The following is a 46,235-nucleotide window of genomic DNA, read 5'->3' on the forward strand; positions in this document are numbered from 1 at the left end:
AAAACTGCGGGAGACAACAACAGATTGACACCCGCGGCGATCGCCAACTGGGAATCCTGGGTCCGCAGACCCTGGCAACACACCCGACACTGGCTCACCACCAAGCGTCCGAACAGCGTCGCTGGATCGGCACCGCAGCGGGGAACACTGCTCGGCCAGCGCACCGACGTGGTGTCGAATCCGCCCTCGCACCTGTGGCAGGCGCGGCTGGGCCCAGACTCCAGGCCATACCCGGGCCGGCATCGGTTCCACGGCACAGAGGTGGTCCCGGCATCTGTCGTGTTGCACACGATGCTCTGTGCCGCAGCGGAATTAGGCTTCTCGGGGCTTTCCGACGTCCGGTTCGAGCAACCCGTTTTCCTCACCCAACCGCGGGTGGTGCAGGTCTTTGCCGACGGACAATCAATCAGCCTGGCCTCGAGCCCGGCTACCGATACGCCGCCGGACTCGTGGACGCGACACGCTGTCGCCCAGCTCGCATCGACCTCGACGGTGGCCGCGGGCTCGACCGACTCCGACATCGCATCCACTGGGCTCCCGAACGGTCACAGCGAACCGATCCCCGATGTGGCAGACCTGCTCGCATTGCGTGGCGTCGACGGCGTGGCCTTCCAGTGGTCCCTGGCTTCGTGGCGAACAACACCGAGCCTCACCACTCTGGCGGCCACGGTCGCGCTTCCCGATGCATTGCCCGACGGATCCGTCGGGCCACTGCTCGACGCCGCGGTCCTCGTCGGCGCTCTCGCTGACGTCAGTGATACGCGCTTGTACGTGCCGGCGAGCATCGCGCATGTGGCAGTGACCGACCTGGAGAGCGTCGGAGCGGCATCGCGAGGCTCACTGACGGTGCAGCGCAACACTTCCGACGCCGACGGCGTGACCGTCGACGTCACCGTCGCGCCTCGTGGTGGAGCACCGTTGGCGTCGATCCGGTCCCTGCGGTATCGCGCGTTGGACTTGGCTGACACCCAGCTGGCCCAAACATCAACCGATGCAAGGAAGTTCGTACACACCATCGATTGGCAGCCGCGGACAGATCCGGCCGGTGCGCAGGTCGACCCGGCGTCCGTTGTCGTGGTCGAGTCTGGCTTTGCACTGAACGAGGTGTCCGAGGCGCGCTATGTCGTGTACCGGGCTCCGGCACAGGCCGATTCACCACCCGAGACGGACGTGGAGTACGCGGTCCGGGTCGCCGCCGAAGTTACCGCCTTGGTGCGCGCGCTGGCGCAGCGGGATCCGCAGCAACCCGCGTCACTGTGGATCCTCACGCGCGAGGTCCACGAGTCGGTGTCGCCCGACGGCCTGCGGCAGAGCTTCCTGTGGGGATTGGCCGGCGTCATCGCCGCCGAGCACCCCGAATTGTGGGGCGGCTTGATTGATCTCGCGGCCGATGACGAATTGGACGAGGCGCTGCTGGGCGCGCCCAGCAAGTCGATCCTGGTGGTGCGGGACGGGGAGGTCCTCGCCCCCTCGCTGGCGCCGATCAGCGGCCCGCCTGCGCGGGCGCCGCTGCACTGCAGGCCCGACGCGGCCTATCTGATCACTGGCGGCCTGGGCGCCCTCGGTGTGTTGATGGCGGGCTGGCTGGTGGACCGCGGCGCCCGTCGGCTGGTGTTGAGGTTGGTGTGGAAGGTGATGGTGTCGTCGGTATCGCGTTGCAGCGTCCCGATGCTCGTGTACTTGGTCCCGTGCTGGGCGGTGTGCAGCGTGTCGATGATGGCCTGGGTCAGCAGCGGGTGGGCGCTGATCTCGATGAAGGTGTGGTGGGCGGTTTCGGCGCCGCCGGCCCGGGCGATCGCCTGCTGGAAATGGACCGGGTTGCGCATGTTGGTGGCCCAGTGCTCGGCGTCGAAGGTCGGGGTGCGGTCGAAGTCGTCATACGTGGTGGAGATGATCGGAATCGTCGGGTTGCACGGCGACAGATCCGCGAGTTCCGAACGCATCGCCGGCTGCAGCGCATCCATGGCCGGATTGTGCGGTGCCACTTCGATGTTGACGCGGCTGGCGAAGCGGTCCCGGGCGCGGACCCGGGCGATCAACTCGTCGATCTGCTCGGTGGGCCCGGAAATCACCGTCTGCCGGGGCGAGTTGTAGATCCCCAGCGTCACCTGCGGGTAGTCGGCGATCAGCGCCTCGGTGGCGGCCGCATCAAGCTCGAGCAGGGCCATGCCGCCCTTGCCGGACAGCGGCGCCATCAGCCGGGACCTGGTCGCGGTCACCCGCAACCCCTCCGCCGGGGTCAATGCCCCGGCCACCACGGCGGCAGCCACCTCGCCCATCGAGTGACCGATGACCAGATCGGGGTGTACCCCGTACGAACGCCACAACCCGGTCAGTGCGAGCTGCATGCCGATCAGGCCGAGCTGGATCTGCTCGATGCCGACCAGCTCCTTGCCGCCGGCCAGCACGTCGTAGAGCGAGAAGCCGGCCTCGGCGACGAAGATCGGATCCAGTTCATCGACCATGCCGGCGAAAGCAGGCTCGTCGGCAAGCAATTGACGGCCCATGCCGGGCCATTGCGATCCGCGGCCGGAGTAGACGAACACCGTGCCCGGCCCCGGTTCGCCGTCTCGCGGGCCCACCACGCCGGGCGCGTGTTGGCCGGCGGCCAGCGCTCGTAGTCCGGCGACGGCCTGCGCGCGGTCTCGCGCCACGACGGTGCCGAACAATGCCTGCCGCGACCGGTGGTGATTGACAGTGTGGGCGACGTCGGCAAGCTCCACGTCGGCGCCCGCCCCCTCCATCCAGTCGGCCAGTACGCCGGCCGTCGCGGCCACTCGTTGCCGTGTCTTGCCGGCAATCACCAGGGTGGACAGCGTGGCTGGCGCAGCCGGTTCCCGGTCTGGCTGGGTTGCCCCGAACGCCTCCTGACCCTGTTCGATCACCACGTGGGCGTTGGTACCGCCGAATCCGAACGACGACACACCGGCGCGCCTGGGGTGGCCGGTTTCTGGCCAATCCATCTGCGCGTCAACGACTTTCAAGCGCAAGTCATTGAACGGTATGTGCGGGTTGGGGCTCTGGAAGCGTTGGTTCGGCGGAATCTGGCCGCGCTGCACGGCCAGCACCGTCTTGATGAAGCCCGCAATTCCGGCCGCCGCTTCGGTGTGGCCGAGGTTGGTCTTGACGGCTCCGATGAGCAGGGGAGCGTCTTGTGGACGTCCCCGGCCCAGTACGGTGCCGAGGGCCCGGGCTTCGATCGGGTCGCCCAACAGGGTTCCGGTTCCGTGGGCTTCGACGTAGTCGACCTCGTTGGGTTGCATCCCCGCGTTGGTGTAGGCGGCGCGCAGTACGGCCATTTGGGCCGCGGGATTCGGCGCCATCAGCCCGTTGGATCGTCCGTCCTGGTTTACGGCCGACCCGCAGATGACCGCCAACACTCGATCGCCGTCGCGCTGGGCGTCGGTGAGGCGCTTGAGCACCACCACCCCGGCGCCCTCGCCGCGAACAAAACCGTCGGCCGCCGCGTCGAACGCGCGGCAAGCACCCGTCGGCGACAACGCGCCGACTTGGTCGAAGCCGCGAAAAACTGCGGGAGACAACAACAGATTGACACCCGCGGCGATCGCCAACTGGGAATCCTGGGTCCGCAGACTCTGGCAGGCCAGGTGGATGGCCACCAACGACGACGAGCACGCGGTGTCGACTGCCACCGAGGGACCGCGCAGGTCAAGGAAATACGACAGACGGTTGGCGATGATGCTCATCGCGCCACCGGTATTGCTCCAGCTGTCGACTTGCGACAGTTCGGTGGCCGCGATCGCGCCGTATTCGCTCAGGCAGGATCCGGCGAAGACCCCGGTCTGTGAGCGTCGCAGCGAGCTGGGCGGAATCCCCGCGTGCTCCAATGCTTCCCAGGCCACTTCCAACAGCAGGCGCTGCTGCGGGTCCATCTTGTCGGCTTCGCTGGCGGAGATCTCGAAGAACTCCGCGTCGAACGCGTCGATGTCGGACAGGAACGACCCCCACCGGGTGGTGCGAGCGAGTACCGCCGCTTCCTCCGGGGACCCGCCCTCGAACGGCTGCCAGCGCTCGGCCGGGACCTGCCCGATCGAGGAACGGCGTTCACACAGGAAATCCCACAACGCATCTGGACCGTTGATCCCGCCCGGGAAGCGGCACCCCATCCCAATGACGGCGATCGGCTCTTCGAGTGAGCTACGCGTCGGACGTTTCTGTGCGGCTTCGGATGCCGGATCCGGTTCGGGCGCCGTGAGGTAGGCGGCCAGGGCGTTGATCGTGGGGTGTTCCCAGAAGTCGATCGGAGACACGGGTTTGCCCAACAGCTCTGACAGCTCGCCGGACAGCACCACCGCGTCGCGGGAGCTGACACCGAGGTCGGCCAGTGACAGGCTGGGGTCGACCTCATCCGGCGTACAGCCGATGTTGGTCACCAAGTAGTCGATCAGCCAATGGCGAAGGTCAGCTTCGTCATTGATGCTGGCCGTCATACGCTCACGTCCAGGCGTTTGAACCCATCGCTTTGATAACGCTCGACGCAGGCTGAACGCCGGATCTTGCCGCTCGTGGTAATCGGGATGGAGCCGGGCGACACCAGCACCAAGTCGGCCACCCGCAGACTGTGTGACTTCGAAATCGCGTGCGTGACTTCCCGCTTCACCGTGCGGAGGGTGTGCTCGGTCTCTTCGGCCGAAGCGCCGCGCCGCTTCAGCTCGATGATGGCCACCAGTTGCTCGGTGATGTGATCGGGCACCGAGATCGCGGCCACCCGTCCGCCGGTGATCTCCTGGATCGTGGCCTCGATGTCGTCGGGGTAGTGGTTGCGCCCGTCCACGATGAGCAAGTCCTTGATGCGACCCATGATGAACAGCTCGCCGTTGGACATGACGCCGAGGTCACCGGTCCGCAGCCACGGGCCCTCGGGAGTGCCCGGCACCCGGTCGACCAGCTTCGCGTTGAAGACGCGTGCGGTCTGCTCGGGCTTGCGCCAGTAACCCATGGCCACATGGTCGCCGTGCACCCATATCTCACCGACGGTTCCCGGCGAGTTCTCCACCATGGTTTCCGGGTCGACGATGCGTACCGCCGACGGGTCGGGAGAGCCGTAGCTGATCAGCTCGGTACCGACCGTGCCTTCGGTGCACGGTCTGGCCTGACCGGCCGCCAGGTGCTCGTAGTCGAAACGGACCGTCCGGGGCGGAGTGCCAGGCTCGGGCGCCGCGACGTACAGGGTGGCTTCGGCCAAACCGTAAGAGGGGCGTACCACCGACGGGTTGAGGTTGAATTTGGCGAAGCGCTCCGTGAAACGCCGCACCGTCGCGGCATGAATCCGCTCGCTGCCGCTGACGATTCCCACCACGTCGCCGAGGTCGAGCCCCTCCATGTCCTCGTCGGACGTCCGGCGCACCGCCAATTCGAAAGCGAAATTCGGTGCTGCGGAAAAGCTCGATCCGGTGGTGGCCAATAGTTGCATCCAGCACGCCGGACGGCGCAGGAACGACATCGGGCTCAGCAACACCGCGCGTCGTCCGGCCACCATGGGCGCACAGATGCCGAGGATCAAACCCATGTCGTGGAACAGCGGCAGCCACGAGACCACGGACCCGTCCGGGATCTTTGCGAGATCGCCGAAGTACCCGTACAGGCTCTGCGTCACATTGGCGAGCACGTTCTTGTGCGAAACAATCACACCGGCCGGTGTACGCGTCGAACCCGACGTGTACTGCAGATAAGCCGCCCCGGATGACAGTTTCGGCAACTCGGCCGACTGAGGTGGTGCGTCCAAGTCGAGCAGGTCGACTTCAATGACGGTCGGGGCCGGCTGTCCGTTCTGCGCGCACGCATACTTTGTTACGTCGCCGACCACAGATGACGTCGTGAGAATGGCAACCGGTGTGGAATCACGCAGTACCGCCGAAACGCGATCGTCGTGAATACCGTATTGCGGAGTGGAGAGCGGGACCGCAATGAACCCGGCTTGCAGCGCCCCGAGAAATGAAACGATGTATTCCAGGCCCTGCGGCGCCAAAATCGCCACCCGGTCGCCGGGAACGCCGCAGAGTTTGAGTTCTTCGGCGATGATGCAGGCGCGACCGTAGACCTGCGCCCAGGTCAGGCTCTCAGCAAAGCCATCAGGGTCGATACCGTAGTCGAGGAAGGTGAACGCGGTGGTGTCGGCCTGCTGCTCAGCCCGTCGCTTCAGCAAAGCGGGAATGGATGAGTCGGTCACCGGCATCGCGCTGTACTCCCCTTCGGTTGGTGCAGGGTTGTGCTGAGGTGTACACCTGGTGGACCGCCCGTCTCATCGCCGGCAGGGCTTCCAATCACTGCGAAGCTGCCGGTCTGAGCTGACCAGACTGTTCTGCCGGTTCCGGAGGTGCTTCAGGCGAAACACCTCGTCGTGCCGCCAGATGACCGCCCCTAGACTAACCCCGTTTCCCCTTATAAGTAGTCCGTGTAATAAAGGAAATCATTTACTGCGCCGGAAGGGTGCAGTATTGACAGAATCCACATCCTTCCCACAGCCGCCGACAATGCGATGCCGCGATGTGTCGGTGGGTGGGAGCCGGGTCTTGGCGCTTTTACCAGGCATTTCGTCGCATTCTTCCGTAATTGGTGTGTTCCGTGGTGCCGCAGTGACAGGTGATTCCCAGGGTGCCCGTGAGGCACATTTCTGGGACGCTGGTGCCAGCTGTTTGGCACTGGCGTCCCGTTGTGATCAGGCTAACACTGGCCACCGACAAGCAGGTCGGGCCTGCCCGGGAAGGGGCCTAGCGAACATTTTGCTGCCCACGTCGCGCCGCCTCGCGGGTGATTCCCCGCCCCTCTGGGTGCAGCCGACCGAGACAGGTTGGGCGGCCAGGACCCCGCTTGCCGCCAGGCGGCCTCAGGTCGGCGCCTCGCCACCTGGCTAACTCGTGTCATGGGTGCGGGAGGATGCGGTCCTCGATTTCTCCTACCAGTTCCGGCAAATGGTTGTTGAGATAAAAGTGGTCGCCGGGGAACTCGCGGAGCGAGAACTCGGCCGTCGTCCGGTCGCGCCACGGCTCCATGTCGTCGCGGCCGGCAATCCAGTCCTTGTCGCCGATGAAGGCATAGATCGGACAGGTCAGCTTGGTTTCCGGCGGGCAGGTGTAGCCGGCGATCGCGCGCACGGCCCGTAGCGTCGGCAGGATTCCCACCCGGAACTCTTCGTCGGCGAAGAAGTCTGGGCTGGTCCCGGTCATGCGGGCGACCAAGTCCAGCATTTCGTCATCGGTGAAGCCTTTTAATTGCTTGTACTTTACGTACCCCGGCGCCGAACAGGCCGACACAAAAAGTCCCAAATTGCGGTGTCCCGCGGCCTGAAATCTCAGCGCCACTTCGAAAGCGACCGTTCCGCCCATGCTGTGTCCGAAAAACGCGACGGGAACGTCCCGCCGCGCGGTGGGCTTCATCATCGCAAAGATATCGTCGGCAAGGCCGGGGATGCTTTCCAGCGGCGGCAATCCGGAGCGTTCGCTTTGGCCGGGATATTGCACCGCGACACGCTTTACATCGCCAGAGAACTCGCGAGAAAACTGCACATAATCTTTCGCCGTTCCGCCGGCGTGGGGAAAGATATACAGCGTCGGCGCAGTCACGTTTCCATCGCTAGTCATCGGTATTCAATCGGTATTCAATCGCTATCGCGGTTGTTCGAGCTCCGGTGCACCGAGCCACCATACCTGGGGTACGCGGCAGCCAACGCCGGCAACGGCCCGGCCAGGGGGCGATACGCTGTAGGCAAAGTGATCTGCGGGTGCTTGTGCCTGCTGAAATACAAAAACAAGAGCCGACACACCGGCGTCGCCACCGCCGTCACAGTCGTAACACCAGGCACACTGGTAACAACAAACGATGCCAGGAGGGTATGGCCGTGTACCGAGTCTTTGAAGCGCTGGACGAGCTGAGTGCGATCGTCGAAGAAGCCCGCGGCGTGCCCATGACGGCGGGCTGTGTGGTGCCCCGGGGTGATGTGCTGGAGTTGATCGACGACATCAAAGACGCGATCCCGGGCGAGTTGGACGACGCCCAGGACGTTCTTGACGCTCGCGACTCGATGCTGCATGACGCCAAGACCCACGCCGACCAAATGGTGTCGTCGGCGACCACCGAGGCGGATTCGATCCTCAACCACGCCCGCGCGGAGGCTGACCGGCTGCTTTCGGACGCGAAGGCTCAGGCGGACCGCATGGTCAGTGAGGCGCGCCAGCACAGCGAGCGCATGGTCGCCGATGCCCGCGAGGAGGCGCTTCGCCTCGCCGCCTCGGCCAAGCGGGAGTACGAGGCCAGCGTCAGCCGGGCGCAGTCCGAATGCGACCGGCTGATCGAGAACGGCAACATCTCCTACGAGAAGGCAGTTCAAGAGGGCATCAAGGAACAACAGCGCCTGGTGTCGCAAAACGAGGTGGTGCAGGCGGCAAACGCAGAAGCCACGCGGCTCATCGACACTGCGCACGCCGAGGCCGACCGGCTGCGTGGCGAGTGCGACATCTACGTCGACAACAAGCTCGCCGAGTTCGAAGAATTCCTCAACGGCACGCTTCGTTCCGTCGGCCGCGGCCGCCACCAGTTGCGCACCGCCGCCGGCACCCACGACTACGTGACGCGATAGTCCGATCCCTGGCCGCCGCGCCGTAGGATTTCCCTATGGCGAGGCAACACAGCCAGACAACACATCGACACCCAACCCGGCACCTGGCGATCGACGTCGCACGATTGGGGCGCCGCCCAGGAGCGATGTTCACGGTGCACGACACCGTGGACAGCCCCGCACGCATCGGCGTCGAACTGATCGCGATCCAACGGGGTGCCCCGCTGGAGCGAGACCTGCGGGTGGAGTCGGTCTCCGAGGGCGTCCTGGTGACCGGGACGGTCGCAGCACCCACTGCCGGTGAGTGCAGCCGCTGCCTGAATCCCATCGAGGGACACGTGCGGGTGACGTTGACCGAGCTGTTCGCCTACCCGGACAGCCTGACCGAGCGGACCACCGAAGACGACGAGGTCGGGCACGTCGTGGACCAAACCGTGGACCTGGAACAACCCATCATCGACGCCGTCGGCCTCGAACTGCCGTTTTCGCCGGTGTGCCGACCGGATTGCCAGGGGCTGTGCCCACAGTGCGGCATCGCGCTCGACACCGAACCAGGCCATCAGCATGACCAGATCGACCCCAGGTGGGCCAAGCTGGCCCAAATGATCGAACCCGAGGGCCCCGAGCGGGGTGGCCGGTGACCCGGCCACGCCAGCCCCTGCTGGATGCCCTCGGTGTCGATCTGCCCGACGAGTTGCTCTCGCTGGCGTTGACGCACCGCAGCTACGCGTACGAAAACGGCGGGTTGCCCACCAACGAACGGTTGGAGTTCCTCGGCGACGCCGTGCTGGGTCTGACGATCACCGACACGCTCTATCACCGCCATCCCGACCGCAGCGAAGGTGACCTGGCCAAACTGCGGGCCAGCATCGTCAACACCCAGGCGTTGGCCGATGTGGCGCGCCACCTCTCCGATGAGGGGCTCGGCGCGCACATGCTGCTGGGGCGCGGCGAGGCGAACACCGGCGGCGCGGACAAGTCCAGCATCCTGGCGGACGGGATGGAATCGCTGCTCGGGGCCATCTACCTGCAACACGGCATCGATGTCGCCCGCGAGGTCATCCTGCGGTTGTTCGGGCCGCTGCTCGACACCGCGCCAACGCTCGGCGCGGGTCTGGACTGGAAGACCAGCCTGCAGGAGCTGACCGCGGCGCGTGGCCTGGGCTCCCCGTCCTACGTGGTCACCTCCACCGGGCCGGACCACGACAAGGAGTTCACGGCGGTCGTCGTCGTGATGGAAACCGAATACGGCTCGGGGATGGGCCGCTCCAAGAAGGAAGCGGAGCAGAAGGCCGCGTCCGCGGCGTACAAGGCGCTGGAAGCGCTGGAAACCGTGGACGTGCTGGACAGCGCGGGGTAATGCCCGAACTGCCCGAAGTCGAGGTGGTGCGGCGCGGCTTACAAGCTCATGTGGTGGGCAAGACGATCACCGCGGTGCGGGTGCACCACCCCCGCGCGGTTCGTCGCCATGAGGCCGGTCCCGCCGATCTGACGGCGCGCCTGCTGGACGCGCGGATCACCGGGACGGATCGCCGTGGCAAGTACCTGTGGTTGACGTTGGACACCGGCGACGACGGGCATTCGGCCGACGATCCAGACACCGCCCTGGTCGTCCACCTGGGTATGAGCGGGCAGATGTTGCTCGGGGTGGTCCCGCGGGCCGACCACGTACGGATCTCGGCTTTGCTCGACGACGGGACCGTGCTGAGCTTCGCCGACCAACGGACCTTTGGGGGATGGCTGCTCGCCGATTTGGTGACGGTTGACGGCAGCGTGGTGCCCGAACCCGTCGCCCACTTGGCGCGGGATCCGCTCGATCCGCGATTCGACGCCGATGCGGTGGTAAACGTGTTGCGGCGCAAGCACTCTGAGATCAAACGCCAACTTCTCGACCAACAGGTGGTGTCGGGAATCGGCAACATCTACGCCGACGAAGCGCTGTGGCGCGCCAAGGTGAACGGCGCGCGGGTTGCCGCCACGCTCACCAGACGGCAACTGAGCACCGTGCTGGACGCCGCCGCGCAGGTCATGCGCGAAGCCTTGGCGCAGGGCGGTACGTCGTTCGATTCGTTGTACGTCAACGTCAACGGCGAGTCGGGTTACTTCGACCGGTCACTGGACGCCTACGGCCGCGAGGGTGAGAACTGCCGTCGGTGTGGAGCGGTGATGCGTCGCGAGAAGTTCATGAACCGCTCGTCGTTCTACTGTCCCAAGTGCCAGCCGAGGCCACGCCCGCGGCGGTGAATTTCTTGGCGGCCGCGGCTCTCGCCGCCGAGGGCGCGCATTGGGTACGGGTTTTCACCCCAAAACCCGGCACTTTGGGCACGCTCGCGCGCTTGGGCGGGCCTTCTCGCCGGCGAATGGGCGCAAGGTAAAAAGAAGCCATGACGGAACTGTGGGTCGAACGTACCGGCACCCGCCGCTACACCGGGCACAGCTCGCGGGGCGCGCAGGTGCTCGTGGGCTCTGAGGACGTCGAGGGCGTGTTTACCCCCGGCGAGCTGCTCAAGATCGCGCTCGCCGCGTGTAGCGGGATGGCCAGTGACCAGCCGTTGGCCCGCCGGCTCGGCGACGACTACCAGGCCGTCGTCAAAGTCTCCGGTGCCGCCGACCGCGAACAGGAGATCTATCCGCTGCTGCAGGAAACCCTTGAGCTCGACCTGTCCGGCTTGTCCGAGGCCGAGAAGGCGCGGTTGGTCACGGTCGCCGAGCGGGCCATCGACCTGGTGTGCACCGTCGGAAGAACGCTGAAATCCGGTACCAAGGTCACATTCGAGGTCGCCGATGTCTCAACAGCGTGAGCCGGACGTGCGGCTGACCGCGTGGGTGCACGGTCACGTCCAGGGAGTGGGTTTCCGCTGGTGGACGCGTTGTCGGGCACTGGAGCTGGGTTTGACGGGGTATGCCGCGAACCGAGACGACGGCCGCGTGCTCGTGGTGGCTCATGGGTCACGCGAGGCCGGCGAGAAGCTCCTCCAGCTGCTCGAGGGCGGTGGGACGCCGGGCCGGGTGGACAAGGTGGTCGCCGACTGGTCGGAGCCGACCGAGCAGTTCACCGGATTCGTCGAGCGCTAGCGGGCGGTCCAGTGCAAGACCGGTAGTCTGGCGGGTCGTGTACCTCAAGAGTCTGACGCTGAAGGGCTTCAAGTCCTTCGCCGCACCGACGACTCTGCGGTTCGAGCCGGGCATCACGGCCGTGGTCGGGCCCAACGGTTCCGGCAAGTCCAACGTCGTCGACGCGCTCGCGTGGGTGATGGGGGAGCAGGGGGCGAAGACGCTGCGCGGCGGCAAGATGGAGGACGTCATCTTCGCCGGCACCTCGTCACGCGCCCCGCTGGGCAGGGCCGAGGTCACCGTCACCATCGACAACTCCGACAACGCGCTGCCCATCGAATACTCCGAGGTGTCGATCACCCGCCGGATGTTCCGCGACGGCGCCAGCGAATACGAAATCAACGGCAGCAGTTGTCGTTTGATGGACGTCCAGGAGCTGTTGAGCGACTCGGGCATCGGCCGCGAGATGCACGTGATCGTCGGGCAGGGCAAGTTGGACGAGATCCTGCAGTCTCGCCCGGAGGATCGCCGCGCCTTCATCGAAGAGGCCGCCGGCGTCCTGAAACACCGCAAGCGCAAAGAGAAGGCGCTGCGCAAGCTCGACGCGATGCAGGCGAACTTGGCCCGGCTGACCGACCTGACCACCGAGCTGCGTCGGCAACTCAAGCCGCTGGGCCGGCAAGCCGAGGTGGCCCGTCGCGCCCAGACCATCCAGGCGGACCTGCGTGACGCGCGACTGCGGTTGGCCGCCGACGACCTGGTGAGCCGGACGGCGGAACGCGAGGCGATCTACGAGGCCGAGGCCATGATGCGCCGCGAGCATGAGGAGGCGACGGCCCGCCTGGCGGTGGCGTCCGAGGAGCTGGCCGCGCACGAAGCCGCGCTGGCCGACCTCTCCCAACGGGCAGAAGCGGTGCAGCACACCTGGTTCGGCCTGTCGGCCCTGGCCGAGCGGGTGGCCGCCACGGTGCGCATCGCCAACGAGCGGGCCCAACATCTCGACGTGGCGCCGGTGACGACCAGCGACACTGACCCCGACGCGCTGGAAGCCGAAGCAGACCAAGTGGCCGCCGCCGAACAAAAGCTGGTGGCCGAACTGGCCGAAGCCCGCGGCCGACTCGACGCCGCGCGTGCGGAGTTGGCCGAGCGGGAGCGGGAGGCCGTCGAGGCCGACCGCGCTCACCTCGCGGCGGTTCGCGCCGAGGCCGACCGACGTGAGGGCCTAGCGCGGTTGACGGGTCAGGTCGAGACCATGCGGGCGCGCGTCGAATCGATCGATGACACGGTGGCGCGGCTGTCCGAACGGATCGAACAAGCCGCCGCGCGCGCAGAGCAGGCCCGCGCCGAGTTCGAGAAAGTGCAGGGCAAGGTCGGGGAACTCGATCAGGGTGAGGTCGGCCTCGACGAGCAGCACGAGCGGACGATGGCCGCGGTGCGACAGGCCGACGAACGCGTTGCCGAACTGCAGGCAGCCGAACGCGGCGCCGAACGCGAGGTCGCCTCCCTGCGGGCCCGCATCGACGCGCTCTCGGTCAGCTTGGAGCGCAAGGACGGTGCCGCGTGGCTCACCCGAAACCATGGCGGCGCAGGGTTTTTCGGATCGGTCGCCCAGCTGGTCAAAGTCCGCTCGGGCTACGAGACGGCACTGGCCGCGGTGCTGGGGTCGGCCGCCGACGCTTTGGCCGCTGAAAACCCCGACGCCGCACACCAGGCCGTGACCGCGCTCAAACAAGCCGACGGAGGTCGCGCGGCCTTGGTCCTGGGAGACTGGCCCGCCCCCGGCGAACGCCCGCGATTCTCCCTTCCCGGTGGGGCGCTATGGGCGTTGGACCTGGTGGAGGTGCCGCCTCGGTTGCGGGGAGCGATCACTGCGATGCTGTCCGACGTCGCGGTGGTCCGGGAATTGGCCCAAGCGCTGGACCTGGTGAGTTCGCATCCCAATTTGCGCGCCGTCACCGTGGACGGTGACCTGGTGGGGCCCGGCTGGGTCAGCGGCGGGTCCGACCGCAAGCTGTCCACGCTAGAGATCACCTCCGAGATCGACCGCGCCCGCGCCGAATTGACCCAAGCCGAGCAGCGGGTCGAAGAATTGAGCGCGGCCTTGGCCGGTGCACTGGCCGAGCAATCCGCGCGGCATGACTCCGCCGAACAGGCGTTGGCGGCACTGAACGAGTCCGACACCGCGATCTCGGCGATGTACGAGCAGCTCGGACGTCTCGGCCAGGAAGCGCGGTCGGCAGAGAACGAGCTGGCCCAGCTGATCCGGCAACGTGAGGAGCTGGAGTCCGGACGCGCGCGGACCGTCGAAGAGGTCTCCGAACTCGAGGCCCGGTTGCGCAACGCGCAGGAGACCCAACACGTGGAGACCGCCGAGCCGGTCGACCGACAGGCGATCGCGGCCGCCGCCGAGAGTGCTCGCAGCGTCGAAGTGGAGGCGCGTCTGGCGGTTCGGACGGCCGAGGAACGCGTCAACGCCGTGCGCGGACGGGCCGATTCGCTGCGCCGCGCGGCCGCCGCCGAGCGGGAGGCGCGGGTGCGCGCCGAACAGGCGCGAGCAGCCCGCCTCCGCGCGGCCGCGGTGGCCGCGGCGGTCGCGGATTCCGGGCGTCTGCTGGCGGGCCGGCTGAGCGGCGTGGTCGACGCGGCCTCACGCCTGCGGGACCAGCTGGCCGCCGAACGCCACGAGCGGTCCGCCGCGATGTCCGCGGTCCGCGAAGAGACGAACACGCTGAGCGCTCGGGTGGCCGCCCTCAACGATTCGCTGCACCGCGACGAGGTAGCCAACGCCCAGGCGGCCATGCGCATCGAGCAGCTCGAGCAGATGGTGCTGGAACAGTTCGGCATGGCACCGGCCGACCTCATCGCCGAATACGGTCCCGACGTGCCGCTGCCGCCGACCGAGCAAGAGATGGCCGAGTTCGAGCAGGCCCGTGAGCGTGGCGAGCAGGTGGTCGCACCCGCCCCGATGCCCTTCGATCGCCCCACCCAGGAGCGCCGGGCCAAACGGGCCGAACGCGAGCTCAGCGAGCTGGGCCGGGTCAATCCGCTGGCCCTGGAGGAGTTTGCTGCACTGGAGGAGCGCTACAACTTTCTGGCGACCCAACTCGAGGACGTGAAGGCCGCCCGTAAGGATCTGCTGGATGTCGTCGCCGAGGTCGACGCCCGCATCCTGCAGGTGTTCAGCGACGCCTTCACCGATGTCGAACGCGAATTCCGGGAAGTTTTCACGGTGTTGTTCCCGGGTGGCGAAGGACGGCTGCGGTTGACCCAGCCCGACGACATGCTCACCACGGGCATCGAAGTCGAGGCCCGGCCGCCGGGCAAGAAGGTCACCCGGCTGTCTTTGCTGTCGGGTGGGGAAAAGGCGCTGACGGCGGTCGCGATGCTGGTGGCCATCTTCCGCGCCCGGCCATCGCCGTTCTACATCATGGACGAAGTCGAAGCCGCGTTGGACGACGTCAACCTCCGTCGGCTCATCGGGCTGTTCGAATTGCTGCGCGACCAGTCGCAGCTGATCATCATCACCCACCAGAAGCCGACGATGGAGGTCGCCGACGCGCTGTACGGCGTCACCATGCAGGGTGACGGCATCACGACGGTGATTTCCCAGCGGATCCGCGGACAGCAGGTCGATCGGCTGGTCTCGAGCTCCTCCTAACCGGGAAGGATTGTCAGTGTCCGAAGGTCTGTGGATCGCCATCGCGGTGGTCGCCGCCCTGGTCATCATCACCGCGCTGGTCTTTGGGCTGGTGCGTTACCGTCGGCGCCAAATCAGGCTGTCCGGCCCTCCCGAGACGGGCGCCATCGACCGCTCCGGCGGGTACAAGGCGTCGTCCGGCATCACGTTCAGCCGGACTACGACCCTGGAACCGGAAGACCGCATCGACACCAGCGGTCTGCCCGCCGTCGGCGATGACGCCACCATCCCGAGAGATGCACCCAGACGGACCATCTCCGACGTGCACCTGCCCGACCTCGTGCCCGAGGCGCCACCGGAGGCACCAGAGGCGCCGGAGGCCCCCGCAGAGCCCGAGGTGGCAGCGGCGCCGCCAGCAGCGCCCGCGCCTCCCGAAGCGCCGGCGCCACCCGAGGCACCCGCGCCGCCCGCAATAGAGGCGATCGAACCGCCCGAGGGCAGGCTGGAACGGCTGCGCGGCCGGTTGGCCAGATCGCAGAACGCGCTCGGCCGCAGCATGCTCGGCCTCATCGGCGGCGGCGACCTGGACGAGGACTCCTGGCAGGACGTCGAGGACACGCTGTTGGTCGCCGACCTGGGTCCGGTGGTCACCGAAGCCGTGGTGACGCAACTGCGCAGCCGGTTGGCCGCCGCCAACGTCCGCACCGAAGCCGATGCCCGAGCGGTGCTGCGCGACGTGCTGATCAAGGAACTGCAACCCGGCATGGACCGCTCGATCCGCGCCTTGCCGCACGACGACCACCCGTCAGTGCTGCTGGTGGTGGGTGTCAACGGCACCGGGAAGACCACCACCGTTGGCAAACTGGCCCGAGTCCTGGTGGCCGACGGCCGGCGTGTGGTGCTCGGGGCGGCTGACACCTTCCGCGCTGCGGCGGCCGACCAACTGGAGACCTGGGCGTCACGGGTAGGCGCTGAGGTGGTGCGCGGGCCCGAGGGGGCCGATCCGGCGTCGGTCGCTTTTGACGCCGTCGACAAGGGCATCAAGACGGGAGCCGACGTCGTGCTCATCGACACCGCCGGGCGGTTACACACGAAGGTCGGGCTGATGGACGAGCTCGGCAAGGTCAAACGCGTGGTGACCCGACGTGCCGCGGTCGATGAGGTGCTGCTCGTACTCGACGCCACGATCGGCCAAAACGGCTTGGCCCAGGCCAAGGTGTTCGCCGAGGTCGTCGACATCACCGGCGCGGTGCTGACCAAGTTGGACGGAACTGCCAAGGGGGGCATCGTCTTCCGCGTCCAACAGGAACTCGGGGTTCCGGTGAAGCTGGTGGGATTGGGCGAAGGCCCCGATGATCTGGCCCCGTTCGAGCCGGCGGCTTTCGTCGACGCCCTGCTCGGAGCCTAGGTACACACCCGGTTTCACGCCGGGGTATTCCCAGGTCTTACACAGCAGCTTTTACGTTAATTTCCACGAAACATCGCTGCCCCATTCGCGCAACAACTTATGCGCAAGGTTCTGGATCAGGTCACCAGTCATCCATCCTGGGGCCCTCCCGACGCTGACTGGAGGTGAAAGCGAGTGAGTTTCCCGATCCTGGGCCAGCCCGATACGGGCGATACTGCCTGGTTGCTGGCGAGTTCTGCCCTTGTGTTGTTGATGACGCCGGGCCTGGCGTTTTTCTACGGCGGCATGGTGCGGACGCGAAGTGTGCTCAACATGATCATGATGAGCATCAGCGCCATGGGCGTGGTGACAGTGCTGTGGGTGCTTTACGGCTACTCAATAGCATTCGGCGACGACAAGGCCAATCTCTTTGGCGACCCGACCCAGTTCTTCGGGCTCAAGGGCCTCATCGGCGGTGACTCCGCGAAGGCGGAAGGCGCCACCGCGGCGACGGACATCCCGTTGGTCGGCACCCTGCCCGCCACCGTGTTCGTCGCCTTCCAGCTGATGTTCGCGATCATCACCGTCGCGCTGATCTCGGGCTCGGTGGCCGACAGGCTCAAGTTCAGCGCCTGGTTGGCGTTCTCGGCACTGTGGGCGACGTTCGTCTACTTCCCGATCGCGCACTGGGTCTTTGCCGCTGACGGCTCGGTCGCCGAACACGGCGGCTGGATCAACAACAAGATCCACGCGATCGACTTCGCCGGCGGAACGGCGGTCCACATCAACGCCGGTACGGCGGGCCTGGTGCTGGCGATCGTGCTGGGTAAGCGCAGTGGCTGGCCCACCACGCTGTTCCGTCCGCACAATCTGCCGTTCGTGATGCTCGGTGCCGGCCTGCTGTGGTTCGGCTGGTACGGCTTCAACGCCGGTTCGGCGGCGACCTCCAACGGCGTCGCGGGATCGACGTTCGTGACCACCACGGTTGCCACCGCCGCAGCGATGCTCGCCTGGCTGGTCACCGAGCGCATCCGCGACGGACACGCCACCACGCTGGGTGCGGCGTCGGGCATCGTGGCAGGTCTGGTCGCCATCACCCCGTCGTGTTCCTCGGTGAACGTGCTGGGCGCGTTGGGGATCGGCGCGGTGGCCGGCGTTTTGTGCGCGCTCGCGGTGGGGCTGAAGTTCAAGCTCGGCTTCGACGACTCGCTGGACGTGGTCGGGGTGCACCTGGTCGGTGGTCTGGTTGGCACGCTGCTGGTAGGCATCCTCGCCGCGCCGGAGGCGCCGGCCGGTGCCAAGGGCCTGTTCTACGGCGGCGGCTGGAGTCAGCTCGGCAAGCAGGCGATCGGGGCGTTCAGTGTCATGGCCTACTGCGCCGTGGCCACGTTTATCCTGGCCCTTATCCTGAAGTACACAATCGGGCTGCGTCTCGGGGCTGAGCAAGAGGCCGCGGGGATCGACGAGTCGGAGCACGCTGAAAGCGGTTACGACTTCGCGGTCGCCAGTGGCTCGGTACTTCCACGAGCGTCTTTGCCGCCGAGTAGCGTCAACGGCTTGGAAGAGCGGGAGCGAGTGGGCGAGAAAGTAGAGGCGGAATAGAAATGAAGCTGATCACCGCGATCGTGAAGCCGTTCACCCTTGATGACGTCAAGACCAGCCTCGAAGACGCCGGAGTCTTGGGGATGACTGTCAGCGAAATCCAGGGCTACGGTCGGCAGAAGGGTCACACGGAGGTCTACCGGGGTGCTGAATACTCGGTCGACTTCGTGCCGAAGGTTCGCATCGAGGTCGTTGTCGACGACTCCATCGTCGACAAGGTCGTGGACAGCATCGTCCGGGCCGCGCGTACGGGCAAGATCGGTGACGGCAAGGTGTGGGTCAGCCCGGTCGACACCATCGTCCGGGTGCGCACCGGTGAACGCGGACCTGACGCGCTGTGACAGTAGCGTCCGGTTGCTGAACCTCGCTGGACAGGCCGGCCGGGTGTGACGGAACCCCGGCCGGACCAAACCAAAAGCGCCCGCGCGGCAGTCGATTTGGCTGCCGCGCGGCGTGCGCTGTTGACCGATGACCACCGCGACATGCCGCCCGCCGAGCTACGGCAGGCGGTGCTCGATCTGCACGAATCTTGGTTGAACGCCAAGGCATCCGAGATCGGCATCCTCCCGGACAGCGGCTTCGCAATCGTAGGGGTCGGCGGACTGGGTCGCCGCGAGTTGCTGCCCTATTCGGATCTCGACCTGGTGCTGCTGCACGACAACAAGCCCGCCGACGTGCTCGGTCCGGTTGCCGACAAACTGTGGTATCCGTTGTGGGACGCCAACATTCGGCTCGACCACAGCGTGCGCACGGTCAGCGAGGCGCTGTCTACCGCCAACTCCGACCTGACCGCCGCCCTGGGCATGCTCGAAGCACGCCATATCGCGGGCGAAGAGCGACTCTCGAACGAACTGATCGACGGCGTTCGGCGGCAGTGGCGCAGCGGAATTCGTTCGCGAATGGACGAGCTGGTCGAAATGACCCATGCCCGCTGGTTGCGGCTGGGCCGGATCGCGCACCGCGCCGAGCCCGACCTCAAGTCGGGGCGCGGTGGCCTGCGGGACGTGCAACTGCTCAACGCCTTGGCGCTGGCCCAGCTCATCGACCGGCACGGCATGGCCGCGGCCGACGTGCCGGCGGGGTCGCTGGACGACGCCTATCTCACACTGCTGGATGTGCGCACCGAACTGCACTTGGTGTCTGGCCGTGGCCGTGATCAGTTGCAGGCTCAGTTCGCCGACGAGATCAGCGCCGCTCTGGGAGTGGGTGACCGATTCGACTTGGCGCGCTTGCTGTCTGGGGCCGGTCGAACCATCAGCTACCACGCGGTGACCGGGCTGCGGACGGCGGCCAATGCGCTGCCGCGGCGCGGCATCTCGGCCTTGGTGCGCCGGCCGAAGCGGCGCCCCTTGGACGAAGGGGTCGTCGAGTATGCCGGCGAAATCGTGCTGGCCCGTGAGGCCAACCCCGAACGTGATCCCGGTCTGGTGCTGCGCGTGGCCGCCGCGGCGGCCGACACCGGCGTGCCGATCGGCGCCGCCACGCTGAGCCGACTTGCCGAGAAGGCCCCCGGGTTGCCCGTTCCGTGGCCGCGGGAGGCGCTGGACCACCTGCTGGTGGTGCTGTTGGCCGGCCCGACCGCGGTGCCGACCATCGAGGCCCTGGACCGGACCGGACTCTGGGGCCAGCTGTTGCCGGAGTGGAGCGCCATCCGCGATCTCCCGCCTCGCGACGTCTCCCACAAATGGACCGTGGACCGTCACGTCATCGAATGCGCGGTTCATGCGGCACCGTTGACCACCCGGGTGGCACGGCCCGATCTGCTCGCCCTGGGTGCGCTGCTGCACGACATCGGCAAGGGCAGGGGGGCCGATCACAGCGTGCTCGGTGCCGAAATGGTGGTGCAGATCGGCGAGCGATTGGGGTTGTCCGAAGCGGACATCCAGACGCTTTCCAAGATGGTTCGCCACCATCTGCTGCTGCCCATCACGGCCACCCGCAGCGACCTGAACGACCCGAAGGTCATCGAGTCCGTCTCGGAGGCATTGGGCGGCGATCCGCAATTGCTTGAACTGATGCACGCCCTGAGTGAGGCGGACTCGAAGGCCACCGGTCCGGGCGTGTGGAGCGACTGGAAGGCGTCTTTGGTCGCGGACTTGGTACGTCGTTGCCGGCTGATGATGGCCGGTGAGCCACTTCCGCAAGCGGAACCTTCTGCGCCGCACTACCTTTCATTGGCGGCCGACCACGGGGTGCATGTGGAGCTGACGCCGGGGGACAGCGAGCGCTGCCACGCGGTGATGGTGGCACCGGACGAGCGGGGGTTGGTGTCGAAGGCCGCGGCCGTGCTTGCGCTGAACTCGCTGCGGGTGCATTCGGCGACGGTCAACACCCACGACGGTGTCGCGATCGCCGAATTCGTGGTGTCGCCGCTGTTCGGCTCCCCACCAGCGTCCGACCTGCTGCGCCAGGCGTTCGTGGGTGCGCTGCGCGGCAGCGACGTCGTCGCGACGCTGGAGAAGCGGGACCTCGACGCCGCCGGTTCGGTATCGGCACGGGCCGGTGAGGTACAGGTAGGGGTGCCAGTTACGCGTTCGACCGCACCGCCGCGCATCCTGTGGCTCGACACCGACACGCCCGGCCAACTGATCCTGGAAATCCGTGCCATGGACCGCATCGGCCTACTCGCGCTGCTGGCGCGGGCACTGGAACGAGCCGGATCCGACATCCTGTGGGCCAAGGTCAACACCTTCGGCTCGACGGCCGCCGACGTGTTCTGCGTGACCGTGCCGCCTGAGTCCGACGCGCGGGGCGCGGTGGAAAAGCACCTCATGGCCGTCTTGGGTGGCGGTGTTGACGTGTTCGAGGACGAGCCCGTCGGCGACTAAGAGTGTTCGGCGTTGAGCTGGCGCAGGGCCTCGATGCGCGCCTGTACCTGCTCGCGGCTGGCCGCGGCGATCGGCGGGCCCCCACAGCGGCGACGCAGTTCGTTGTGAATCCAGCCGTGCGGTTTGCCGGTGCGGTGGTGGGCGATCGATACGAGCGCGTTGAGTTCGCGACGAAGCTCGCGGAGCTGCCCGTGGGTCGTCAGGGGCGCCGCTTCCGCCTGGCCCTGTTGGGACAGCTGGGCCTTGCGTTTCCGCAGCTGCTCATCCTGACGGCGGTGCAGCAGGGCGCGCATCTGTTCGGCGTCGAGCAACCCGGGAATGCCGAGGTAGTCGGCCTCTTCCTCGCTTCCGGCGGGCGTCGCGGTGCCGAACGAGGACCCATCGAAGATGACTTGATCGAGCTCGGCTTCGGCGCCCAGGGATGTGAAGCCCTTGTCGGGATCGCCGGGCTCGGTCTGCGTGCGGGTGGCCGGATCTTGGTCCAGGGGATCGTCCAGCGTTTCGCGATGGGGTTTGCCGAGCACGTGGTCGCGTTGGGCCTCCAACTCACTGGCCAACTGCAGCAGGTTCGGCACCGACGGCAGGAAGATGCTGGCGGTTTCACCGGGCCGCCGTGACCGCACGAACCGGCCTATCGCCTGGGCGAAGAACAGCGGGGTGGAGGCGCTGGTGGCGTAGATCCCGACCGACAAGCGGGGCACGTCGACGCCTTCGGACACCATGCGGACCGCGACCAGCCATCGGCTCGTGCCAGCGGCGAATTCACTGATGCGAGCCGACGAGCCGGGGTCGTCGGAGAGCACCACCGTCGGCGTCTCCGAGGTCAGCTTCTGCAGCAGGGCGGCATAGGCGTGCGCCGCCGTCCGGTCGGAGGCGATGATCATGCCGCCGGCGTCGGGAATGTGGGTGCGCAATTGGCGAAGTCGCCGATCGGCGGCGGTGATCACCGCCGGCATCCACTCGCCAGCGGGGTCCAGCGCGGTGCGCCACGCGCGCGCGGTCTGTTCCGCCGACAGTGGCTCGCCCAGTCGTGCCTCGTGTTCCTCGCCGGCGCTGTCCCGCCAGCGCGCCTGCCCGGAGTAGGCGAGGAAGACCACCGGCCGGACCACGCCGTCGGCGAGGGCTTCGGCATATCCGTAGGTGTGGTCGGCGCGGGAACGCAGCACCCCATCCGCTTCGGGCTCGTAGGTGACGAACGGGATCGGGCTGTCGTCGCTGCGAAACGGCGTGCCCGTCAGGGCGAGTCGGCGGGTGGCGTCGCTGAACGCTTCCCGGATGGCGTCTCCCCACGTCTTGGCGTCGCCTCCGTGGTGGATCTCGTCGAACACGACCAACGTCTTGCGCTGCTCGGTGCGCACCCGGTGCAGGGTGGGATGCGCGGCGACCTGGGCGTAGGTGACGACGACTCCGTGGTAGTCCGGCGAGGTCTGCGGGTTGGAGTTGGAGAACTTCGGATCCAGCGCCAGGCCGTACCGGCTCGCGGAGTGTGCCCACTGGATCTTCAAGTGCTCGGTGGGTACGACGATGGTGACCTGCTCGACGACGCGGTCGCCGAGGAGTTCGGCGACGATCCGCAGGGCAAATGCCGTCTTGCCGGCCCCTGGCGTCGCCACCGCGAGGAAATCGCGCGGCTGGGTGCCCAGGTACTTGACCAGCGCGCGGCGCTGCCAACCGCGTAATGGCTGGCCGCCACCGGTTGCCGCATCAACCGAGCTTGCTGGCTGCAGCGACAACAACTACCCCCGTGAGCTCGATCGTGTGCGGCTGTGAAATGTAGCATGCCAACGCTTTTCGGTGCAGTTGCGACATGACGGGGCTGTTCCGACGGAAGCGGTTTCTTGATACGTCGCCCCGACGGACGCCCGCAAGGTATGGCGCCCGACCGCCGGGAAGCGCAAGCTACATCTGCATACCTTCGAAATTCATCCTGGGTTCGGGAGGCGCTCGATGACCACAGGTGACGATCGGCACGCGCCAGTTGAAAGCGTCGCACCGAGCGCCCAGCGCCCGGCCCGAGTGTCCCGACGGCTCGCCGCCCGTGTGGTCGACGGCGTGATCATTGGCATCGCTCTGACACCGTTGGTTTATCTCCTGCGCCAACTGACAGACATCGAATCGGCCGGCTCGCTCGTCCAACAAGTGGTCGCCGGTCTGCTCCTCGGCGTCGGATCCTTTGCTTATTACGTGGTGTTCGAGGTCAAGTTCGGCTGGACTCCGGGCAAGAAATTGCTCGGGCTAGCTGTGCGCGGGCCAGGCGGAGCGCCGAAACCGGACGTGACAGAGTCCGCTGTCCGCAATTCATTCAATTTGCTGTGGATCGTGCCTAGCGCAGTGGGAGCCGTGCTCGTGATCCTCTCCTGGATCGTGATCGCGGACACCATCAACCGCAGCCCGTCCAAGCAGGGAATTCATGACAGGTGGGCGGGCGGCACGCAGGTGGTCAGGAGCTGAAGGCCTGATCGTGGTGACCCGCTGCGCCCGACTGCGTCGGGCTGGCGATCACCACGGGGCCTGATCGTGGTGACCCGCTGCGCCCGACTGCGTCGGGCTGGCGATCACCACTAGGCTGGGCTGCGTGTTTGAATCGCTTTCCGACCGATTAACCGGTGTCCTCCAGGGGCTGCGCGGCAAGGGCCGGCTGACCGATGCCGATATCGATGCCACCACCCGCGAAATCCGGCTGGCGCTGCTGGAAGCCGACGTATCGCTGCCGGTGGTCCGGGCGTTCGTCCATCGGATCAAGGAACGCGCCCGCGGCGCCGAGGTGTCCGGCGCGCTCAACCCCGCGCAGCAGGTCGTCAAGATCGTCAATGAGGAACTGATCAAGATCCTCGGTGGCGAGACCCGCGAGCTGGCTTTCGCCAAGACGCCGCCGACGGTCATCATGCTTGCCGGTCTGCAGGGCTCGGGTAAGACGACACTCGCCGGGAAATTGGCCGCACGCCTGCGTAGCCAGGGCCACACCCCCTTGCTGGTGGCGTGTGACTTGCAGCGCCCCGCCGCGGTCAACCAGCTGCAGGTCGTCGGCCAACGGGCCGGGGTCACGGTGTTCGCGCCGCATCCCGGCGCCTCGCCGGAATCGGGGCCCGGCGACCCGGGCGGGGGCGCCGCCGCCGGTATCGCCGAGGCCAAGGCCAAGCACTTCGACGTCGTCATCGTCGACACGGCCGGGCGACTCGGCATCGACGAGGAGTTGATGGCGCAGGCCGCGGCCATCCGGGACGCCATCGATCCCGACGAAGTGATCTTCGTCCTCGACGCCATGATCGGTCAGGACGCGGTCGCCACGGCGCAAGCGTTCGGCGAGGGCGTCGGATTCACCGGCGTGGTGCTGACCAAGCTCGACGGTGACGCCCGCGGCGGCGCCGCGCTGTCGGTGCGCGAAGTGACCGGCGTCCCAATTCTTTTCGCCTCCACCGGCGAAAAACTCGAGGACTTCGACGTCTTCCATCCCGACCGCATGGCCAGCCGCATCCTGGGCATGGGTGATGTGCTCAGCCTGATCGAACAGGCCGAGCAGGTGTTCGACGCCCGACAGGCCGAGGATGCCGCCGCGAAGATCGGCGCGGGGGAGCTCACCCTCGAAGACTTCCTCGAGCAGATGCTTGCCGTGCGCAAGATGGGCCCGATCGGCAACCTGCTCGGCATGCTGCCCGGTGCCGGTCAGATGAAGGACGCGCTGGCCGAAATCGACGACAAGCAACTCGACCGGGTGCAGGCCATCATCCGGGGCATGACCCCCGAAGAGCGGGCCGACCCCAAGATCATCAACGCATCTCGCCGGCTGCGCATCGCCAACGGCTCGGGTGTGACCGTGTCCGAGGTCAACCAGCTGGTCGACCGCTTCTTCGAAGCCCGCAAGATGATGTCGTCGATGCTCGGTGGCATGGGCATCCCCGGCATCGGCCGCAAGTCTGCGACGCGCAAGTCAAAGAACGCGAAGGGCAAGAAGGGCAAGAAGGGCGGACGCGGTCCGACGCCGCCGAAGGTGCGGAGTCCGTTCGGGCCAGGTGCCATGCCGGGCATGCCGGCCGGGTTCCCCGATCTTTCGCAGATGCCCGAGGGACTCAACGAGTTGCCTCCCGGGTTGGCCGACTTCGATCTGTCCAAGCTGAAGTTTCCGGGCAAGGGCTAACCGCCCGTGGGCCTGCACGTGCGCGGGTCGGGGCTGCCCGACGAAGCGCCGATCGAGTTGTGGGTCGTCGACGGACACATCAGTACCGAGCCGGTTGACGACGCCGACACCGTCTTTGACGGTGGTTGGATTCTGCCCGGTCTGGTGGACCTGCACTGCCATATCGGTTTGGGGGAGCACGGCGGCGTCGAACTGGACGAAGCGATAGTCCAGGCCGAAACCGAACGCGACGTCGGGGTGCTGCTGGTGCGCGATTGCGGGGTACCGATCGACACCCGCAGCCTCGACGATCGCGACGACTTGCCCCGCATCATTCGGGCCGGCCGGCATCTGGCCCTGCCCAAGCGCTACGTGCCCGGCTTTGCCGTCGAGCTTGAAGACGAGTCACAGTTGCCGGCCGCGGTGGCCGAGCAGGCGCAGCGCGGCGACGGATGGGTCAAGTTGATCGGGGACTGGATCGACCGCCAGGTGGGCGACCTCGCTCCGTTGTGGTCCGACGGCGTGCTCAAGGAGGCGATCGACATCGCCCACGCCCACGGCGCTCGGGTCACCGCCCACGTCTTCAGTGAGGACGCGCTGCCCGGCCTGCTGAACGCCGGCATCGACTGCATCGAGCACGGCACCGGCCTGACCGACGACACCATCCAACTGATGCTCGACCACGGCACGGCGTTGGTGCCCACGCTGATCAACATCGAGAACTTCCCGGGCATCGCCGATTCGGCCTCCCGCTATCCGGTCTACGCCGCTCACATGCGCGACCTCTACACCCGCAGCAATGGGCGACTGAGTGCGGCACGCGAGGCAGGGGTGCCGATATTCGCCGGAAGCGACGCCGGCGGGATGATCCGGCACGGGCGGGTCGCTGAGGAGGTCGAGGCGCTCAAGGGGATCGGTATGAGCCGCACCGACGCGCTGGGTGCGGCCTGCTGGGACGCTCGGCGCTGGTTGGGACGGCCGGGCCTGGACCACGGCGCATCCGCTGATCTCCTGTGTTATTCGCAGGATCCCCGCGAGAGCGTCGGCGTGCTCAGTCGGCCGGATCTTGTTGTATTGCGTGGCAAGCTGTTTCGGCCCAACCGTTAACCTACTGTTCGCCGGCCTCCGGCGGCACTCACCGTGCCGAACGTGGTTACTATCGCAAGATGGGGTTGGCCAGCGGTGCAGCCTTCGCTGGTTACACCGTCGTACGAACGCTCGCTGCCACGGCAACGGGCGAGATCTATTTGGTTCAGCGGTCGGGATTGTCCGGGTGGCAGACGCTCAAGGTGCTGCCGCCGGCCATGTCCGCCGACCCTGAATTTCGTCAGCGATTCCTGGCCGAGACGAACTACGTCACCAACCTGCATCACCCGAACATCTTGGACGTCTACGACCGTGGTGAATTCGACGGACAGCTGTGGGTCTCGATGGACTATGTCGACGCCGTGGACGCCGTGCAACTCATGGCCGACCGGTTCCCGGCGGTCCTTCCGGTCGACGAGGTGCTCTCCATTGTCACCGCAGTGGCGGACGCGCTTGATTACGCCCATCGCCGGGGCCTGCTGCACCGCGACGTCAACCCCGCCAACGTCCTGCTGACCGATCCCGGTCCCGTGCAGCGGCGAATCCTATTGTGTGACTTCGGGATAACGCGCTCTGCCGATCAACTAGCCGAATACGCCGCACCTGAACTGATTGCGGGTGGCGAAATCGATGCCCGTGCCGATCAATACGCGCTGGCCGCCACCGCGATGCACCTACTCACCGGGGCTCCGCCCGTCGATCGCTCCCGCCCCGTCCCATCTCAACTCGACGAGCTGCGTCCGGACCTGGCCGGACTCAACGGCGTCCTCGCCCGAGCATTCGCGGCGCAACCGAATGATCGCTACGCGAGCTGTGGTGAATTCGCCGCCGCGCTCAATGAACTGGCCGGTGCCCCGACCAGCAGCCACACCACCGCCGCCCCCGATCCTTCCCCTGAAGAGCCAACGGCTACCGGTGTTGTCGACTATCCCGTCTATGACTGGCCCGAAACCGCTGACTTACCACAGCAATTCGCCCCGCCGCCGCCATCTCTGCCGCGCCCGCCGGAACCGCAACCGGTTGAGCCGACGGCCAGAACCATCCGACCCCGCAGGATCATGGCCGGTTCGGCGGCGGCTGTGATACTGCTGGGCGGCCTGCTGTTCGTCGGGATCATGATCGGGCGCAAGACGGTCTCCACCGCTGAGCAAGCGGGTGGCGCACCCCCTAGCGCCTCAGCTAGCCCTCAAGCCCCGTCGACCACGGCAACGGCCGGTGTGCCGGCACCGTTGGACGGCACCTACCGCATCGAGATCCAACGCTCCAGGCAAACCTTCGATTACATCCTGAGCCCGCAACCTCCGGACGTGACTACCTGGTGGGCGATCCGGACCTCGTGCAGCCCGACGGGATGTCGGGCGGCCGCAACCATGCTCGACGAGGACAACCATGAACAGGCGGTCCCCAACATCAGACCGATCGTCTTCGACTTCAGTGACGGCCAGTGGCGGTCCCGGCCGGACAAAGTGCAGTTCCCCTGCGTTCATGCCAACGGCACGGCCAGCACCGAGTCCACGACGCAGGTGTTGTCGCTGCGGCCGCAGCCGCTGGGTGAGCTGACCGGGGAAATGGTTGTCACCGTGCACACCGACGAGTGCGGTCAAGGCGGAAAGGTCATTCGCATTCCGGCGGTGGTGACCCGCAGTGGCGATGTGCCGCCGGCGGTGATCCTGCCTGATCCGCGGCTCATCCCCAACGCCCCCAAGGACAGCCCCACGCCTACGACCACGCCACCGGCGCCAGCCCCGACACCCTCGGGGCCTGGCCGCTGACACCGGCCACACGCCAACGAAAGATTGCGAGCACTCACTATCTATGTTAGCTTCGCTTCAAGCGACGACCAGGAGGAACAGTGAGCTACGACGTGATCATTCGGGACGGCCTGTGGTTCGACGGCACCGGCGCGGCGCCGCAAATCCGGAACTTGGGTATCCGCGACGGCGTAGTGGCCACCGTGTCTATCAAGCCGCTTGACGAAACCGGTTGCCCGGAGGTAATCGACGCGGCGGGGAAGTGGGTCGTGCCCGGCTTCATCGATGTGCACACCCACTACGACGCCGAGATCCTGCTCGACCCCGGCCTGCGGGAGTCAGTGCGCCACGGTGTCACCACCGTCTTGCTGGGTAACTGCTCGTTGTCGACGGTGTATGCCGACACCGAAGACGCCGCCGACCTGTTCAGCCGGGTGGAAGCGGTTCCGCGCAAGTTCGTCTTCGGGGCCCTCGAGAACGCCAAGAACTGGTCGACGGCCGCCGAATACATCGAGGCCATCGACGCCCTGCCGCTGGGGCCCAATGTGAGTTCCCTGCTTGGTCATTCGGACCTGCGCACCGCGGTATTAGGGCTGGAGCGCGCCACCGACGACACCGTGCAGCCCAGCGAAGCCGAACTGGCGAAGATGGAGAAGCTGCTCGAGGAGGCCCTCGACGCCGGCATGCTCGGCTTGTCCGGGATGGATGCGGCAATCGACAAGCTCGACGGCGACCGCTTCCGGTCGCGCGCCCTGCCGTCGACCTTCGCCACGTGGCGGGAGCGGCGCCGGCTGATCAACGTGTTGCGCAAGCGCCGTCGCATTCTGCAGAGCGCACCCGACGTCGACAGCCCAGTGTCGGCACTGATGTTCTTCTTGACCAGCAGTCGAATCCTGAACCGTCGCAAAGGGGTTCGGATGAGCATGCTGGTGTCGGCCGACGCCAAATCGATGCCGCTGGCGGTCCACGTCTTCGGACGCGGCACCCGACTGCTCAACAAGCTGCTGGGTTCCAGTGTGCGGTTCCAGCATCTTCCGGTTCCGTTCGAGCTGTACTCAGACGGCATCGACCTACCGGTCTTCGAAGAGTTCGGGGCTGGAACGGCGGCGTTGCATCTGCGCGACGAGATCGAGCGCAATGAGTTGCTGGCCGACGAGTCGTACCGTCGTAGGTTCCGCCGGGAATTCGACCGCAAGAAGTTGGGGCCGTCGCTGTGGCATCGTGACTTCCACGACGCGGTGATCGTCGAGTGCCCCGATAAGTCGTTGATCGGCAAGAGCTTTGGGGCCATCGCCGACGAGCGCGGGCTGCATCCGCTGGACGCATTCCTCGACGTCCTGGTGGAAAACGGCGAGCGCAACGTGCGGTGGACGACCGTCGTCGGCAACCACCGACCCAAGCAACTCAACAAGCTCGCCGCCGACCCGAGCATCCACATGGGCTTCTCCGACGCCGGAGCGCACCTGCGCAACATGGCCTTCTACAACTACGCCTTGCGACTGTTGCGCCGCACGCGTGACGCCGACCGTGCCGGTAAGCCGTTCCTGACCCTCGAGCGTGCGGTGCATCGCCTGACCGGTGAAGTGGCCGAGTGGTTCGGCGTCAACGCGGGCACTTTGCGCCGGGGTGACCGTGCGGACTTCGTCGTGGTCGACCCGGCCCACCTGGACGACTCGGTGGACAGCTACCACGAGGAGGAAGTGCCGTTCTACGGCGGCTTGCGGCGCATGGTCAATCGCAACGACGCGACCGTGGTGGCGACGGGCGTCAATGGCGTCGTGGTGTTCCGTGGTGGCCCGTCCGGAGGCGAATTCCGCGAGGGCTATGGGCAGACCGTGAAGTCCGGGCGTTACCTGCGCGCGGGGGAGCGCGAACAGCGTGCCCTGAGCCTGTCGGCCTGACATGGCCAGGACCCAACAGCAACGCCGCGAGGAAACCGTCGGCAGGCTGCTTCAGGCGTCCATCGACACGATCATCGAGGTCGGCTATGCGCGGGCATCAGCGGCCGTGATCACCAAGCGCGCGGGTGTCTCGGTAGGGGCGTTGTTCCGCCACTTCGAGACGATGGGTGACTTCATGGCCGCCACGGCGTCTGAAGTGTTGCGTCGCCAGATAGAGACGTTCACCAAGCAGATCGCCGAAATCCCGGCCGATCAGCCTGCACTGGAAGCGGCACTGACCATCCTGCGCGACATCACGGCCGGCCCCGTCAACGCGGTCCTCTACGAGCTGATGATGGCCGCGCGCACCGATGAAAAGCTGAAAGCAACTCTGCAACAAGAGCTTTGGCAGTATCGGGCGAAGATGTACGACGCCGCGAAGGCGATGCCGGGGACGGAAGACATCCCCGAGGACAGGCTTCCGGTGCTGGTGGCGTTGCTGACCAACGTGTTCGACGGCGCCGCCGTCGTGGAGGGTGTGCTGCCGCAGCCGGATATCGCCGAGCGCAGGATCCCGGTGTTGACCACGCTGCTCACCGCCGCGTGGCCGAGGACCGGCGACTAACGCGAATAGGGCCGCCGACTAGAGGACGCCGATGCTGGCCTGTGGGCTCTGGGCGAATCCCCAGTCGAACAGGGTCGCGGCCTGGTCCCAGTAGGTTGGCCCGCCTTCTTTCACCAGCCCGTACATCATGGCGATCACCAGGCGGCGGCCACCGCGGGAGGCGGCGCCGACGAACGTCTTGCGCGCGGCCTGGGTGTAGCCCGTCTTGCCGCCGATCGCGCCGGGATACCGGTGCAGCAGCTCGTCCTGGTTGACGATCACGTGGTCGCCCCCATCGCCGGGGAATACCGCCGACGGCTCGGCGGTGATCTGTGCGAACAGCGGGTTACCCATTGCGGCGCGGAAGATGACAGCGAGGTCGTGCGCGGTCGAGGCCCCTGGGCCGGTGGGGCCGTCCAGACCTGAGGGACTGGCCGCGTAGGTGCTCGTCGCTCCCAGGGACGCCGCCTTGGCATTCATCTTGGCCACGGCGGCATCCTGACCGCCCAGCATGTGCGCCAACGTGTTGGCGGCATCGTTACCGGAAACCAGCAGCAAGCCGTCCAGCAATTCGCGGGTGGTGTAAGTGTGGCCCGCTTTGACTCCGACGCAGTTGCATTCGACCTGGGTGTCGGCGACGTCAGCGACGACGGTGTCGTTCATGTTCAATTCGTCGAGCACCACCAGGGACAGCAGCACCTTGATCGTGCTCGCCGGCGGGTGGACGGCATCCTGGTCGCGCCCGGCGAGCACCTGGCCGCTGTCGAGGTCGGCCACGATCCAGGTCTGCGCCGGTCCGTCCGGTATCGGGGCGGTGCCCACCGGCTGCACATCGACGTCGGCGCTGGCAACAGGGCTGGCGACGCCAGGCAGTGCGATGGTGCACAACGCCGCGGCTGCGGCCATCAGTTTCCGCATGGGCGCTGAGTGTAACGACCCAAGCTGAGGTGTTGAATCGTTGCATGCTCAGCCTGGCCGAAATATCCGACCGTCTCGAGATCCAGCAACTACTCGTGGACTACTCCACCGCAATCGACCAACGTCGCTTCGACGACCTGGACAAGGTGTTCACCCCGGATGCCTACATCGACTACACCGCGTTGGGCGGAATCGAGGGGCACTACCCCGAGGTCAAGAAATGGCTCTCGGAGGTGTTGCCCAACTTCCCGGTGTACTCGCACATGTTGGGCAACTTCGACGTGCGCATCGACGGCGACACCGCGTCGTCCCGGGTGATCTGCTTCAACCCGATGGTGTTGCCGGGGGAGAAGGACCAGATCCTGTTTTGCGGCCTCTGGTACAACGACGAATTCGTCCGCACCCCCGAAGGATGGCGGATGACGCGGCGGGTCGAGAGCAAGACCTTCCAGAAGCTGCTCTAGATGCGGCGGCGACCTGGCCGACCCTCGTTGATACTGCAGATCTGGCGGCGTCTACTCGTACTTTCCCGCCCTAGGCGCAGAGTCAACGCGGCGACCTGGCCGACCCTCGTTGATACTGCAGATTTGGCGGGGTTTACTCGTACTTTCCCGCCCAGGGTGCAGAGTCAAATGCGCCGGCCGCCCGGCCTATCGCTCCGGGGTTGGATGGTCGCGACCCGCTGCGCCCGGCTTCGCCGCGCTTGCGATCGCTCCGATTTCAGGCTGACGAGCACGTTCTGGCACAATGGGCGGCTGTCCGCCCCGCGATCACGATCGTTAGGTGGTCACACACGCGAGGCAAAACCGGAGCCGGGCATCCCGCCCGTATCGCTGAATTGCAGCGTGACACACACAGGAGAATTCGCTTAACCATGGCTGTGAAGATCAAGCTCACTCGGCTTGGCAAGATCCGCAATCCCCAGTACCGAATCGCCGTCGCCGACGCGCGCACCCGCCGCGACGGTCGTTCCATCGAGGTCATCGGCCGGTACCACCCGAAGGAAGAGCCGAGCCTCATCGAGATCAACTCCGAGCGCGCTCAGTACTGGCTTTCCGTGGGTGCCCAGCCCACCGAACCCGTCTTGAAGCTGCTGAAGATCACCGGCGACTGGCAGAAGTTCAAGGGCCTGCCTGGCGCCGAGGGCACCTTGAAGGTCAAGCCCCCCAAGCCCAGCAAGCTGGAGCTGTTCAACGCCGCGCTGGCTGCCGCCGAGGGTGGCCCCGCCACCGAAGCCGCGAAGCCGAAGAAGAAGTCCGGCGGCAAGAAGGCCAAGGCCGACGAATCCGCTCCCGAGGCTGCCGCCGAGACGACGGAGGCCCCGGCAGAGGCCGGGCGGCCTGAGTCGACCGAAGCGGCTGAGTCCAAGGAAAGCTGACGCGAGCCATGAGCACGGTCGTTGTAGACGCCGTTGAGCATCTGGTCCGCGGAATCGTGGACAACCCTGACGATGTGCGGGTGGATCTGGTGACGAGCCGTCGGGGACGTACGGTCGAAGTTCACGTGCACCCGGACGACTTGGGCAAGGTGATCGGGCGCGGGGGACGTACCGCGACCGCGTTGCGCACGTTGGTCGCCGGCATCGGCGGCCGCGGTATCCGCGTCGACGTGGTGGACACCGACCAATAACGGCACGCTTGCTCGTGGAGCACCCATGGAGCTGGTAGTCGGGCGCGTGGTGAAGGCGCACGGCGTCACCGGCGAGGTCGTCGTCGAGGTACGCACCGATGACCCCGATTCCCGGTTCGCGCCGGGTACCAGGCTACGCGCCAAAAAGGGCCGCAACGGCCGCGGCGGTCCGGTCGAAGAGCGCAGTTATGTCGTTGACAGCGCGCGCGATCACGGTGCTCGGCTGTTGGTGCGATTGGCCGGCGTGACCGACCGGGACACCGCAGATGCATTGCGCGGCAGCTTGTTTGTCATCGATTCCGACGAGCTGCCTCCCATCGACGAACCCGACACCTACTACGACCACGAGCTGGAGGGGCTGCGGGTCCGCACGGTGTCGGGGGAGGACATCGGCGTCGTCGCCGAAGTGCTGCACACCGCCGCCGGTGAATTGCTGTCGGTCCGACGTCCAGACGGAGGCCGGGAAGTCTTGGTGCCTTTCGTCGGCGCGATCGTCACATCGGTATCGCTTGGCGACGGCACGCTCGAGATCGACCCGCCCGACGGTCTGCTGGATCTGGCCTAGCAGCGCAATGAGAATCGACGTCGTCACCATTTTCCCGGCATGCCTGGATCCGCTACGACAGTCGTTGCCGGGCAAGGCAATCGCGTCTGGGCTAGTCGATCTGCAGGTGCACAATCTGCGGGACTGGACGCACGATGTGCACCATTCGGTGGACGACGCCCCCTACGGCGGTGGTCCGGGGATGGTGATGAAGGCGCCGGTATGGGGTGAAGCGCTCGATGAAATCTGTTCCGACGAAACACTGTTGATCGTTCCGACCCCCTCCGGCGTGTTGTTCGACCAGGCCACGGCGCAGCGGTGGAGCGGCGAGTCGCACCTGGTGTTTGCGTGCGGCCGTTACGAGGGCATCGATCAGCGGGTCGTCGACGACGCGGCACGCCGGATGCGTGTCGAAGAGGTCTCGATCGGTGATTACGTGCTGCCCGGCGGGGAGTCTGCTGCGGTGGTGATGATCGAGGCGGTGGTGCGGCTGCTGGTCGGTGTGTTGGGCAATCCCGCGTCGCTAGAGGATGATTCGCATTCTCCCGGCCTGGATCGCCTGTTGGAAGGGCCGACCTACACCCGGCCTACGAGTTGGCGTGGGCTTGACGTTCCCGAAGTCCTGCTGTCCGGCGACCATGCCAAAATCGCTGCCTGGCGTCGGGAGCTTTCGCTGCAACGCACCCGGGAACGCCGCCCCGATCTGCTCAGATCCGACCGTTCGGAAAAATCGTCTTGACGGCCTCGGTGATCGTCTCGCGTGCGGTGGCATCATCGGAGGGCTGCAGCGATTCGATGACCATGATGTAGCGGCGGTCCGATCCGATCACTCCGGTGGACAGATGCATCCAGTCCGCCCCTATGCAGCACATCCAGCCCTGCTTGACCGCGACGGGTTCGGCGTACAAGCCGTCGGGAATCCCGAAGCGCTGCGGGTAGCCGTCGATGCCCAGGGGGGTGGACCGGGTCAAGTCGTTGATGATGATCCCGGCGCGCTCCAACGGCAAGCCGCCCGATCCGTCCAGCAGCATCTCGTAATAGCGGATCAGGTCGGATGCCGAGCTCACCGTGTTCCACCAGCGTCCGTCGCTGGGTGGCGCGGTAGACGTCAAGTCGTAGCGGCTCGCGATCTGAGTGATGATGGCCTCGCCGCCGTCCTGACCCCAGAAACGTTCGGCCGCCCCGTCGTCGGACGACTGCAGCATGACGTCCAGCGCTTTGTGGTCGTCCGCGGACAGCGCAAGCTTGCCTTGATATTCCTGCCAGAGCAGATAGTCGGCGATGAAGAGTTTGGCGACCGACGCGGTGGCGATGATCTGGGTATCGCCGTTGGTCACGAGTTGGTGGGTGGCGCGATCGAGGATGGCGATCGTCAGCCTGGCACCACGGGCCAACGCGTCTTCGGTCGCCTGCTGCATGCGCTCTTGCACACCGGTCAGTCCGGTGCTCCTCAGCGCCTCGATCGGGCCGGGCGGCGTGACGGACCGCAGCAGCAGCTCGAACACCTGCGGCGGAGGTTGTGAATCTTGTTGCGACACGTTGCGCTCGGGCGGATTGTTCGCCATCGCTTGTACCTTCGCCTCGCACCCTGCGACAACCACCAACGTGACCGCTGCCAGAGCGGTGAGCCACGTCAGCGGCCGGTTTCGCATCTCACTCCTAGCTTCCGCACCCGGGTTTGGGACCCCTCATATGTACCATTTACCGGCACTTTCAGCCGGGCCGGAATGATTCCGATTTCATGTGATTTTCACTGCATGCGAACCATCTGGCACAATTGACCAGTTGTCTCCAGCGGCTGTCGCCCGACCGGGCCGTTTCCCGCCCGCTGCGAGACGCAACGAGAAGCCCGAAACCCATCGGCTCGGTGACCGCCACACGTTCGCGTGTGGGCGGTTTATCAGGCCGCCAACTCCGAGGAAGTGTGTCCGATGAACAGGCTGGACTTCGTCGATAAGGCGTCGCTGCGCGACGACATCCCGGCCTTCAGCCCGGGCGACACGATCAACGTGCACGTCAAAGTGATCGAGGGCGCCAAGGAACGTATCCAGGTCTTCAAGGGCGTGGTGATCCGCCGGTCCGGCGGCGGCGTCCGCGAGACCTTCACCGTCCGCAAGGAGAGCTACGGCGTCGGTGTCGAACGCACCTTTCCGGTGCATTCGCCGAACATTGACCACATCGAGGTGGTCACTCGCGGTGACGTTCGTCGCGCCAAGCTGTACTACCTGCGTGAGCTCCGTGGCAAGAAGGCCAAGATCAAGGAAAAGCGCTGACCGCGAGCGGCCTTGGCCAGGGGACACCGACCGTGCTAATACGCTGACCTCGTGACCGAAACCACCGACTCCCCATCGGAGCGCCGGCCCGGCGAGTCTGAGCCAGCGGACGAGGCCGACAAGGAAGGCAAGGTCGAGGAGCCTTCGGTCGAAGCGGCCAAGAACGACAAGAAAGACGAGTCGAAGCCGCAGAAGTCGAAGCTGCGTGAATTCGCGACGCTGACGGTCATCGCGTTGGTGTTGTACTACGTCATGCTGACGTTCGTCGCGCGTCCGTACCTGATCCCGTCGGAGTCGATGGAACCCACGCTGCACGGGTGCTCGACGTGTGTCGGTGACCGCATCATGGTCGACAAGCTCACCTACCGCTTCAGTTCGCCCAAGCCCGGCGACGTGATCGTCTTCAAAGGCCCGCCGTCGTGGAACCTTGGCTACCACTCGATTCGCTCGAAGAACCCCGTGGTGCGCTGGGTGCAGAACACACTTTCGGTGATCGGCTTTGTCCCACCCGACGAAAACGACCTGGTGAAGCGGGTCATCGCGGTCGGCGGGCAGACGGTGCAGTGCCGGTCTGACACCGGCTTGACGGTCGACGGGAAGCCGGTCAAGGAGCCCTACCTGGATGCGGCCACCATCGGCGACCACGGCCTTGACCGCGGCGGTAACCCGAACGCGTTGTTTTGTCAGTACATGGGCCGCGACTGGGGACCCGTAGTCGTCCCCTCCGGGCGGTTGTGGGTGATGGGTGACAACCGAAGCCATTCATCAGACTCCCGCGCCCATTGCCTCACCTCGCCGACGGACACCCTGGCGCACGTCCTGTGCACCGGTGACCCGACGTCGGGCACCGTGCCGGTGGATAACGTCATCGGCAAGGCCAGGTTCATCGTGTGGCCGCCGTCGCGTTGGGGTGGTGTATCCGCGATCAATCCGCAGCAGGGTCAGTAGCCGTGGCCACGACGTGGCCACCGAGGACGGTGATCCGCAAGGCCGGGGGTTTGCGAACCCTGGAATCGGCGCTGCATCGCAGCGGTCTGGGGCCGGTGGCCGGCGTGGACGAGGTGGGCCGAGGCGCTTGCGCCGGGCCGCTCGTGGTCGCGGCCTGCGTGCTCGGCCCGAATCGATTGGAAAGCCTTGCCGCCCTTGACGATTCGAAGAAGCTGACGGAAAAGACGCGAGAGCGGCTGTTCCCGTTGATCCGCCGGTACGCGCTCGCTTATCACGTGGTTTTCATTCCGTCGGTAGAGGTGGATCGGCGCGGAGTGCACGCGGCCAACATCGAAGGCATGCGTCGTGCCGTGGCTGGATTGTCGGTGCGGCCGGGGTATGTGCTCAGCGATGGTTTTCGGGTGCCTGGCCTGCCGGTTCCGTCGCTGCCGGTTGTCGGCGGTGACGCGGCGGCCGCCTGCATCGCCGCTGCCAGCGTCTTGGCGAAGGTCAGCCGCGACCGCTTGATGGTCGCGATGGACGTCGACTACCCCGGGTACGGGTTCGCCGACCACAAGGGCTACTGCACCCGGGCGCACAGCCGCGCGTTGAACCGGTTGGGCCCCTGCCCAGAGCATCGCTACTCGTTCATCAACGTCCGGCGGGTAGCGACCGGTTCGGACACAAAAGTGGTAGCCGAGTTCAAACCTGACAATCCGGGCGAGGACGGCGAAGACTGGTGAGGGAAGATGGAGCATTGGCAAATCGCCCGGGGAGAAGGACGTCTGAGCGGATGAGTGGCAGATGAGCGCAGAAGATCTCGAAAAGTATGAAACCGAGATGGAGCTCTCGCTGTACCGCGAATACAAGGACATCGTCGGTCAATTCAGCTACGTCGTAGAAACCGAACGGCGCTTCTACCTGGCAAACAGTGTGGAGATGGTGCCCCGCAACGCCGACGGCGAGGTCTACTTCGAGTTGCGGCTGGCCGACGCTTGGGTGTGGGACATGTACCGGCCGGCGCGCTTCGTCAAGCAGGTCCGAGTGGTCACCTTCAAAGACGTCAACATCGAAGAAGTCGAGAAGCCAGAGCTTCGCCTGCCCGACTAGGGGCTGTTGGCCGGCAGTTGGCCGCCGCCTTCGACAACCCGGCGGGCGACGTCGGCCAATTTGATGTTCAAGTCCTGGGAATGGCGCCGCAGCAGGTCGAACGCCTCGTTCTCGTTGACGTTGTGCAGCAACATCAACATGCCCACGGCCTTACCGATCTCGCGGTTGCTGAACAAGCCCTGACGCAGGCTGGCCGCATCCTCGCCCTTGGCGATGGCGTTGATGGCAACGCTGGCGAAGGCCGCCAGCACCGCCGCCCGCCCCGCTGATTCGTTGTTGAACCGGTTGGGGGCATCGCTGAACAGGTTCAGGGCGGCACCCTTGCGCTTGTCGATCAGCAGCCGGAACCCCATGGCGCCGCGTACGGGCGTCTCTTCCAGCAAGCGCTTCGAAAAGTTGGGCCACGCGCTGGCCTTGGCCAGGTCGGGTTCGATCTGCGGAGTTTCTTCCTCGATCGCGTCGATGCACGGCCCGTCTCCGGCACGCCGCTCGAGGTCGTCCACATGCTGTGCCAGCCGGTCGCTGGCCCCGACGGTGACGTAGCGGTCATCCTTGCGTACCAGCAGGCTCGCGTGGTCGCATCCGGGAACGATCAGGGTCGCAGCGATGCACAGGGCTGCGTACATCTGGGACGCGTCCGAACCCTGGTAGATGATTTCGGCTAACGCAGCGAAGACCGTTGCCGGGTCGGCTTTGGGACCGCCGGTGGGTGACTCCTCGGCGGCCACCTCCTCGAGCTCTTGGATGTCTTGCTGCAGATCCTTGTCGTGGTCGGCCAATCGTCACCTCCCTTCGAGTGCTTTGTCACCATAGCGGTCGTCCGCAGGGACCTACGCCCCAACCGCGCGTTCCAAGTCTGTCAACGATGCTTCTAGGTGTCCGAGCATGTGCTGCAGGTGCGGAACGCTGCGTCGGCAACCGACCAGGCCGAAGTCGAGATTCTCGGCGTTGGTGGTGACCGTGATGTTCATCGCCTGCCCGTCGAGCGCGATCGACAGCGGATAGTTGCCGACCATCCGCGCGCCTCGCCAATACAGCGGGTCGGACGAACCCGGCACGTTGGAGATGACGATGTTGAACGGTGGCGGAGCGGTGCGGATGAAGCCCGGGATCAGGCCGAGGAACAGTCCCCCGGTCAGGAACGCCGACAGTGCCAGTTGCTGGACGCGCGGCAGGTTCATGAACACCTCTTTGGCGTCGGTCATCGAAGCGTTGATTCCCTGCAGGCGCTTGCCGGCGTCTTCGACGTCAGTGTGGAGGTTGCACAGGAGGGTTCCGACCATGTTGCCCCCGCCCTCTTCGTCCGGCCTGCGCAGGCTCACCGGGACCATGGCGACCAACGGGGTATCCGGTAGGGCGTGCTGCTCGAGCAGATAGGCGCGCAACGCCCCTGCCGACATGGCCAGCACGACGTCGTTGAAGGTGACGCCCGCGGCGGACTTCACCGCTTTGATCCGCTCCAGCGGCCACGATTGCGCGGCAACCCGTCGGGCACCGCCGATCCGAACGTTGAACATCGTCTTGGGTGCTCGGAACGGCATCGTCAGTTGTTGTTCCAGCAAAGCCGCACGCGCCAGCGACAACGTCGACGGCAGTAGGCCCGCGGCCGAACCCAGGGTGCCGGTCAGCATGTCCAGCGGCGACGACTTGTCGCCATTGTTGGAGCGGCTCTTCGGTTTCAGTTCCCACGGCACCCGAACCTCGTCGTCGTTCGGGTCGGTGGTGAAGGCGCGCTGCATCAGCTTCTGGGCGGAGACTCCATCCTGCAGCGAATGATGGAACTTGATGTAGACGCCGTAGCGGCCGTCGTTGAGTCCCTCGACGAGGTGCGCCTCCCACAGCGGTCGGTGGCGGTCGAGCAGACTGCCGTGCAGCCGTGACGCCAGCTCCAGGAGTTCACGGACTCGACCGGGTCGGGGCAGCGCGGACCGCCGGAAGTGGTAGTCGAGTTCGACTTCTTTGTCGATGGTCCAGGCGATGTTGGTCAGCGGACCCGCGAACGCCGGATGCTTGCGGAACATGGGTTGCACATCGGTGCGCCGCAGCATGGATTCGTAAGCCTCGGTCACAAAATCCTCGTCGGCACCGTCCGGTGGCTGGAACAGTTGCAGGCTGCCCACATGCATCGCATGTTCGCGGGATTCGCCGAGTAGGAACATCGAGTCGGCTGGTGCTATCAACTGCATTTCGTCTCCCCGGGGTAGTCGCTTCTCCGGGAATAACCAAGTCTGGCTCCACGCACACCTGCCCACACGTATGGCTGGGGTGGTGGCTGGGTGTTTGGCCTAGTGGGCGCGGGGGAAGACGAGATCAGGTGGGACTTACCGTTGCCGTCACCGGACCGACCGGAGAAATCGGAATCTCGGCTGTCACGGCCTTGGAGCGCGATCCTGCCGTCTCCAAAGTCCTCGGCATGGCGCGGCGTCCGTTCGACCCGCTGACGCGCGGCTGGGTGAAGACGACCTACCAGCAAGGCGACATTCTTGACCGCGACGCGGTCAACGCGCTGGTCGCGCAGGCCGACGTGGTGGTCCACTTGGCATTCATCATCATGGGTTCGCGCCAGGAAAGCGAACGCATCAACCTGCAAGGCACCCGCAACGTGTTCGAAGCCACGGTCGCGGCCCAGCGGCCACGGCGCCTTGTGTACACCTCATCCGTAGCGGCCTACGGCTACCACCCCGACAATCCGGTGCCGCTGACCGAGGATGTGCCGGCGCGAGGATCCAGCGAGCACTACTACTCCGCGCAGAAAGCAACGTGCGAGGCGTTGCTCGCCGAAATCACCAGGGGTTCGTCGCTCGAGGTTTTCGTGCTGCGGCCGTGCATCGTCGCCGGCCCGGAGGCCCACGCCCTGGCCGGCGGGTCGCCCTGGATGAAGTTGCCGCCGCGGATACGCGCCATGGCCAGGGCGCTGCCGATGTTCAAGCCGATGATTCCCGACCCGGGCTTCCCCCTGCAGCTCGTTCACCATGACGATGTTGCGACGGCAATTGCATTGGCCGCCACTGCACCAGCGCCGCCCGGGGTCTACAACATCGCCGGCAAAGGGGAGATCACGGTCTCCGAAGTGGCCGAGGCGCTGGGCGCCCGACCGATTCGGGTTCCGGCAGCGGCCGCAACAGCGGCGTCCGCGGCGGTGTCCCGAATGCCGTTCGTGCCGTCCCTGCTCGAGTGGCTGCACGTGGCGCGGACGTCGATGGTCATGGATACCACCAAAGCGGAACGCGAACTCGGGTGGCACCCGACGTATACGTCGGCAGAGACGTTGGAGGCGCTGGCCGCTGCGCTGTGACCGCGGCCGGGTTGCCGTCAAGGTAGGTTGGGGCGGTGACTGGACACGTCACCGCGCGCCGGCGGGTCAAGCATCTGGCCGCTGACCAAACGATCACTCGGGCTGAGGTATTGGCCGTCGAGGAGCCGCTGGAGATTCGCCTCAACGGCGCACCGGTGACCGTGACCATGCGCACGCCCGGCTCGGATATTGAACTTGCGCAAGGGTTTTTACTTACCGAAGGGATGATCGCGCGGCGCGAGGACGTGGTGACCATTCGTTACTGCGATGGGCGCGGCGAAGACGGCCTCAACACCTACAACGTGCTCGACGTCACCCTGGCGGCCGGTGTGGACCCGCCCGAGTTGGACGTCACTCGCAACTTCTACACCACTTCCTCGTGCGGGGTCTGCGGCAAGGCCTCGCTGGAGGCGGTGCGATTGATCAGCCGGTACGCTCCGGGCGACGATCCCGTGACCGTCCACCCGGACACCCTGCGAGCCATGCCGGAGCAACTACGCAGTGCGCAAAAGGTTTTCGCGTCTACCGGCGGGCTGCACGCCGCGGCCTTGTTCGGCGCGGACGGCACCATGGTCGCGGTGCGTGAAGACATAGGCCGACACAATGCGGTGGACAAGGTGGTCGGGTGGGCACTGCAGAACGGCCGGATACCGCTGGCCGGGTCGGTGCTGCTGGTCAGCGGGCGGGCGTCGTTCGAGTTGACCCAGAAGGCACTGATGGCGGGGATTCCCGTGCTGGCCGCCGTTTCCGCGCCGTCGTCGTTGGCGGTGTCGCTGGCGGAGGAGTCGGGCATCACGCTGGTGGCCTTCCTGCGCGAGGACACGATGAACATCTACACCAGGGCGGACCGGATCAGTTAGATTTCGCGCCTTCGTGTGGATGAACGCGCGACTGTGCATAACTGGCCGTTGAGGCGTGCGGAGCGACGGTTCTTGTCGGTTCTTGTCGGATCTTGCGGGCACATTGGCCGCATGACGACGGCGAAGACGATGAGTCGGATCCAACTCGGAGCGCACGGCGAGGCGCTGGCGGTGGACCACCTCACCCGGATGGGGCTGCGGATCTTGCACCGCAATTGGCGCTGCCGCTACGGCGAACTCGATGTGGTCGCGTGCGAACCGGCCACCGGCACCGTGGTTTTCGTCGAGGTCAAGACACGCACCGGGGACGGCTACGGCGGGCTCCCGTACGCGGTCACCGAGCGCAAGGTCCGACGGTTACGCAGGCTGGCCGGCTTGTGGCTGGCGGATCAGGACGAGCGCTGGGCGGCGATACGGATCGATGTGATCGGCGTGCGAATCGGTCGGTGTCGCACGCCTGAACTCACCCACTTGCAGGGGATCGGCTGATGGCGCTCGGACGTGCGTTCTCGGTCGCGGTGCGCGGATTGGACGGGGAGATCGTGGAAATCGAAGCGGACATCAGTTCGGGGTTGCCCGGTGTGCACCTGGTTGGGCTGCCCGATGCCGCGCTGCAGGAATCGCGCGACCGGGTGCGGGCGGCTGTGACGAATTGCGGCAACAACTGGCCCCAGGCGCGGCTCACGCTGGCGCTCTCGCCGGCGACGCTGCCGAAGATGGGCTCCGTCTACGACATTGCCTTAGCGTCTGCGGTGCTGTCCGCGGAGCTGAAAAAGCAGTGGCACCGGCTGGAAAAGACCGTGCTGTTGGGCGAGCTGTCCCTGGACGGCCGGGTCCGGCCGGTGCGCGGCGTGCTGCCTGCGGTGTTGGCCGCCAAGCGCGAAGGGTGGCCGGCCGTCGTTGTTCCGCTCGACAACCTTGCCGAGGCCAGCCTCATCGATGGGATCGACGTCTGGGGTGTGCGGACCCTCGGCCAACTGCAGAGCTGGCTGAACGGCGGCACCGGATTGCACGAGAGAATCGCCGCAACCCCCGCCGTAGAGGAGCCGACCGCGGATCTGGTCGACGTGGTCGGCCAATCCCAGGCCCGCTTCGCCGTAGAGGTGGCCGCGGCGGGCGCGCATCATCTCATGCTGACGGGCCCACCCGGAGTCGGGAAAACGATGCTGGCGCAACGGCTTCCGGGGCTCCTTCCGTCGCTGTCGGAAGGCGAATCGCTCGAGGTGACAGCGATTCATTCGGTGGCAGGACTGCTCTCGGGAGACACGCCGTTGATCACCAGGCCGCCGTTCATTGCGCCGCACCACAGTTCCAGCGTCGCGGCTCTGGTCGGTGGCGGCTCCGGGATGGCCCGCCCGGGGGCGGTCAGCCGGGCCCATCGCGGGGTGCTGTTCCTCGACGAGTGCGCGGAGGTCGGCGTCAGCGCGTTGGAGGCGTTGCGAACTCCGTTGGAGGACGGTGAGATTCGGCTTGCCCGCCGCGACGGCGTGGCACGCTACCCGGCCCGGTTTCAGTTGGTGCTGGCCGCCAACCCGTGCCCCTGTGCACCGGCCGATCCTCGGGAATGCATCTGTCCGGCCGCCAGCAAGCGGCGCTACCTGGGCAAACTGTCCGGGCCCCTGATGGATCGGGTGGACTTGCGGGTGCAGATGTATTCGGTACGTGCCGGCGAGATTTCGGTGACGGACGGCGAATCGACGGCGCAGGTTCGGCAGCGGGTGACGCAGGCGCGCGATGCGGCCGCCGAACGGTGGCGGCCGTATGGAGTCCGCACCAACGCCGAAGTCAGCGGGCCCCTGCTGCGGCGGAAGTTCCGGCTGAGCAACGCCGCGATGAAGCCGTTGCAGACCGGCCTGGAGCGCGGGGTGCTGAGCATTCGCGGCGTCGATCGGGCACTTCGGGTCGCGTGGAGCCTCGCCGACCTGGCCGGCCGGACCGTCCCCGGGCTCGACGACGTTGCCGCCGCATTGAGCTTTCGGCAAGCGGGAGTGTCCCGATGAGCGCTGACGAGAGCGAGTTGCTGGCGTGGGCCTATCTGTCCCGAGTCGCCGAACCGCCGTGCTCGAAGCTGGCCGCACTGGTGACCACCGTGGGGCCGGTCGAGGCGGCCGATCGGGTGCGTACCGGCCGCGTCGACGACGAGCTCGCCAAACTCACCGAGTCGAGACGTGAAATCAACAACGCCGCAGCAGATCTCGAGATGCTCGACAAACGCGGCGGTCGGTTGATCACACCCGCCGATGAAGAGTGGCCGGTGCTAGCCTTCGCCGCCTTCGCCGGGACTACCGCGCGGGCGCGGGCAGGCGGCGGCGCGCCGATGGTGTTGTGGGCGCTGGGTCCCGAACGCCTGGACCACATCACCCTGCGTGCGGCCGCGGTCGTGGGCACCCGGGCTGCCACTGCGTATGGCGAGCACGTGGCGGCCGATTTGGCGGCCGGCCTGGTCGAGCGGGACGTGGCGGTCGTCTCGGGCGGCGCATACGGCATCGATGGCGCTGCCCACCGCGCCGCGCTCGCCGGCGAGGGTGTCACCGTGGCGGTGCTGGCCGGCGGGATCGACGTCCCGTACCCGGCGGGGCACTCGGCCCTGCTGCACCGGATCAGCAAGAGCGGGTTGCTGATCACCGAATATCCCCCCGGCATCCGGCCCGCTCGGTACCGCTTCTTGACCCGCAACCGTTTGGTGGCCGCCGTCGCCGGTGGGGTAGTGGTGGTGGAAGCTGGCCTACGCAGCGGCGCCGCCAGCACCGCCGCGTGGGCCCGGTCGTTGGGCCGAACGGTGGCGGCGGTGCCTGGGCCGGTGACGTCATCGGCCTCGGCGGGCTGTCATGCACTGCTGCGCCAGGGTGCCGAGTTGGTCACCCGTGCCGAGGACGTCGTCGAACTCGTCGGGCATATCGGCGAGGTGGCCGACGAGGAAGCCCGGCCAACCACGGCGCTCGACGGGCTCGGCGAGACCGAACGCCAGGTCTATGAGGCATTACCGGGTCGCGGTGCTGTCGCGCTCGACCAAATCGCCGTGGCATCCGCGCTTGCTCCCGAACAAGTCCTCGGGCCGCTGGCGCTGCTCGAGTTGACCGGCCTGGTCGAGCGTGACGACGGCCGATGGCGCCTGGCCCGTGGCCCGCACAATGGACGGGAGCGTTGAGGTGACACGCACCCCGGCGGTACTACCCACGGGTCGAGAAGCCGTCTGCCGATCAGGGTCCGATGCCGGGGCCGCCGGCACCGCCGGCGCCGCCGGCGCCGCCGGTACCACCGGCCCTGCCGGTGGAAAATGTCCCGGGGCTACCGGGGGCGCCGACGGTCGTCCCGTTGCCGGCGTTACCGCCGTTGCCGCCGAAACCGCCAGAGCCGCCATTGTCGAATTGGCCGCCCTCGCCGCCATTCCCGCCGCCGCCACCTTGACCGCCGGCGCCGTAGGTAAGAGCCGTCGAGCCTTGCCCGCCCATGCCGCCATGTCCGCCCACCCCGCCGTTGCCGGGGAGGTACAAGCCGTTCGACGGGGCGCCGTTGCCGCCCTTACCGCCGGTGCCGCCCGTCCCGCCCATGCCTTGCAGCGACGTAGCGTTACCGCCAGCACCGCCGTTGCCGCCATTGGCGCCCACAGCGACCAGGCCAACACCGCCGTCGCCGCCGTCGCCGCCTTTGCCGCCGGCGCCGCCGTTATAACCCGCGCCGCCTGCGCCGCCGGCCCCGCCGCTGCCTCCGGCGGGATGAACGACGCCGCCGACGTTGCCGTTGCCGCCCTCGCCGCCATTGCCGCCGTTGCCGCCATTTCCTTGGATGCCGTTGGCGCCGGTGGCGCCCTGGATTCGGCCCAAACCGCCAGAACCGCCGAGCCCAGCGGCGCCGCCCGCGCCGCCGTCGCCGCCGATACCACCCGTACCGGCCTGGCCTTTCAGCACGGTGGCCCCGCCGGCATTGCCACCAAAGCCGCCGGTGCCGCCGTTGCCGCCGTTCCCGCCGGTGCCGCCGGCCCCGCCAACTCCTTGCACCCCGTTCTTACCGCCGCCCACGATGCTTCCGGCACCAGCGGCGCCCCCTTGACCGCCATTACCGGCCTGCCCGCCGGTGCCGCCGACGCCGCCGTTGGTGCCGTTGCCGCCATTTCCTTGGATGCCGTTGGCGCCGGTGGCGCCCTGGATTCGGCCCAAACCG

General features: G+C 66.6%; 37 protein-coding genes and 5 pseudogenes. 32 read left to right on the forward strand and 10 right to left on the reverse strand.

Annotated features, from left to right (window positions below):
* Nucleotides 1–83: pseudogene (locus tag BST27_RS35080) on the reverse strand (hypothetical protein); the annotation flags it as partial.
* A 64-nt stretch (nt 84–147) separates the two neighbouring features.
* Between BST27_RS35080 and BST27_RS17750 the strand changes: the two are divergent.
* Nucleotides 148–1,575 (forward strand): annotated as a pseudogene (locus BST27_RS17750) (polyketide synthase family protein); the annotation flags it as partial.
* Here the strand turns inward: BST27_RS17750 and BST27_RS17755 are convergent.
* The 3 genes and pseudogenes from BST27_RS17755 to BST27_RS17765 all read right to left on the reverse strand — a co-directional run.
* Nucleotides 1,545–4,451 (reverse strand): annotated as a pseudogene (locus BST27_RS17755) (type I polyketide synthase); the annotation flags it as partial. The pseudogenes BST27_RS17750 and BST27_RS17755 overlap by 31 nt on opposite strands.
* Nucleotides 4,448–6,196: a long-chain-fatty-acid--AMP ligase FAAL26/FadD26 gene (gene fadD26, locus BST27_RS17760; RefSeq protein ID WP_069418882.1), complete on the reverse strand. Its 1,749-nt coding sequence runs from the start codon at nt 6,194–6,196 to the stop codon at nt 4,448–4,450. The gene fadD26 and the pseudogene BST27_RS17755, both read right to left, overlap by 4 nt.
* 685 nt (nt 6,197–6,881) lie before the next feature.
* Nucleotides 6,882–7,601 carry a thioesterase II family protein gene (locus tag BST27_RS17765; RefSeq protein ID WP_069418883.1) on the reverse strand — a complete coding sequence of 240 codons (720 nt, stop codon included), beginning with the start codon at nt 7,599–7,601 and terminating at the stop codon, nt 6,882–6,884.
* Between the two features lie 257 nt (nt 7,602–7,858).
* Here BST27_RS17765 and sepIVA point away from each other — a divergent pair, with 257 nt between their 5' ends.
* From sepIVA to BST27_RS17820, 11 genes are all read left to right on the forward strand, one after another.
* Nucleotides 7,859–8,596, forward strand: coding sequence for a cell division protein SepIVA (gene sepIVA / locus BST27_RS17770; RefSeq protein ID WP_069418957.1), 738 nt, complete (start codon nt 7,859–7,861; stop codon nt 8,594–8,596).
* Nucleotides 8,597–8,631: 35 nt separating this feature from the next.
* Nucleotides 8,632–9,216, forward strand: a complete 585-nt coding sequence (locus BST27_RS17775; RefSeq protein ID WP_069418884.1) for a YceD family protein — start codon at nt 8,632–8,634, stop codon at nt 9,214–9,216.
* Nucleotides 9,213–9,935, forward strand: coding sequence for a ribonuclease III (gene rnc, locus BST27_RS17780; protein ID WP_069418885.1), 723 nt, complete (start codon nt 9,213–9,215; stop codon nt 9,933–9,935). Before BST27_RS17775 ends, rnc begins: the two co-directional genes overlap by 4 nt.
* Entirely contained in the window at nt 9,935–10,819 is an 885-nt protein-coding gene (gene mutM / locus BST27_RS17785) for a DNA-formamidopyrimidine glycosylase (RefSeq protein ID WP_069418886.1), read from the forward strand. Before rnc ends, mutM begins: the two co-directional genes overlap by 1 nt.
* Nucleotides 10,820–10,959: 140 nt before the next feature.
* Nucleotides 10,960–11,376: an OsmC family protein gene (locus BST27_RS17790; RefSeq protein ID WP_069418887.1), complete on the forward strand. Its 417-nt coding sequence runs from the start codon at nt 10,960–10,962 to the stop codon at nt 11,374–11,376.
* The gene (locus BST27_RS17795; protein ID WP_069418888.1) at nt 11,360–11,650 is read left to right on the forward strand and encodes an acylphosphatase; all 291 of its coding nucleotides are present in this window, start codon (nt 11,360–11,362) and stop codon (nt 11,648–11,650) included. Before BST27_RS17790 ends, BST27_RS17795 begins: the two co-directional genes overlap by 17 nt.
* 37 nt (nt 11,651–11,687) lie before the next feature.
* On the forward strand, nt 11,688–15,287 hold the full coding sequence (gene smc, locus BST27_RS17800; RefSeq protein WP_069418889.1) for a chromosome segregation protein SMC: 3,600 nt from the start codon (nt 11,688–11,690) through the stop codon (nt 15,285–15,287).
* Nucleotides 15,288–15,303: 16 nt separating this feature from the next.
* On the forward strand, nt 15,304–16,674 hold the full coding sequence (gene ftsY, locus BST27_RS17805; RefSeq protein WP_069418890.1) for a signal recognition particle-docking protein FtsY: 1,371 nt from the start codon (nt 15,304–15,306) through the stop codon (nt 16,672–16,674).
* A 174-nt stretch (nt 16,675–16,848) separates the two neighbouring features.
* Nucleotides 16,849–18,255: an ammonium transporter gene (locus BST27_RS17810; RefSeq protein ID WP_069418891.1), complete on the forward strand. Its 1,407-nt coding sequence runs from the start codon at nt 16,849–16,851 to the stop codon at nt 18,253–18,255.
* A gap of 2 nt (nt 18,256–18,257) precedes the next feature.
* Nucleotides 18,258–18,596, forward strand: a complete 339-nt coding sequence (gene glnB, locus BST27_RS17815; RefSeq protein WP_036354580.1) for a nitrogen regulatory protein P-II — start codon at nt 18,258–18,260, stop codon at nt 18,594–18,596.
* Nucleotides 18,597–18,641: 45 nt separating this feature from the next.
* Nucleotides 18,642–21,083: a [protein-PII] uridylyltransferase gene (locus BST27_RS17820; RefSeq protein WP_079219962.1), complete on the forward strand. Its 2,442-nt coding sequence runs from the start codon at nt 18,642–18,644 to the stop codon at nt 21,081–21,083.
* On the opposite strand, the gene BST27_RS17825 is transcribed toward BST27_RS17820, so the two are convergent.
* Nucleotides 21,080–22,810: a DEAD/DEAH box helicase gene (locus tag BST27_RS17825; RefSeq protein WP_069418959.1), complete on the reverse strand. Its 1,731-nt coding sequence runs from the start codon at nt 22,808–22,810 to the stop codon at nt 21,080–21,082. The two genes, BST27_RS17820 and BST27_RS17825, sit on opposite strands and share 4 nt — an antisense overlap.
* 220 nt (nt 22,811–23,030) lie before the next feature.
* Between BST27_RS17825 and BST27_RS17830 the strand changes: the two genes are divergently transcribed.
* The 6 genes from BST27_RS17830 (at nt 23,031) to BST27_RS17860 (ending at nt 30,539) form a co-directional block, all read left to right on the forward strand.
* On the forward strand, nt 23,031–23,534 hold the full coding sequence (locus BST27_RS17830; RefSeq protein ID WP_069418892.1) for an RDD family protein: 504 nt from the start codon (nt 23,031–23,033) through the stop codon (nt 23,532–23,534).
* A 124-nt stretch (nt 23,535–23,658) separates the two neighbouring features.
* Nucleotides 23,659–25,218, forward strand: coding sequence for a signal recognition particle protein (gene ffh, locus BST27_RS17840; protein ID WP_083148567.1), 1,560 nt, complete (start codon nt 23,659–23,661; stop codon nt 25,216–25,218).
* 6 nt (nt 25,219–25,224) lie between these two features.
* Complete coding sequence (locus BST27_RS17845; protein ID WP_069418894.1) at nt 25,225–26,304, forward strand: metal-dependent hydrolase family protein; 1,080 nt, start codon at nt 25,225–25,227, stop codon at nt 26,302–26,304.
* 59 nt (nt 26,305–26,363) lie between these two features.
* Nucleotides 26,364–28,055, forward strand: a complete 1,692-nt coding sequence (locus tag BST27_RS17850) for a serine/threonine-protein kinase (protein ID WP_069418895.1) — start codon at nt 26,364–26,366, stop codon at nt 28,053–28,055.
* Between the two features lie 80 nt (nt 28,056–28,135).
* A complete protein-coding gene (locus BST27_RS17855) occupies nt 28,136–29,935 on the forward strand; it encodes an N-acyl-D-amino-acid deacylase family protein (protein WP_069418896.1) in 1,800 nt (599 codons plus the stop codon).
* 1 nt (nt 29,936) lies between these two features.
* Nucleotides 29,937–30,539, forward strand: coding sequence for a TetR/AcrR family transcriptional regulator (locus BST27_RS17860; protein ID WP_069418897.1), 603 nt, complete (start codon nt 29,937–29,939; stop codon nt 30,537–30,539).
* An 18-nt stretch (nt 30,540–30,557) separates the two neighbouring features.
* Here the strand turns inward: BST27_RS17860 and BST27_RS17865 are convergent, their stop codons facing one another.
* Nucleotides 30,558–31,436 carry a D-alanyl-D-alanine carboxypeptidase family protein gene (locus BST27_RS17865; protein ID WP_069418898.1) on the reverse strand — a complete coding sequence of 293 codons (879 nt, stop codon included), beginning with the start codon at nt 31,434–31,436 and terminating at the stop codon, nt 30,558–30,560.
* 44 nt (nt 31,437–31,480) lie between these two features.
* Between BST27_RS17865 and BST27_RS17870 the strand changes: the two genes are divergently transcribed.
* The 5 genes from BST27_RS17870 to trmD all read left to right on the forward strand — a co-directional run bounded on the left by BST27_RS17870 (nt 31,481) and on the right by trmD (nt 34,348).
* The gene (locus BST27_RS17870) at nt 31,481–31,900 is read left to right on the forward strand and encodes a nuclear transport factor 2 family protein (RefSeq protein WP_069418899.1); all 420 of its coding nucleotides are present in this window, start codon (nt 31,481–31,483) and stop codon (nt 31,898–31,900) included.
* 410 nt (nt 31,901–32,310) lie between these two features.
* Nucleotides 32,311–32,814 (forward strand): 30S ribosomal protein S16, encoded by a 504-nt coding sequence (gene rpsP, locus BST27_RS17875; protein ID WP_069418900.1) that lies wholly within the window; start codon nt 32,311–32,313, stop codon nt 32,812–32,814.
* 8 nt (nt 32,815–32,822) lie between these two features.
* Entirely contained in the window at nt 32,823–33,065 is a 243-nt protein-coding gene (locus BST27_RS17880; RefSeq protein WP_036354608.1) for an RNA-binding protein, read from the forward strand.
* A gap of 25 nt (nt 33,066–33,090) precedes the next feature.
* Nucleotides 33,091–33,630 (forward strand): ribosome maturation factor RimM, encoded by a 540-nt coding sequence (gene rimM, locus BST27_RS17885; RefSeq protein WP_069418901.1) that lies wholly within the window; start codon nt 33,091–33,093, stop codon nt 33,628–33,630.
* Nucleotides 33,631–33,637: 7 nt separating this feature from the next.
* Nucleotides 33,638–34,348, forward strand: a complete 711-nt coding sequence (gene trmD, locus BST27_RS17890) for a tRNA (guanosine(37)-N1)-methyltransferase TrmD (protein ID WP_069418902.1) — start codon at nt 33,638–33,640, stop codon at nt 34,346–34,348.
* On the opposite strand, the gene BST27_RS17895 is transcribed toward trmD, so the two are convergent.
* Nucleotides 34,317–35,261 (reverse strand): serine hydrolase, encoded by a 945-nt coding sequence (locus BST27_RS17895; RefSeq protein ID WP_069418903.1) that lies wholly within the window; start codon nt 35,259–35,261, stop codon nt 34,317–34,319. The genes trmD and BST27_RS17895 overlap by 32 nt on opposite strands.
* 279 nt (nt 35,262–35,540) lie before the next feature.
* On the opposite strand from BST27_RS17895, the gene rplS reads away from it, so the two are divergent.
* From rplS to BST27_RS17915, 4 genes and pseudogenes are all read left to right on the forward strand, one after another.
* A complete protein-coding gene (rplS, locus tag BST27_RS17900; protein ID WP_069418960.1) occupies nt 35,541–35,882 on the forward strand; it encodes a 50S ribosomal protein L19 in 342 nt (113 codons plus the stop codon).
* 51 nt (nt 35,883–35,933) lie between these two features.
* Nucleotides 35,934–36,830 (forward strand): signal peptidase I, encoded by an 897-nt coding sequence (gene lepB, locus BST27_RS17905; RefSeq protein WP_069418904.1) that lies wholly within the window; start codon nt 35,934–35,936, stop codon nt 36,828–36,830.
* Between the two features lie 2 nt (nt 36,831–36,832).
* Nucleotides 36,833–37,598: pseudogene (locus tag BST27_RS17910) on the forward strand (ribonuclease HII).
* A 15-nt stretch (nt 37,599–37,613) separates the two neighbouring features.
* Entirely contained in the window at nt 37,614–37,919 is a 306-nt protein-coding gene (locus BST27_RS17915; protein WP_066854430.1) for a DUF2469 domain-containing protein, read from the forward strand.
* Here BST27_RS17915 and BST27_RS17920 read toward each other — a convergent pair.
* Entirely contained in the window at nt 37,916–38,665 is a 750-nt protein-coding gene (locus BST27_RS17920; protein ID WP_069418961.1) for a GAF and ANTAR domain-containing protein, read from the reverse strand. The genes BST27_RS17915 and BST27_RS17920 overlap by 4 nt on opposite strands.
* Before the next feature lie 84 nt (nt 38,666–38,749).
* A complete protein-coding gene (locus BST27_RS17925) occupies nt 38,750–40,105 on the reverse strand; it encodes a WS/DGAT/MGAT family O-acyltransferase (protein ID WP_069418906.1) in 1,356 nt (451 codons plus the stop codon).
* Between the two features lie 128 nt (nt 40,106–40,233).
* Between BST27_RS17925 and BST27_RS17930 the strand changes: the two genes are divergently transcribed.
* The 5 genes from BST27_RS17930 (at nt 40,234) to dprA (ending at nt 45,222) form a co-directional block, all read left to right on the forward strand.
* Nucleotides 40,234–41,214 (forward strand): NAD-dependent epimerase/dehydratase family protein, encoded by a 981-nt coding sequence (locus BST27_RS17930; RefSeq protein WP_069418907.1) that lies wholly within the window; start codon nt 40,234–40,236, stop codon nt 41,212–41,214.
* A gap of 35 nt (nt 41,215–41,249) precedes the next feature.
* On the forward strand, nt 41,250–42,074 hold the full coding sequence (gene fdhD, locus BST27_RS17935) for a formate dehydrogenase accessory sulfurtransferase FdhD (RefSeq protein WP_069418908.1): 825 nt from the start codon (nt 41,250–41,252) through the stop codon (nt 42,072–42,074).
* Nucleotides 42,075–42,185: 111 nt separating this feature from the next.
* Nucleotides 42,186–42,563, forward strand: a complete 378-nt coding sequence (locus BST27_RS17940) for a YraN family protein (protein ID WP_069418909.1) — start codon at nt 42,186–42,188, stop codon at nt 42,561–42,563.
* On the forward strand, nt 42,563–44,074 hold the full coding sequence (locus tag BST27_RS17945; RefSeq protein WP_069418910.1) for a YifB family Mg chelatase-like AAA ATPase: 1,512 nt from the start codon (nt 42,563–42,565) through the stop codon (nt 44,072–44,074). Before BST27_RS17940 ends, BST27_RS17945 begins: the two co-directional genes overlap by 1 nt.
* A complete protein-coding gene (dprA, locus tag BST27_RS17950; RefSeq protein WP_069418911.1) occupies nt 44,071–45,222 on the forward strand; it encodes a DNA-processing protein DprA in 1,152 nt (383 codons plus the stop codon). Before BST27_RS17945 ends, dprA begins: the two co-directional genes overlap by 4 nt.
* A 52-nt stretch (nt 45,223–45,274) precedes the next feature.
* On the opposite strand, the pseudogene BST27_RS34530 reads toward dprA, so the two are convergent.
* Nucleotides 45,275–46,235: pseudogene (locus tag BST27_RS34530) on the reverse strand (hypothetical protein); the annotation flags it as partial.

This window comes from Mycobacterium intermedium (assembly GCF_002086275.1).
Lineage (GTDB): Bacteria > Actinomycetota > Actinomycetes > Mycobacteriales > Mycobacteriaceae > Mycobacterium > Mycobacterium intermedium.

What these genes read in the sequence shown, in the direction of transcription:
- BST27_RS17765 (WP_069418883.1), bottom strand. Translation starts at nt 7,601, where the DNA reads ATGACTAGCGATGGAAACGTGACTGCGCCGACGCTGTATATCTTTCCC.
- BST27_RS17945 (WP_069418910.1), top strand. Translation starts at nt 42,563, where the DNA reads ATGGCGCTCGGACGTGCGTTCTCGGTCGCGGTGCGCGGATTGGACGGG.
- BST27_RS17860 (WP_069418897.1), top strand. Translation starts at nt 29,937, where the DNA reads ATGGCCAGGACCCAACAGCAACGCCGCGAGGAAACCGTCGGCAGGCTG.
- BST27_RS17830 (WP_069418892.1), top strand. Translation starts at nt 23,031, where the DNA reads ATGACCACAGGTGACGATCGGCACGCGCCAGTTGAAAGCGTCGCACCG.
- BST27_RS17850 (WP_069418895.1), top strand. Translation starts at nt 26,364, where the DNA reads ATGGGGTTGGCCAGCGGTGCAGCCTTCGCTGGTTACACCGTCGTACGA.
- trmD (WP_069418902.1), top strand. Translation starts at nt 33,638, where the DNA reads ATGAGAATCGACGTCGTCACCATTTTCCCGGCATGCCTGGATCCGCTA.
- BST27_RS17895 (WP_069418903.1), bottom strand. Translation starts at nt 35,261, where the DNA reads ATGCGAAACCGGCCGCTGACGTGGCTCACCGCTCTGGCAGCGGTCACG.
- glnB (WP_036354580.1), top strand. Translation starts at nt 18,258, where the DNA reads ATGAAGCTGATCACCGCGATCGTGAAGCCGTTCACCCTTGATGACGTC.
- BST27_RS17865 (WP_069418898.1), bottom strand. Translation starts at nt 31,436, where the DNA reads ATGCGGAAACTGATGGCCGCAGCCGCGGCGTTGTGCACCATCGCACTG.
- BST27_RS17925 (WP_069418906.1), bottom strand. Translation starts at nt 40,105, where the DNA reads ATGCAGTTGATAGCACCAGCCGACTCGATGTTCCTACTCGGCGAATCC.
- BST27_RS17880 (WP_036354608.1), top strand. Translation starts at nt 32,823, where the DNA reads ATGAGCACGGTCGTTGTAGACGCCGTTGAGCATCTGGTCCGCGGAATC.
- BST27_RS17795 (WP_069418888.1), top strand. Translation starts at nt 11,360, where the DNA reads ATGTCTCAACAGCGTGAGCCGGACGTGCGGCTGACCGCGTGGGTGCAC.
- BST27_RS17790 (WP_069418887.1), top strand. Translation starts at nt 10,960, where the DNA reads ATGACGGAACTGTGGGTCGAACGTACCGGCACCCGCCGCTACACCGGG.
- dprA (WP_069418911.1), top strand. Translation starts at nt 44,071, where the DNA reads ATGAGCGCTGACGAGAGCGAGTTGCTGGCGTGGGCCTATCTGTCCCGA.
- BST27_RS17775 (WP_069418884.1), top strand. Translation starts at nt 8,632, where the DNA reads ATGGCGAGGCAACACAGCCAGACAACACATCGACACCCAACCCGGCAC.
- rplS (WP_069418960.1), top strand. Translation starts at nt 35,541, where the DNA reads ATGAACAGGCTGGACTTCGTCGATAAGGCGTCGCTGCGCGACGACATC.
- BST27_RS17940 (WP_069418909.1), top strand. Translation starts at nt 42,186, where the DNA reads ATGACGACGGCGAAGACGATGAGTCGGATCCAACTCGGAGCGCACGGC.
- BST27_RS17915 (WP_066854430.1), top strand. Translation starts at nt 37,614, where the DNA reads ATGAGCGCAGAAGATCTCGAAAAGTATGAAACCGAGATGGAGCTCTCG.
- rimM (WP_069418901.1), top strand. Translation starts at nt 33,091, where the DNA reads ATGGAGCTGGTAGTCGGGCGCGTGGTGAAGGCGCACGGCGTCACCGGC.
- BST27_RS17870 (WP_069418899.1), top strand. Translation starts at nt 31,481, where the DNA reads ATGCTCAGCCTGGCCGAAATATCCGACCGTCTCGAGATCCAGCAACTA.
- rpsP (WP_069418900.1), top strand. Translation starts at nt 32,311, where the DNA reads ATGGCTGTGAAGATCAAGCTCACTCGGCTTGGCAAGATCCGCAATCCC.
- fadD26 (WP_069418882.1), bottom strand. Translation starts at nt 6,196, where the DNA reads ATGCCGGTGACCGACTCATCCATTCCCGCTTTGCTGAAGCGACGGGCT.
- mutM (WP_069418886.1), top strand. Translation starts at nt 9,935, where the DNA reads ATGCCCGAACTGCCCGAAGTCGAGGTGGTGCGGCGCGGCTTACAAGCT.